Raw genomic sequence first — 57,671 nt, forward strand, 5'->3', positions numbered from 1 at the left:
GCGTTGGAGTTTTTCACCATGCTTTCCGTGGCCTCGGTGGCGGTGCATCTGGGACTTGAACTGATCAAAGGACACATGTCGCTGGCGACGGCACTGGCCATTCTGATGTTGGCGCCGGAGTATTTCTTGCCGGTCCGGATGGTGGGAGCGGATTACCACGCCACATTGGACGGAAAAGAAGCAGGGGAAGCGATTTTCGGGATCATCGGACAAAAAGAAGAACCCGTCACTGCCAAGCTTCCCGCTTCGTTTGTCTGGGACAAAGACAGCTTCTTGTCGCTCACTTCGCTTGTGGTTCGCCATGAAGAAAAAGGATCGGCTTCTTTGGAAAAGGTGTCGTTTGAGATCCGAGGATTTCAAAAGGTGGGGATCGTCGGGGAGAGCGGAGCCGGCAAATCGACATTGATCGATGTGCTGGCCGGCTTTAAGCGGCCGGAGTCCGGTTCGGTTTGCATCAACGGAATAAAGCTCTCGTCTTTGATGGAAGAAAGATGGCGCGGGCAAACGACGTACATCCCGCAACATCCGTATTTGTTCAGTGCCTCTTTGGAAGACAACATCCGGTTTTACAAGCCGGACGCCACCCGGGAAGAAGTGGAAAAAGCGGCAGCGTCCGCCGGCCTCACGAAACTGATTCAAACATTGCCCGGCGGATTGGATCAAATCGTCGGAAACGGCGGCAGATCGTTAAGCGGCGGCCAGGAACAGCGGGTGGCATTGGCCCGGGCTTTTTTAAACGACCGCCCCGTTGTGCTGTTGGATGAACCGACGGCACATTTGGACGTGGAGACCGAGTATGAACTGAAAGAAACGATGCTTCGTTTGTTTGAAAACAAACTCGTCTTCCTGGCCACGCACCGGCTGCACTGGATGCCGCACATGGATGTGGTGTTGGTGCTGGACAAGGGGAAAGTGGTTGAAACCGGAACCCATGAGGAGCTGCTGGCGCAAAAAAGCTTGTATTATCAGTTGTTTCAAGCGCAAAGGGAAGGGTTGGCATGAAAAAGGAACAATGGATTTTCGCTTATCTCCGGTCTCACCGTCTGCGGTTTTTGCTGGTCATTGGATTGGGGATTTTGACGGCCGGTTGTGCGGCGGCCCTGATGTTTACTTCCGGTTTTTTGATTTCCAAATCGGCGCTTCGTCCGGAAAACATTCTCATGGTTTATGTGCCGATCGTTCTGGTTCGGACGTTTGGGATCGGGCGTGCGGTGCTCCATTATGCGGAGCGGTTGATCAGCCATGATATGGTGTTGCGCATTCTGGCCAAGATGCGTGTCCGTCTGTACCGGATCTTGGAACCGCAGGCACTTTTCCTTCGCTCCCGTTACCGGACAGGGGATATGTTGGGGACGCTTGCCGATGACATCGAACAATTGCAGGATGTGTATGTGAGGACGATTTTCCCGGCGGTGACCGCGCTGGTGATTTACGGGTTGGCCGTTGCGGCTTTGGGAACGTTTGACCTTTCGTTTGCCCTTTGGATGGCTTTGTATCTGTTTTTCCTGGTGGTTCTTTTGCCGCTTGTCTCGCTTTGGGTGACACAGGTGAGGCAGCGCCGCATGAGGAAAAACCGGAACCGTTTGTACCGGGAGTGGACGGATGCGGTCATGGGGCTTTCGGATTGGGTGATCAGCGGGCGGTCGGCAGAATTGATTGCGTCGCATGAGGCGGATGAAGACCGGTTGGCTGTTGAGGAGAGAAGGTTAAAGCGCTGGAAGCAGTGGAGAACGCTGGTCGGACAAGTCATGCTCGGAGTCCTGGTGATCTTCATGGTTTCCTGGGCCGGTGGCCACGCACAAAACGGCCAACTTGCCGCCCCCATGATTGCCGCGTTTACGTTGATTGTCTTTCCGTTGACGGATGTGTTTCTTCCGGTGTCCGAAGCCGTGGAAAAAATTCCGCAATACCGCCATTCGCTGAACAGGATACATCGTTTCGGCAGATCGGGTTTCGTTCCGCCATCCGAACCGGAAGTTGCGGAAGAAGAGTTGCAAAAGGCGAAACAAAAAGCGGATATCCGGTTGAAAAAGGTGTCCCATCGGTATGAAGGTGCTGATGAATGGAGCATGGACAACATTTCCCTGGATATTCCCCACGGGAAGAAAGTGGCATTGATCGGACGGAGCGGAGCCGGAAAGTCGACCCTCATCAAACTGATCCGGGGCATGTTGGCTCCCGAACGCGGACAGGTGACCATCAACGGGGTGGATGCCGTCCGGTTCGGCGGGGAAATTTCAAAAGTGATTTCCGTGTTAAACCAGCGGCCGCATTTGTTTGACACCACCGTAGCCAATAATATCCGGCTGGGCAAACCGGATGCGACCGATGAAGAAGTCCGCCGGGTGGCCCGGCAAGTCCGACTGGATGCACTGATCGAATCCCTGCCCCTGGGGTATGACACCCCGATGATGGAAACGGGAGAGCGATTTTCTGGCGGGGAACGGCAACGGATTGCATTGGCCCGGATATTGCTGCAAAACACGCCCGTGATGGTTTTGGATGAGCCGACGGTGGGACTGGATCCCCGGACGGAACGGGATTTGCTTGCGACGATTTTTCAGGTTGCCGCCGGAAAAACCCTGATCTGGATTACACACCATTTGACGGGAGTGGAAAAAATGGATGAGGTGGTCTTTATTGAAAACGGAAGGATTGAAATGATCGGTCCGCATGAAGAACTGCTTGCCTGTTTGCCACGTTACCGCCGTTTATATCACTTGGATCGTCCGGTGATGCCGGAAGAAGCCAGTGGATCCGGACGATGAAGAAAGCCTCCTTTGTCCCGGGTTTAAGCCCGGAGCAAAGGAGGCTGTTTTCTTACCAACCATATGGGAATTTCATCAACACAAGGATCAGATACATGCAAATCGAGGTCAGGATGGCATGAAAGCGCACTTTTTTCAGCCAGCCGGTCCGGTCCTCTTCAAAGGACGGGGGAGCTTTCCGGCAATAATATCCGAACATCCCGCCAAATGCGCCCACACCGGTAAATACAACCGCCACAAGGATGATCCACAATACCGGATAATTTCCTTGAAGATACATGATGAGGCCCGTGACGAATTGAGCGACCAAAATCCATTGGACGGTGAAGTTCATCCAGTAATAAACTTGCAGAACCCCCCGGTTTTGTAACCACGTTTTGCGCAAGAAGAAGGGCAATAACAAATAGAAGCCCATGCCGACGGCTCCCAAGAGATGAAGAAACAGCATGATCCGGTTCAAGAATGCTTCTCCTTTCTTTGAGTGATGGTGAACATTTTATTCTATCATGGAAAGGCCGATGGGTTTGTGAGATTTATCGCAAGACCAAAAAGATTTTGATGCAGCCGATCAACCGTCCGGTCGGGCGCGGCGGTCCGCACAACATGATGCTTTGGCTCCAAATCGGTTTCCTGTCTTTTTATATCAACTTATAATATACTAATAAATAAAACTTTTGTGGAATCAGCTTGAAAGGATTGGACAAGCAGATGATCAATCAGCAGGGGCATGAAGCATGGCGGGGGATTAAACAGGGTTTTGCGGAGGGAGTCTTAAAGTCCGTTCCCATCGTCATCGGTTATCTCCCGGTGGCGGTTGCTTTCGGCCTGATTTCCACCCAATCCGGTCTTTCTCTTTATCACACGGTGCTGATGAGTGTCATGGTTTATGCCGGAGCCAGCCAATTCATGGCCGTGTCGATGTTGGCAGGCGGAGTGGGGGCAATGGAGATTATCTTGGCGACCTTTATTTTAAATTTCAGGCATTTTATCATGAGTTTATCTCTGATGAACGGAATAAAATCCGTCCCGAATCAATGGAAGTGGGTTTTGTCTTCGTGGATCACGGATGAAACGTTCAGTGTGGCTTCTTTTCATAAAGAAAAAGCCGGTCCCGGGTTTTTGGCGGGTTTGATGCTCACCGCTTACGGATCGTGGATTTTTGGCACCTTGTCGGGCGCGCTCCTCGGGGATTTTATTCCGCCGGTCATCGGGGAAAGCATGTCCATTGCTTTGTATGCCATGTTCATCGGGCTGTTGGTGCCATCCGTGCGGAAGAACTGGAGAATCGGGTTGATCAGCGTTCTTTCCATGCTTCTTTGTTACCTTTTCAGCCAATTTACAAGCAGCGGCTGGTCGATTGTGCTGGCAACCGTATTGGGAAGCCTGGCAGGTTTGGTTCTGAAACGGAGGGAGACTGATGAATGAATTCTTGATCATCCTCGGCATGGCAGTGGTGACTTTGATCCCGAGATGGTTGCCGGTCCTCATTATCGGGCGCTTCACTTTTCCCAAACGGGTGAATGACTGGTTGGGCTTCATTCCTTATGCTGCACTGGGCGCTTTGATTTTTCCCGGGATCTTAAGCGTGGATGCCGAAAATCCTTCCACCGGACTGATCGGCGGTCTGGTCGCCGCCCTGTTGGCGGTTTTTCGCGCCCCGGTTCTGTTGGTGATTGCCGGTTCGATTTTAACGGTCATGATTTTAAAAGGCGGATAAAAAGGGAGGGAACCTGGTTCCCTCCCTTTTTTCCGGTCAGTCCATCATCCGCACCAGGATGCGGTTGATGGAAATCAACAAGAGGCCGAAGAAGATGGCCAGTCCTCCAATGATGGCGAAAATCTCCATGAAGCCGAACGATGTGGTCAGTGCAGCGATTTGGCCGCCCAAGATATTGGCCACCCCGGTGCTGGCCAACCAGACTCCCATGAGAAGCGAAGCCAGTTTGACCGGCGCAATGCGGCTGACCAAGGAAAGCCCGATCGGAGACAAGAAAAGTTCTCCCAAGGTATGGAACAAATAAGTGAACACAATAAACAGCAGGTTGGCTTTGACCGTGATATGTTCCGCATCACTGCCGGTTTGAAGCACGGCAGCCATCAGAATCAAAAAGCCTGTGCCCAAAAGAACCATTCCCAGCCCCATTTTGATGGGAACGGGCAAATCTCCCCGCTTGGAGTTGGCCAGTTTGGTCCACAGCATGGAAACCAAGGGTGCCAGCAGAATGATAAACAACGGGTTGACCGATTGGAACCAGGAAATGGGGATTTCCCATCCGAAGAGGGTCCGGTCGATAAAGTCCCGGGTGTAAAGCGTCATGGAGCTTCCTGCTTGTTCAAAACCGGCCCAGAAAAAGACGACAAAACAAGTGATGAGGATGATGGCCAGTGTCCGTTGTTTTTCCTTTTTGGTCAACGGTTCGTTGGCTTTGGGATTGGCGGCCGTTTTCTTGCCGGCCGGTTTCATCCCGATGTCCCCCAAATAGCGTTTTCCCAACAGGTTAAAAGCCAGTTGTCCCGCGATCATTCCGATGGCAGCGGCAAGAAAAGCGTATTTAAAGCCGTATTGCACCACTCCGTTGACGGTGGTTTTAAAGAAATCTTCGGCCAAAAAACCGCAAATGAGCGGGGCAAACAAGGCGCCCAGGTTGATGCCCATGTAAAAAATCGTAAACGCTGCATCGCGCCGTTTGTCTTGTTCGCTGTAAAGTTCGCCCAAGAGGGTGGAGATATTGGGTTTAAAGAAACCGTTCCCCAGGATGATCAGCGCCAGTCCGATATATAACGCCGCCTGACTCTGGTTAATGAACAGCACCAGGTTTCCGAGCGCCATGGTGACACCCCCGATGGTGATGGCCAGGCGTTTTCCGATGAAATGGTCGGTCAGCCAGCCGCCGGCAAGCGGTGTGAAATAACAAGCGCCGGTGTAAAAGCCGTAAATCATCGATGCGGTCGCAGGATCAAATCCCAAACCGCCGCTGACCAGACTGGCGGTTAAATACAAGATCAACAAACTCCGCAATCCATAGTAACTGAATCGTTCCCACATCTCCGTGAAAAAAAGCAGTTTGAGTCCGGGAGGATGTTTTTTCGTGGGTGCCGATTCCGCTATGTTTTCTTCAATTTCCACTGCTGCTTCCATGTGATGATCCCTCCTTGAATGTTGCCTGATTGCCTGGCTGGTTGATTGATTAGGTGAAATACTTTGGAAAAAAATAAAAATCCAGCAGAAAAAAAGGCTTGTCGTTAAAATTTTGGAACAATTATAGAAAAAACATCGAATATTATCTTTGAAAATTTTAAAGGAAATATTTCTGTTCGTCAAAGGTTAATGATTGGGAAAAAGATTGCCAAGCGAGGAAGAGATCTTGGATGAATATTTAAAACTTATGGACAAATTTTTCTGACTATTAATTGTTGCGGGCAAATATGTTATGCTGGAGATGAAGATGAAATGATCCCTTTTAGGGATCATTTTTTTGTTTATCAGTGCATTGGCTGTGTCTTAAGGATTGGGGAAATGTTTTGCAGCAAGAGGAGGATCGGGATGAAAAAAAGAATTGAAGAAGCGGATTACATGAAAGGCGTCGCCATTTTGGCCGTGATTTTGATTCATGTAACCGCTTTTAGCATGCGTTCATTTCATCAATTGACAGACGGGGGCGTGTTTTTTGCGATCAATCAGTTGGGCAGGTTTTGTGTTCCGGTTTTCTTTATGATCTCCGGCTTGTTTTTGTTCTACCGGTACTATGACAATGAACCGTTTCCGGTCAAAAGCTTCTTTAAAAAGCGCACCATGTATATCCTGATTCCCTATCTGATCTGGTCGGTCATCTATCTGATTTACGGAAAAATGGTTCATCCGGAAACCGCTCCCGGGCCGGGAATCAAAAGCATTGAGGCGATTTTTACGGGAGGCGCCTATTATCACTTGTATTTCTTGGTGGTCATGGTTCAATTTTATGTGTTGCTTCCCGTTTTGATCTGGGCATTCCGCAAGTTTGGAGGCATCACGGTGGTTGCCTTCTCACTGCTCGTGAATGTGATCGCCGGAAGCATGACTTGGTGGGAAGTGGTGGACAAGTTGCCGTGGCTTGCGTCCTATAACCAAAATGCCATGTATTACTTTCCGGTTTGGTTATTCTACTTTTGTCTGGGCGGTTGGATCGGCCAACATGCCGACCAGGTATACCAATATGTCAAAAAAATCCCTTTTTCGGCGACGGTCCTCTTTTATCTGGCCTCGGCCGTTGCGATGATGATCGAGGGATTCGTCCGCAAACACACCGGCTTCTTTAATTATTCGGTTTTTGCTTATTCGATTTGCACGCTGATGCTGCTGTATCAGATGTTTTGCAAATGGAAGTTTTCCTGGATGTATATGTTGGGGAAATATTCGTTTGGCCTGTATTTGATTCATCCGATGTTGTTAAACTTATGGAGCCAAGTCAGTTCCAAGCTGTTCCCAGCTGCCTCCTGGACGGAGTTTTTCATCATGTTGTTCGTCGTGACGCTTTTTTCCTTGGGATTGGCCAAGCTGATGAAGCGTCTTCCCTACCATTATCTGATCACGGGAAAATAATACGGGAAATGAAAAGGGAATCCTGAACGGATTCCCTTTGCCGGAGCGAAACGACGGGACGGATGTTTTGAATCAGGCGGTGCCATGCGGTAACACATCGCCTTGAACCGGTTATTTGCGAGGGGTGGAAGGGATGCTGGGCAATGCTTGATTCCACTGTTCGATCACTTGATTCGCCAAATCTTCCAAAATTTTCGCTTCATCAAAATAAAGGGAAGGGCAGCTGTTGTCCGGGTTTCGCTTCAATTCCACCTTTCGCAAAGTCTTATGTTTCTTTAAAGCGTGCAACAAAATCTGTTTGGCGTTGTTATCCAACTTCAAAACAATTTTACGCTTCACCTTGATCTTCCTCCGATCTTCTGAATACGAACCCGTTGATCCGTCGGGGGCGGTTGGTGAACGATGATTCACAGGTATCTAGTACAAGTATAAGAAATAGAAGCCGTTTGATGCAATGAATTATGGGAATTAGATAAAAATATTTGCTAATCTTAATTTTTTATCTTCTTATTTGTATATTTCGGTTTTGAGGCCGAATGAAAAAGCGGAATCTCCCAACCGCGGAGATCCCGCTTTTTTTGTGTTTTACGGTTCAATCAGCCTGGAAAGTTGTTGATCCAACACGGCTGGGGTGAGTTCGCCGATTTGGTGGTGGATGATGCGCCCGTTTTTGTCGATGAAAAACGTTTGGGGCAAGGCCGACACGCGATAAAGATCGGAAACCCGGCCATCCGTGTCCAGACCCGCCGGGAAGGTGTAGCCATGCTGTTTTATGTATTGTTGTGCCGCCTCTTTCCGGTCCAGATGCGTGGTGTGAACCATGATGATTTGGACTTGATCCTGTTTGGATTGGTAAACCTTCTCCAACAGCGGCATCTCCCGTTTGCAGTTTTCGCACCAAGTCGCCCAAAAATTAATGATCGCGGGTTTACCGGAGTCCGCGGAAAACCGGACCGTCTCTTGAAAAATGCCGGGCAGCTCAAATCCCGGCGCTTGGGACTGTTTGGGAAGCGCATGGGACGCAATATATTCTTCGGCGGTCATGTTTTGCGGGTTTTGGGATTTGGAGGGGGAACTCCTGAAAGACCAGATCGCATAAACGGTCAGGACGGCCAGGATGAGCAGAAGGGAGATCTGAAGCAGCGGCTTTTTCTTGTCCATCCTCGTGTCAGCTCCTTCCGTCAATTTATCCCTATTGTAGCGGTCGGCACGGAAAAAGGAAAGGAGAACGAAGATGGGAAGTTTTTATAAAAATATAAACAATAACCGGCGGAATCGGGCCGAAAAACAAAAAATTTTATGAGTAACCATTATTTTCCTGGCATTTTCAAGAAAAGATTTACGGAAATGTCATATTTCATGTGATCAATTGCACATTTTTTTCTATACAATGTCTCTAGTAAAAACCGTAAGCAATTATTGTGAGAGTTTACTATTTTTATCCATTGTTTGTAAAAATATTCTTTCTATTGTATTCAGGCGATGATGTTTATTTACGCAAGGAAGGATGGGGTATCAGCAATGAATAAAAAGCGCCTGCTGCGATGGATGCCGCTGACGGGATTGTTCCTGTTTCTGTTGACGGGCTGTTCGATGAAAACAGGCATTTTGAATCCGCAAGGTCCCGTGGCACAAAAACAGTATGACTTGATCTTGTGGTCTGTGATTTTGATGATGATTATTTTCGTCGCGGTTTCCGTCTTGTTTGTTTACATGATTGTGAAATACAGAGCAAAGCCGGAAAACGAAGGTTACGAGCCGCCGGATATTGAGGGAAGCCGCAAGCTTGAAGTGGTCTGGACCTTGATCCCGGTGGTGATTGTCGCCTTGTTGGCCGTCCCCACGGTGAAGGCCACGTTTGACTTGGAAACATCCCCGAGTCCTCACAAGGAACCGATGGTGATCCAGGTGACATCGGCTGACTGGAAATGGATTTTCAAATATCCGGAACAAGGGATTGCCACTGTCAACCACTTGAAGATTCCGGCCGGGGTGCCGGTCAAATTCGAATTGAATGCGGTCGGGCCCATGAACTCTTTCTGGATCCCTGAATTGGGCGGACAAGAGTACACGATGCCGGATATGGAGATGGTTTTGTGGCTGGAGGCGGACCGGCCGGGCGTGTATCAGGGCAGAAGCGCCAATTTTTCCGGTGAAGGATTTACGCATATGACCTTTGATGTGGAATCCGTTCAGGCTCCGGACTTTGATCAATGGGTGCAAAGCGTGAAAAAATCTGCACCGGCCATGACGGAGACGGAGTATCAGCAGTTGCTCGAACCGGGACTGGTGGAGGAGAAAACTTACTCTTCTTTCCCGGAAGAAAAAGAAAAAACAAATGCCCATGGATCGGATCATCAGGGCTCCGCAGGCACTGATCATCACGGTAGCCATGGAAGCCACCATTAGAGCAAAGGAGGGCTAACGAAGTGGATCTGTTCAAGTTTAAGATACCGGACCCGTTTTTGATTACCAATGAACCGATGATTGTCATTGCGGAGATATCCATTGTTCTTGTCACATTGGGAATTCTGTTTGTGCTGACCTACTTTAAAAAGTGGCGTTGGCTGTGGGAAGAATGGTTAACCACGGTGGATCATAAAAGAATCGGGATTATGTATTTGATTTGTGCGTTGTTGATGTTTTTCCGGGGCGGGGTAGACGCACTGTTGATGCGGACCCAATTGGCCCTGCCCGATATGAATTTTCTCAATGCCCAGCATTATAACGAGATTTTTACGACGCACGGAACCATCATGATCATCTTTATGGCCATGCCGTTTCTGATCGGTTTGATGAATATCATCGTTCCGCTTCAGATCGGTGCGCGGGACGTTGCGTTCCCCGTGTTGAATGCGGTCAGCTTCTGGCTGTTTTTTGCCGGAGCCATGCTCTTCAACCTGTCCTTTGTCATCGGGGGGTCTCCGGATGCCGGATGGACCAACTACACTCCGCTGGCAGGCAATGATTTAAGCGCAGGCCCCGGAATCAACTACTATCTGTGGGGACTTCAAATATCCGGGATCGGCACCTTGATGACCGGGATCAACTTTATCGTCACGATCATCAAGATGCGTGCACCGGGAATGAAACTGATGAAAATGCCGATGTTTACTTGGTCGACGATGATTGCATCTGTCATCATTGTCTTTGCGTTTCCCGTTTTAACCGTTGCTTTGGCGATGCTCAGCATGGACAGGCTGTTCGGCACCCATTTCTTCACCATTGACGGCGGCGGTATGCCGATGATGTGGGCCAACCTGTTCTGGATTTGGGGACATCCCGAAGTGTATCTGGTGATTTTGCCCGCATTCGGGATTTTCTCGGATGTGATTACGACTTTTGCCAGAAAACGGCTCTTCGGATATGGCGCCATGGTTTGGTCGATGATTTTGATCACGGGCTTGAGTTTTCTCGTGTGGGTTCACCACTTTTTCACCATGGGTTCCGGACCTTGGATCAACTCGGTCTTTTCCGTCACCACCATGCTGATTGCCATTCCGACCGGTGTGAAAATCTTTAACTGGCTGTTTACCATGCACAAAGGACGGATTGAATTCACCACGCCGATGTTGTGGGCAACCGGATTTATTCCCACCTTCCTGATCGCCGGGATCACTGGTGTGATGCTGGCGGCAGCAGCGGCGGATTACCAATTCCACAACACGTACTTTTTGATCAGCCACTTCCACTATGCATTAATCGGCGGAACGGTCTTCGGATGTATGGCGGGACTCACTTACTGGTGGCCGAAGATGTTCGGGCATATGCTGGACGAGCGGCTGGGGAAATGGTCGTTTTGGACCTTCTTCATCGGGTTTCATCTTTGCTTTTTCCCGCAATATATCCTGGGCTTCCAGGCGATGCCGCGGCGCATTTACACGTATCCGGCCGAAGCGGGTTGGACGGCGGGCAACTTTATCAGCACCGTGGGCGCTTTCGTGATGGGAATCGGTTTTCTCATCCTGGCTTACAACATCTATTACAGTGCGCGTTACGGCGAGCGGGATACGACCGGGGATCCGTGGAACGGACGCACGTTGGAATGGTCCATTCCGTCACCGGCTCCGCATTACAACTTTGCCCGCATTCCTGTGGTGAAGAAGCAGGATGACTTCTGGTACCGGAAAAAAGAAAACCGCAAAGACAGCGACGAGCCGCTTCAACCGATTCATATGCCGAATAACACCGGAATGCCGGTCATCTTTGCGGCGTTCATGTTTGTTGCCGGATTCGGGTTTGTTTTTGAATGGTATCTCTTGGTGGTCATCGGCTTGTTGGGAATCTTCGGATCGATGCTGTGGCGCACGTTCAACGATTATGACGCCGATCATTATATCCAGGTGGAAGAAATTGAAAAAGATTTAAGGGCCGGTTGATCAAAGGAAGAAGGAGGGAATGAAGATGCCTTTGGAATATTCAACGAAGGAAGGCCGGATGAAAATTTTCGGCTTCTGGATCTTCCTGGGGGCGGAAGTTGTTTTGTTTGCCACGTTGTTTGCCGCGTATTTGGTTTATCATCATCAGACGGCGGGCGGCCCGTCCTCGCGGGAGCTTTTTGAAGTCAAAGAATTTATGATGGAAACGCTCCTTCTTTTGACCAGCAGCTTTACGTGCGGGCTTGCCATGTTGGAAATGAGAAAGGATCGGCAGAAGGGATTTATGGCATGGATGGGTGTCACGCTTTTGCTGGGTCTCGGCTTTCTCTACATGGAGATTCATGAGTTTATCGCATATGTGAATGAAGGGGCAACCATCGGAACCAGTGCATTTTTGTCTGCCTTTTTCACCTTGCTCGGGACGCACGGTTTGCATGTATCCTTGGGGATTGTATGGGTGTTGGCGGTCATGCTGCAGATTTCCCGCCGCGGTTTTACGCCCATGACGGCGAGAAAAGCGTTTATCACCGGTCTTTACTGGCATTTCCTTGATGTTGTGTGGATCTTTATCTTTACGGCGGTTTATTTGATGGGAGTGATGTGACAATGAAACAACATGATCTTTCGCCCAAACAGCATATTATCGGTTTCCTGTTGTCACTCCTTTTGACCTTTGCCGCACTCGGTGTGACGCTCAAAGCGCCGTTTTCCGAGTCTGTCAAAATCACGGTGATTTTTGCTCTGGCCTTCGTGCAATTCATCATTCAGCTCATTTTCTTCATGCACCTCACCGAAGGAAGAGTGAAATTCTTTCAGGTTATCAACATGTGGTTTGCCGTTTTCATTGCGGTGGTTGTGGTGGCAGGTTCCGTTTGGATCATGCTTTATAATACAATGCATTTGTAAAAATGAGGGATGACTCACCGGCTGGTGGGTCTTTTTTTCGCTTTAAACGTTCATATGATCGTTTGCATGATCATTTTGCATTGACTAAAATGAGAAGGCATCGAAAAAAAGATGGAGGGATATTATGGCAAACCCCAAAAAGCTTTCAGACACAGTCAAACTGGCAAACGGTGTGGAAATGCCCCGGTTGGGACTGGGGGTTTGGAAAGCCAAAGACGGTGAAGAAGTGCAAAACGCAGTCAAAGCGGCAATTCAAACCGGATATCGGTTGATTGACACGGCAGCGGTTTACAAAAATGAGGAAGGTGTCGGAAAAGCCATCAAAGAATCCGGGGTATCAAGAGAAGACCTGTTCATCACCACCAAAGTTTGGAATGATGACCAAGGTTATGAGTCGACGCTTCAAGCTTTTGAAGAAAGCCGCAAGAAACTGGGGTTGGAATATATTGATCTTTATTTGATCCATTGGCCGGTGAAAGGGAAATATAAAGAAACCTGGAAAGCCTTGGAGAAACTTTACGAAGACGGATTGGTCAAAGCGATCGGGGTCAGCAATTTCCAAGTTCACCACTTGAAAGATTTACTGTCGGATGCCAAAGTCAAACCCATGGTGAACCAAGTGGAGTTTCATCCCTATTTGACCCAGAAAGAACTGCTTTCCTATTGCAATGAGGAAAACATTCAATTGGAAGCATGGAGTCCTCTGATGCAAGGCGAAGTGGTCCGGGTGGATGTGATCAAGGAGTTGGCGGAAAAATACGGAAAAACCCCGGCCCAAATCGTATTGCGCTGGGATTTGCAGCACGGGGTCGTGACCATTCCCAAATCAGTCAAAGAGCATCGGATCCAAGAAAACGCAGATGTGTTTGACTTTGAGTTGAGCCGGGAAGATATGGACAAGTTGGATGCACTGAACAAGAATCACCGGTATGGTCCGGATCCGGACAACTTTGATTTTTAATCCGGCCGTCGCGGGAGGGGAAAAACGTTTGGCCAACAGGCGGATCAAAAAACGGATCCGCCTGTTTCTTTTTTTATGTTTACGGAGGAATCAAAAGTGTATTGGGATGCGCATATTCATTTGGAGAAATACGAGGATTCGGAAATAGAGCGGTTTTTATCCGACGCACGGTTGGAAGGGGTGATCGCGGTGTCGATGGATCTTCCGTCCAGCCGGCGCACGTTGCAACTGAAGAAAAGATTTCCGGGCAAGGTTTTTGCCGCTTGCGGTTTTCATCCGGAACAGCCGCCTTGTTTTGACCGTGACAAGTGGTTTTCATTTCTGAATGCCCACCGGGAGGAGATCGATGCCATCGGTGAAGCGGGGCTTCCCTATTATCTGGAGCGTGAGCGGAAAAAAGAAGGAAAGCCATTTGACAAGCCGGCATATCTCCACATCTTGCAAACCCTGTTGAAATGGGCGGATGAGTGGGACAAGCCGGTGATTTTGCACGGGGTGCATGAAGACGTGCCGCTGATTTGCGACTTGCTGGAGGAAACTTCCATCCGCCGTGTTCATTTTCATTGGCTGAAAACCGATCCGGAGACGTTAAAACGGATGGAGAAGTCCGGATATTATGTTTCTTTTACGCCAGACCTCCTTTACAATGAAAAAACGCGTCAAGTGGCCCGGAGTTATCCGCTGGAGCGGATCATGGCCGAAACCGACGGTCCCTGGCCTTTTGAACATCCATTTGCAGGCAAGCGAACCGAACCCCCGATGGTTTGGGCGGTTTTGAAAGAGCTGGCCCGGTTGAAAGGATTGCCGTTTGAAAAAGTTGCCGGGCAAGTGCGGGAAAACACCCGGCGCTTTTTGCGGATTTCATGAAAAGAGTCCCTTTTTTTGAAAAAGAGACTCGCGGAGCAGCGGATATTATTTATTCATAGAGTTCCGGCCGGCGGTCCGTGAAGACCGGAATGGTGGAACGGACTTTTTGCACCAAGGACAAATCCAGATCAGCAAAAAGAATTTCTTCGTCTTCTCCGGCTTCTGCAATCACTTCTCCCCACGGATCCACCACCATGGAATGGCCGGCGAATGTATTGTTCGGATCTTTTCCCGTCCGGTTGCAAGCGACGACATAACATTGGTTTTCAATCGCGCGGCTGATTAAAAGGTGACGCCAGTGAGAAAGCCGCGGCCCGGGCCATTCGGCCGGCACAAACAACACATGGGCGCCGCGGAGCACCATTTTCCGGATCCATTCCGGAAAGCGGATATCATAGCAAATGGCTGCCGCACACAACAGGTCGCCCCATGGGAAGACCCCTTCCTGATCGCCGGCTTTCAGATATTTTTCTTCTTCCATCAGACGGAATAAATGCACTTTCTTGTATTCCCCCGTCTGCTTGCCGGCAGGATCGAAGGCATACAATGTATTATACGTACCGGTTTCCTCCCGGTTGGAAACGGAGCCGCCGATGATGGCCACTTGATGTTTTCGGGCGAGATCCCGCAAGAAGGCTTTGTTGGTTTGACCGTGGTCATCCGCGATTTCATCCAGCCTTGTCAAATCGTATCCGGTGTCCCAAAGTTCCGGAAGCATGATCAAATCCGGTTGTTGTTCCATCGCCTGCGCGACTTTTTCCTCCACTTTTTTCCGGTTGGCTTCCGGCCGTCCGTAGGCAATGTCCATTTGAATCAAGGCAACGGTTTTTTGCATGGTTTTCCTCCAGATCCTTTGACAGATTTTCTTTTAACATATAACATAATTCAATATATTTTCAAGAATATTTGGATAGACGGGATGTGGTCAGGATGGAGAGATTTGAACAAGCTGATGCCTTAAAACGATTGCCGGAGCAATTTTTTGCCAAACTGGTCCGAAAAGTGGGGAGGGCGGTGGAAGCAGGCCATGATGTGATCAATCTGGGACAGGGAAGCCCGGATCAACCCACACCTCCCCATATTGTCAAGGAACTGCAAGAAGCGGCTTCAAATCCCAAGTACCATAAATACCCGCCGTTTCACGGTTTTTCTTTTTTAAAAGAAGCCGTCAGCCAATTTTATGATCGCGAGTACGGGGTCCGGCTGGATCCGGAGAAAGAAGTGGCGGTGTTGTTCGGGGGAAAAACCGGATTGGTTGAAATTTCGCAGTGTTATTTAAATCCGGGGGATGTGGCATTGGTTCCCGATCCGGGGTATCCGGATTATTGGTCGGGAATTGCCTTGGCCGGCGGCCGGATGTACATGATGCCCCTTTTGAAAGAAAACGGGTTTTTGCCGGATTACGGGCAAATCGACCGCGAAAGTGCGGACCGGGCAAAATTGATGTTTCTCAATTATCCCAATAATCCGACGGGTGCTTTGGCCCATGCGGCGTTTTTTGAAGAGACCGTGCGTTTTGCCAAACGGCATCATGTTTTGGTGGTTCATGATTTTGCTTATTCCGCCATCGGTTTTGACGGGCAGAAACCCCGCAGTTTTTTGCAAACGCCGGGGGCCAAAGACGTTGGCGTCGAAATTTACACCATGAGCAAAACTTACAACATGGCCGGCTGGAGAATCGCTTTTGCTGTCGGGCATGAAGAAGTGATCCGGTCCATCAACCTGATCCAGGATCACTTTTATTGCAGCTTGTTTGGCGGCATTCAACAAGCGGCGGCCAAAGCGCTTTTGGGGCCGCAAGACTGTGTGCGTGAATTGGTCGGGATGTATGAAAGAAGGCGGGATCTCTTTATCCGTCATTTGAGGGAAATCGGCTGGAAGGTGGAAGCACCGCAAGGCTCCTTCTTTTGCTGGTTTCCGGTCCCCGAAGGATATGATTCGGAGACGTTTTCCGATCTGTTGATCGAAAAAGCGCACGTGGTCGTCGCTCCGGGCGTGGGCTTTGGACAGCAGGGAGACCGGTATGTCCGGGTCGGATTGTTGACCTCGGAAGAACGTCTGCAAGAGGCGGCTCACCGGATCGGCCGGTTGGGGATTTTTTAAAAAGGGCCAATGGAAAAAGGGCGTTTTCCCCGGGAAGCCCCTTTTTATTCTGCGGGGATTAAGCCCTTTTTTGCGTTTTCCAATCCCAACCGGCTTCGGTGTGAAATACCGGCGGGCAATGGGATGAATCAAAGTGTTTCAAACAACGTTCGCAAAGCAAAATGTTTTTTCCCTCCAAAACAAAACGCGCTTCATATTTGGCTTCCTCTTTCCCGCAATGTTCACACAAGTATCCGTTATGATTCATGGCAGGTGTCCTCCTTCACAGCAAGATGAATCATAATATTTTATAAATACTATATATTCCCTTATTTTTTCGATCGAAACCATTAATTTTTTGACAAATGACGGGCTTGACCGGTTAATTTGTTGGAAAAGGTTCGGTTGTGGTATGATTTGATTAAAAAAGAGGGAGAAAAAATGATCCAACAACAACGACTCGACCGGTTGACGGACTGGCTGAAAGCCGGAGGAATCGATGCGGCTTTTGTCCATTCGCCGGAGAATGTATATTATTTCACCAACTTTATGTGCCACCCCCATGAACGATTGTTGGGGTTATTTGTGTTTCCACAAGCGGAATCTTTTTTAGTTTGTCCGAAAATGGAAGAACAAGCCGCGAGGGAAGCCGGTTGGACCGGTCACGTGATCGGCTATGATGATGCGGAGGACCCGTGGGCATTGATCCGTGAGGAGTGGAGCCGCCGTTCTTTCAAAAACCGTCTAAATATCGCGATCGAAGAACATGTGGTTTCCTACGCAAGGTCCCAAGAACTTCAAACCCTGGCGGAAGAAGTCCGGTTTTGCTCCTTGGACGAAACGCTGAACCAATTGCGTTTGGTCAAAGATGAGCGGGAACGGCAGATTTTGAAGGAAGCGGCCCGCTTGGCGGATGAAGCGGTGCAAGTCGGGATTGAGCATTTAAAAGAGGGTTGTACGGAGATGGACATCGTGGCACAAATTGAACTTGCCATGAAGAAAAAAGGCGTCGCCGCCATGTCCTTTCCCACCATGGTGTTATTTGGCGAGAAAACCGCATTGCCGCACGGAAATCCGGGGCTGAACCGCCTGAAAATAGGGGATTTGGTATTGTTTGACCTGGGGGTCGTCTGGAACGGATATTGTTCGGACATCACCCGGACGGTGGCGTTTGGATCGGCCGGTTCCAAACAACGGGAAATTTATTTGCTTGTCCAGGAAGCGCAACAAGCCGCCATCGATGCGGCACGGCCCGGTGTGCGCATGGGTGATCTGGATCAAATCGCCAGGAAAAAGATTTCCGATGCCGGCTATGGGGCTTATTTCACGCACCGGTTGGGGCACGGGCTCGGAATCAGTGTTCATGAATATCCTTCCCTTCACGGGAAAAATGACCATCCTCTGAAAGAAGGAATGGTGTTTACCGTTGAACCGGGGGTTTATGTTCCCGGAGTCGGCGGGGTCCGGATTGAAGACGATGTTTATATTGCCAAAGACGGCGCGGAACTGTTGACTTCCTTCCCCAAAGACCTGATCTTTGTGTGAGACTTTCAAGGGTTGTTCACTGGTATTGGTTCCGATTCTTGTTAAAATGGATTTATTAACAAACGAAGGTGGAAGCTGAAAGTAACGAACCATTGATGCAGATGATTTCATATAAAAAAGACAGGTGATGAAAAATGGCACGACATCATTTTCATTTGAAGGCAAGCTGGGATGGAGGCAGAAACGGGCAAGGCACGATTGAAGCGGGAAACTTGAAACAGACGATTTCCATTCCAAAAGAGATGGACGGCCCCGGTGTCGGAACCAATCCGGATGAAATGTTGATCGGTGCGGCCGCCACGTGTTATCTCATCACGTTGGCGGCGATGATTGAAAGAGGAAACATGCCGGTTCGTGAATTGTCGCTGGAAACCGAAGGCATTGTCCATGTGGATAAAAAATTCACCTTTGAAGCGATCATTCATCGCCCGAAATTGATTTTGGAAGAAGGAACGACGGACGAAGAGCTGAAAAAAATCGAGCGGGCGGTGGAGTTGGCCGAGAAGAATTGCATGATTTCCAATGCGCTTCGGGGGAATGTACGGTTGGAAGTGGAAGCGGAGGTCGTCAAGCATTAGATAAGCCGGTTTCATTCATGTTTATTTCTTCTATTTGTAGTATGTTATAATGAAATCGAATTGTTGATAAGGTTCGGTTTTTTATTTCGAGAAAAAATCAGAGCGGCTGGCTTTGAAACATATAGTCAATGAGGAGTGGAGATATGCTGCAAACGGCATTGGACTTTCTGGAGAAATGTGGCGTATGGGGGCTTTTTGCAGCAACGGCGATTGAAGCTTCATCACTTCCGTTTCCCGGGGCGACTTTTGTTTTGATTTACGGGTATTTGATGGATGTGAGTACGTGGCAATTAGTGGCGATCAGTGCGCTGAACAGTCTGGTTTACGTCGTGTTCAGTTTGATTCCTTATTATATCGGGAAATATTTGGGAAATTTAACCCAGAAGAAATTTGATGAGAAAAAAGTGAAAAAAGCCCAGGAATGGTTCCAAAAGTACGGAGAGTGGAGCATCACCCTGTCACGTCCCACCGGATTTGGGAATTATATCTCTTATATATCCGGCATCAGCGATATTTCCATCTGGCGGTTCGGGCTTTTGAGTTATCTGGGTGTGTTCCCGTGGAATACGCTTTTGTTGTTTATCGGAAATTACGGGAGTTTGGAAACGGTTGAACATTTTCTTGCCATGACCCGAAAAGTCGGAGTGATGATCACCATTATCCTGGTGTTCGCTGCAGCCTTTATTTTGTGGTATTACTTAAAAAAAAACAAAGAACAGAAACAACACATCTGAAAAAGAATGCAGAAAATGAATGACGGATTCGGCGGTGACGATGACGGATGCACCCTGTCAGATGGAAAAAATTGAAAGGATTTGAGAATAAAAAGGAGCGGGAATATCCCGCTCCTTTTTCCTCAGGGCATCGATTGGGAACGGACCGGAATGGTTCGTGCCTCGAACTTTTTCAGCGGATAAGAGACAAAGGTGGCAACGGTGCTGGCGACTGCGGCGATGATATAAACCCATTGCACGGAAAAGTGGTCGGCAACCCAGCCCATCAAAAAGCAGGAAGTGCCGTATGCAACACAACATAACGCATATTGCGCCGAAAATACTTTCGGCATGGTGTCCAGCGTGGTGTGGAGTTGATACAGTGTCTTTTTGGCCACGCCTTTTGCCTGATAGGGAAAACTGAGCAAAAAGATGGTGATGAGCGAAATGACAGGGAACGTGACGAAACCGAAAATGAGTTTGAACAAGATGGAAGCAAAACCTGAAAATATTAATATTTTGTATAATCTTTTTTCAATGGAGTGGCTGTAACGAATCACCAACATTCCGCCGATCATCGTGCCCAAAAAGTAACTGCTGTTGATAAACCCCCACCAGGTATGCTGCTCGTGCAACACTTTGTCGACAAAAGTCAGGGTGATGGCGCCGATCCATACCGATGAAGCGGTGTAATCGAGAAAATCGATCGCTGCAAGCCTTTTCAGAACCGGATGATTGAATAACAGCAGCCAACCCTCTTTCATCGCTTTCCGGTGAGATGTTTTTTCAGGCGAAACCCTTTCTTTGTGATGGGGATCATGAATGAAAAACAAAGAAAGGGTGGAAATGAGAAAACAAACGGCAGTCAGCCAAAGCACCTGATGGGCCCCAAGCAATTCAACCAACAACCCTCCGGCTCCCCAGCCGACCAGCAAGACGGTTTGGTCCGAAGTGGATAAAAGGCCGTTGGCTTTCACCAGTTGCTCTTTGGTGACCAGACGCGGAACCAGTGAATTTCTTGCCGGGTTGGTCTATCCGTCAAAAAAAGCAAGGAGAATGATAAACAGCCAAATGACGAGCGTCAATGACGCGGAGTCCTTCCACCAATCGATGCTCAAGATCAAAAGTCCCAACAAAAGGGTCTGGCTCCCTTGGGAAGTGATGAGCAAAGGGAGCAGCCGGTAACGTTCCAGTAACAGAGGCGAGATGATGCCGCTGATAAACTTGGCGATGATGCGAATGACCGGGATGAAAGCTGATATCGCGGCAGATCCCGTCTTTCCGTAAATCAGGGTGACAATGGCCAGCATGTAAAATGAATCCGCCAAATTAGCCAAAGATTGTCCCAACCACAAAAATTTGAATGAGTATGAATAATTCATCGCCTGAACCTCATGGAATATATTTTTTGTAAAAAGATTTGCTATACAAATAAAATTATAACATTAGCAAGGGCGGTGTACCAGCGATTTATCCGATGATTTGGTTGAATGTGCTTGGGACTCGAAGTAAAATCGAAATGGAAAATCGCAAAAAAATTAGGAGGATCGGTATGCGTTCCAGATATGTGATTGAACGGGTCGGTGAACTTTTGGAGGATAAAGGGTATAATGTGATAGATCAAGATGCGGATGAAGTGATTGCATGGTTTCAATATTTATCCGATGCCGATTTGTTCCTAGCCGTTTTGGAGGAACAAGAGAAAATCGGGAAAGAGCAAGAAGCGAATTTGGACCGGTGAGGAGTTTTTGAAAACAGTTTTATGCCTGTGATATATTATTTGCCGATAAGCTTTGAATGGACGGTGTAGCCTTTGTTGAAACAAATGATACCTGATTTGTATGTTCAATCGATCTATGAGATTGATTTTGCCGCACTGAAAAAGCGCAATATCAAGGCAGTCATTGTGGATTTGGATAACACCTTGGTGGAATCGACACGCCCCGATGCCACCCCGGAGTTGGTGGAGTGGCTGAAAGAAGTGCAACAAATGGGATTAAAAGTGATGATCGTATCCAATAATACCAAAACCCGGGTTTCCCAATTTGCTGATCCGCTTGGAATCCCTTATATTCATGCGGCCAAAAAACCGTTTTCTGCTGCGTTTCGCCGCGCGCTCAAAGAGTTGGGGGTTTCCAAACAGGAAACGGTTGTGATCGGGGATCAGTTGTTGACGGATGTGCTGGGCGGAAACCGGATGGGCTTTTTCACCATCTTGGTGGTGCCGGTTTCCGAAGTCGACGGGTTTTTCACGCGAATAAACCGGAGGGTCGAACGGTTTGTCTTTCATTTGTTGGAAAAGAAGGGGTTGATTCCCTGGGATATTCATAAAAGTTGAAAAGAAACGGACAAGAAAGGAGTCAGATGATTGGATTCAGAAACGAAACATTGTGAAGGATGCGGAATTGCCCTGCAAACCGAAGATCCGGATCAAGCGGGATATATCCCTGAACAAGCGTTGACGCGGGAAGTGGTTTTGTGCAAACGTTGTTTCCGGATTCGCCATTACGGGGAAATGGCCAAAGTGGAACAAGATCCGGATGCGTATCTTCATCGCCTGGACGAAATTGCCCGCAGTGAGGGCTTTGTGGTATGGGTGGTGGATCTGTTTGATTTCGCCGGAAGTTGGATTCCGGGATTGGCTCGCCGGATCGGAAATCTTCCGGTTTTGATTGCGGCCAATAAAGTGGATTTATTCCCGCCCAGCGTGAAACGGGAACGGCTTAGGGGATGGATTTTTCAGTCGGCAAAAAAGTTGGGGATTCGTCCGGTGGATGTGGTGTTGATCAGTGCAGAAGTTGGGATTGGCATCCGGCAGGTGATGGAAGCGATTGAATTTTACAGAGATCACCGGGATGTCTACATGATCGGAACGACCAACGTGGGAAAATCGACCCTGATCAATCAAATTCTGAAAAAAGCCAAGCTCACGGAAAAAGAGATCATCACCACTTCTCCTTACCCGGGAACGACTTTGGACGCCATCCGGATCCCGTTGGAAGACAGGAAATTTTTGGTCGACACACCGGGGATTGTCCGGGAGGACCGGGTGAGCGAATGGGTGGAGCCCGGGGAATTGAAATCGGTGATTCCCCACAAAACGATCAAGCCGCGGGTGTATCAGTTGAATGATCAACAAACGTTGTTTTTCGGAGGATTGGTCCGCTTTGACTTTGTCCGGGGAAACAGACAGTCGTTTGTTTGTTATTTATCCAATCAGTTATACATTCACCGGACGAAATTGGAAAAAGCGGATGAAGTGTGGGACAAACACCGCGGAAAATTGTTGTCCCCGCCCAAACGTCCGGACAATTTGCCGCCTTTGAAAAAGCACGTGATCCATTTAAAAGGGGAGAAGAAGACGGACATTGTCATTCCCGGCTTGGGATGGGTGGCGTGTGGTAAGAATGCGGTGTGGGTTGAAGTTTATGCTCCGGAGGGGACCGGAGTGAGCACCCGTCCGTCCATTATATAAATAAAGAAAAAAGAGGGGGGAGCCCAAGTGGACAGTCAAACAGGACTTCTGGCGCTGATCGGGGATCCGGTCGGCCACTCCAAGTCACCGGAGATGATGAACCGGGCGTTAGAGAGCCATGGATTGCCTTATGTATACCTGGCTTTTCAAGTGGCACCGGAACGGTTGAAGGAAGCGGTGGATGGATTTCGGGCCCTCGGGGTGAAAGGATGGAATGTGACCATCCCTCACAAAGTGGCGATCATGAAACATTTGGACGCGATCGATGAATCGGCCCGGGCGATCGGCGCGGTCAACACCGTCGTGTGTGAAGAAGGAAAATGGGTGGGATATAATACCGACGGGCCCGGTTATTTAAGGTCGCTGAAAGAAGAGTGGGATCTTCCCTTTTCCGGGCTGAAAGCCGTGATATTGGGAGCCGGCGGGGCCGCCCGGGCGGTCGGGTATGCTTTGGCAACCGCAGGTGTTCCTGAAATTTCCATCGCAAACCGGACGGTGGAAAAAGCAGAAGCCCTGGCAAACCACTTGTCTTCGTTTACCCAAACCCGGGCTGTTTCTTTAAAAGAAGGAAAAGATGTGATTGAAAAAGCCGATTTGGTGATCAATACCACATCGGTGGGCATGCACCCCGACCGGGATGCAACACCGGTACCGGCAGAATGGTTCCACGAAGGCCAATATGTGAGCGATTTGATTTATCATCCGCGGGAGACCGCGCTGTTAAAAGGGGCCAAACAACAGGGAGCCAAGGTGCATGAAGGATTGGGCATGCTGGTTTATCAGGCGGCGATCGCCTTTGAAAAATGGACGGGCGTCCCCGCACCCGTTTCCTTGATGAAGCAAGCATTGGCCAATTCCTTAAAAGATGATTAAAGGATGAATGATGGTATGAAGGTAGGGATTTTTGGAGGCACTTTTGATCCCATCCATTTCGGGCACTTGTTGCTCGCCGAACAAGCACGGGAAGCAGCATCCCTCCATGAGATTTGGTTTATCCCTGCGGGCGAGCCCCCGCACAAGCAAGGAAAACCGGTCACCCCGGCCATGGAGCGAAAAAAAATGGTGGAGCTGGCAATCGAGGGGCATCCGCAATTTAAAGTCAATCCGATCGAGTTGATGCGCTCCGGCCCCTCCTATACGGTGGACACGATCATGGAGCTGAAAAAACAAAATCCTCATGTTGAGTTTTTTCTGCTAGTGGGGGCGGACATGGTGAAAAATTTACCAAAATGGTATAAAATAAAGGAAATCATACAAAATGTTCAAGTGATCGGTCTTGGACGCCCCGGGTTTGATCACGATGCGTTGCCGGAATATATTGAAGAACGTTTGATGTGGATTCCGGACGCCGTGGAAACCAATATTTCCTCAAGCATCATACGCGAGCGCCTCATGCTGAACCGGTCGGTTCGTTATCTTGTCCCCGATTCCGTATACAAATATATAAAGGAGCAAGGGTTGTATGGATCTTGAGTATTTAAAGCAAGCTACAAAGAAAGAGTTGCCTCAAAAAAGATGGGAGCATACCCTTCGTGTTGCAGAAACGGCCGTTCAACTGGCCAGGCGGGAGGGAGTGGATCCGCACAAAACGGAAGTGGCTGCCATTTTGCATGATTTTTGCAAGTTTTGGCCCGGGGAAGTACTGACCGAGTGGATTTTACAAGAAAACGAGCGGCAGGACTTGCTCCTGTACAACAAAGAATTGTGGCATGGCCCCGTTGGCGCGGCCGTGGCCCGGAAACGGTTCGGGATTGAGGATGAGACGGTCTTGAATGCGATCCGGTACCATACCTCCGGCCGCCCTGACATGTCGAAAATGGAAAAGATCATTTTTCTGGCCGATTATATTGAGCCGGGCCGACAATTTCCCGGGGTGGAGGAAGTCCGGAGGATTGCGGAAAAAAGCCTGAATCTGGCCGTGCTTCAATCATTGGACAACACCATTGTCTTTTTGATCGAAAAAGGCCGGAAGGTTTATCCGCTTACACTCGATGCACGCAATCACATGCTGGATCAGATTGCCCAAAAGGATTCAAGGGAGGAATCTGTTTGAAAGTCGTGGAAATCGCTCAGTTAGCAGCCACCGCTGCCGAGGAGAAAAAAGCACAAGATGTCACGGTTCTGGATATTCGCGGATTATCCGTCTTTGCGGATTATTTTGTGATCTGTCACGGAAATTCGCAAACACAAGTTCAAGCAATCGCCACCGCAATCAAAGAAAAATTATTGGAAAACAACGTGGAACTCAAAGGGATGGAAGGTTATCAGGATGCCCGTTGGGTTCTGATGGATCTCGGTGATGTGGTTGTCCATGTTTTCCACAAAGATGATCGTGAATTTTACGGCTTGGAGCGCTTGTGGGGCGACGCCAGGCAGGTCCATGTCCAATAGGTCGGGTTTGTATGAAAAACAGGCGGTCCGTCCGCGTTGAAATTGGAGAAAAATGTTGACACGGATCTGTTTGTTTTCATATAATCTTAAAAAACAACTTTTGAATGCGACAGCGATGATGAGGAGTAGTAATTTGCCCTCTCCCGGCTCAGAGAATTGACGGATGGTGCGAGTCAATCCGGGAAGCAAATGAACTCGCCTCATTGCTCCAAAGAGGAACGCGGTCACGTCAGTACTTTTTGGCGGTTCATCCCCGTTACCGGATCCATGAGGGAGTGTTTTTTGAAACACTAATTAGGGTGGTACCGCGGGAATTTGGAAACAACCTCTCGTCCCTAGCCGAAGATGCTGGGGGTGGGAGGTTTTTTAATTGATCGCATGAAATCAGATTGATGGAGGTTTACAGGCATGAAGGAGTACTCTCCAAGGGAAATTGAAGCCAAATGGCAAGAACATTGGAGAAAAACAGAGCTTTATCAAACGGGTGAGGATACAAACAAACCGAAATATTATGTGCTGGAACAGTTCCCTTATCCTTCCGGGGAAGGGTTGCACATGGGACACACACGGGTCTATTCGATTGGCGATGTGGTGGCACGGTTCAGGCGGATGAACGGTTATAACGTGTTGCACCCAATGGGGGCGGATGCCTTCGGATTGCCGGCTGAAAACGCAGCGATCCAGCGTGGCGTGAATCCGCGGGAATGGACACTGAACAACATGGAACGCATTCGCCGCGAACAATCGCTTTTGGGTGCTTCTTACGATTGGGACCGTTATGTGGGAACTTGTCTCCCGGATTATTACAAGTTCAACCAATGGTTGTTTTTGCTTTTCTATGAGCGTGGACTGGCTTACCGGAAAAAAGCGATGGTCAACTGGTGCCCGTCCTGCGGTACGGTTTTGGCCAATGAACAAGTGGAAGAAGGAAAATGCTGGCGCTGTGATTCGGAAGTGATCAAAAAAGAGCTGGAACAATGGTTTTTCAAGATTACCGATTATGCAGACCGTTTGCTGGAGGGACTGGACCGTTTGCCGAAATGGCCGGAACGGGTCAAAGCCATGCAACGCAACTGGATAGGCCGCAGCGAAGGGGCGCACGTCACGTTTACGGTGCCGGAGCTGTCCGATGAAAAAATCACGGTCTTCACCACCCGTCCGGATACGTTGTACGGTGTCAGTTACTTGGTGTTGGCTCCGGAGCATCCGCTGGTTCCCCGGCTGATCAAAGGAAAAGAAAACGAAGCCGGGATTCTTGAGTTTATCAACCAAACCCAAAAACAATCCGAAATTGAACGGACCAGCAACGATGCCGAAAAAGTGGGCCATCCGACAGGAGCGTATGCCCAACATCCATTGACGGGAGAGGCCATCCCGATCTGGGTGGGCAACTATGTGTTGATGGATTACGGAACGGGCGCTGTCATGGGGGTACCGGCTCATGACGAGCGGGATTTCGCGTTTGCGTCCAAATACCAATTGCCGGTGAAACCGGTCATCCGTCCGGAAAATGAGAGACTCAGCGAACCGTTGCGTGAAGCATACACCGGAGACGGCGTGTTGGTTTCTTCGGGCCAATTTGACGGCATGAAAAACCGGGAAGCCATCCATGCGATTGCGAAGTTCCTGGAAGAACGGGGACAAGGGAAATGGACGGTGAATTACCGGTTGCGGGATTGGTTGATTTCGCGGCAACGCTACTGGGGAACGCCAATCCCGGTGGTTTACTGCGATGATTGCCATATCGTGCCGGTTCCCAAGGATCAATTACCGGTTCTGCTGCCGGAAGATGTTGTTTTTGACGGGAAAAACAATCCGCTTGCCACTTCGGAAAGTTTTGTGCACACCACTTGCCCGAAGTGCGGAAAACCGGCCCGCCGCGAGACGGACACGATGGACACCTTTGTGGACTCTTCGTGGTATTTCTTGCGGTATACTGATCCGCATAATGAAGAAATCCCGTTTGCAAAAGAGAAAGCAGACCGCTTTATGCCGGTTGACGAATATATCGGCGGCATCGAGCATGCGGTGTTGCACCTGCTTTATTCCCGGTTCTTTACCAAAGTGTTTTATGATGCCGGCATGGTTTCGTTCGATGAGCCGTTTGAAAGCTTGTTGACACAGGGAATGGTGTTGAAAGACGGGCTTAAAATGTCCAAATCCAAAGGAAATGTGGTCAGTCCTTTGGAAATTGTGGAGAAATACGGTGCGGATACCGCCCGCCTCTTCATCCTGTTTGCGGCGCCCCCTGACCGCGATCTGGATTGGAGTGAATCCGGTGTGGAAGGGGTTCACCGTTTCTTGAACCGGGTATGGCGTCTGGTCGTACAGAACGAAGAGCTGTTCAAGCAACCGGTCCCGTCTGGTGCGAAAGCGGATGGCAAAACCAAAGAGTTGCGCCGTCTCTTGCATCAAACCATCAAAAAAGTGACCATTGAAATCGGGGAAAGAAACCACTTCAATACCGCGGTGAGCGCGATTATGGAGCTGGTCAACGGATTGTACCAACATGCGGGCGAAACGGATCCCGCCTTGTACAAAGAAGCGTTGGAGACGCTCGTGGTCTTGCTCGCTCCGTTTGTGCCCCATATATCGGAAGAATTGTGGTCCGTGATGGGGAAAGAAGGAAGTGTCCACCAGACAGCGTGGCCGTCTTATGATGAATCGGCGCTGGTCTTGGATGAAGTGGAATTGGCTGTTCAGATCAACGGGAAAGTGCGGGATAAAATCGTGGTGCCAACCCAGGCTTCCCGGGAAGAGATTGAAAAACAAGCGCTCGACAATGAACGGATTAAACATTGGACGGAAGGAAAAACGGTGCGTAAAGTGATCGTTGTGCCCGGAAAATTGGTGAATATTGTGGTGAAATAGATGACCACAGAAAAAACGGTTCGCCCATTTTGGCGGACCGTTTTTTATTTGCTTTGGAAGAAGGTTTTTTTGTGGAATCATGGAATAATTTGTAAAAGCATGTCCTTTGGCGAAAACGGAAAGGGGAAGGCCGATGGTGCAATGGGAGTGGGATTTTACTTCCCGGGAAAAGAAATGGATGATCTTGTCGGGCGGTTTGGCATTGGCGTTGATCGTTTGCCTTGTTTTTATCTGGCAACAGGATGAAAACCCAAATGAATCAGCGTCTCCGCTAACTCCTTATCAGCCTGTGGAAGCGGACGCACCCGATTCGCCGGACACGGCTGAAGAAAAAAATCCATGGGTGATGATCGATGTGAAAGGAGCCGTCAAAAAACCGGGGATTTACCGTCTGGATCCGGAGTCCAGAGTGCATGACGCCATATTGAAAGCAGGCGGTGCCCGGTCCGATGCTGATTTGGACCAAGTCAATCTGGCCGAACGCCTGACAGACGGAAAAGTGGTTTACATTCCCAAAAAAGGAGAAACGCAGCAAGGGATGGCATGGATGAATCCGTCCGCAGACGGAACGGGCGGAAAAATTAACATCAATTCGGCGACGGCTGAAGAACTGCAACAATTAAACGGTGTGGGAGCCAAAAAAGCGCAAGCGATTGTGAGCTATCGTGAGGAAAACGGGCCCTTTCAAAGCATTGAAGAGATCTCCAACGTCCCCGGAATCGGAGAAAAAACACTGGAGCAGTTTCGTGAGCAAATCACTTTGTAGCTCCTTGACTTTTTATTTTGTGAATCGGTATAATGTTCATATCACTTACGGCAACAACTTCATATGGATCAGGAACGATTCTCTTATCCAGAGTGGCGGAGGGACTGGCCCGATGAAGCCCGGCAACCTCGGTGCAGATCAGTGTACCGGATGGTGCCAATTCCTGCAGAAACCCCGGTTTCTGAAAGATAAGAGAAGAAGCTTGAATTTGCGTGCGATTGTGTTCAGCATAAAAGCCTCTTCTCTTATGGGAAGAGGCTTTTTTCATGATTGTCAACATCAAGGGAGGGGCAGCCATGAGATTGGAAACCAGGTTGGCGCAGATCGGCAATAAAAAAGAAAGGACCACCGGCGCTGTCAGTTTTCCGGTCTATTTTTCAACCGCCTATGAGCATATCTCCGGAAAAAGTACAGGCTATGATTATTCGAGAACCGCCAATCCCACCCGTGAGGTGGTGGAAGCCAGCATCGCCGAATTGGAAGAAGGAGATGAAGGATATGCCTGTAGTTCCGGCATGGCTGCGATTCACACCGTGATGGGATTGTTTGAAAAAGGCGACCATTTCATAGTGTCGCTGGATTTATACGGCGGAACGTACCGGTTGTTTGAACAAGTTTTGTCACAATACGGGTTGACGTTTTCTTATGTGGATTTACGCAATCCGGAAGAAATCGCGGAAGCGCTCCAGCCGAACACCAAAGGCCTTTTTATCGAATCCCCCACCAATCCGCTCATGCAGGTGGTCGATATCCGGTCGTTGTGCCGATGGGCCCGGCAAAAAAATTTGTGTGTCATTGTGGACAATACGTTTATGACTCCCTTTTTCCAAAAGCCGCTGACGTTAGGAGCCGACATTGTGATTCACAGTGCCACGAAATACTTGGGCGGGCATAATGATGTGCTGGCCGGATTGATTGTGGCCAAAGGAGAAGAATGGACCGAACGCCTGCGGTTTGTCCACAATTCCATCGGGGCGGTGTTGGGCCCTTTGGATGCCTGGTTGTTGATGCGGGGAATGAAAACAATTGGCGCTCCGGATGCAAAAACACCAGGAAAATGCACACAAGCTGGCCAAATTTTTGGCCGCACATCCCCAAGTGGAACAGGTTTTTCATCCGGCCTTCGATCCGGCCGGGCGAAAAATCCTGGATGAACAGGCGGAGGGATACGGAGGCATGATTTCATTCCATGTGAAAGATCCGGATCAAATCCCCTTTATCCTTAATCATTTGAAGATTATTACTTTTGCGGAGAGTTTGGGCGGAGTGGAAAGCCTGATGACTTATCCGGTCACCCAAACGCATGCCGATATTCCCGAAGAGGTGCGGAAAAAGGCAGGCGTGACCGACCGGTTGCTTCGTTTGTCGGTGGGGATCGAACATGCTGACGATTTGATGGATGATTTGGTTCAAGCTTTCCGACAAGCCGCTTCAAAGACGAAATAAAGAGAGGAGATAGATGATGAACTTTGAAACGCAACTGCTTCATAACGGAAATGAAGTCGATCCTGTAACCGGGGCAGTGGGGATTCCTCTTTATCAGTCATCCACCTTTCATCAAAATGTGGACCGGCCCGGGGAATTTGATTACACCCGTTCGGGAAATCCCACAAGAAAAGCGCTGGAGGACACCATTGCCAACTTGGAAGGCGGTGAACGGGGATTTGCCTTTTCCTCCGGGATGGCTGCCATCTCCACGGTGCTGTTGCTCTTCTCGCGCGGGGATCATCTGATTGTTTCCCGGGATGTTTACGGGGGAACGTTTCGTGTCCTGACACAAGTTTTCCGGCGGCTGGGCATTGAAACGACGTTTGTCGATACCACCCGGACCGGGGAAGTCGAACAAGCCATCCGGCCCCAAACCAAAGCGATCTATGTGGAAACCCCGTCCAATCCCCTGCTTAAGGTGAGCGATTTAAAAGAAATTATCTGGTTGGCAAAAAAACACCGATGTTTGACCATTGTGGACAACACCTTTTTAACGCCTTATTACCAACAGCCGCTGAAGTTGGGAGCCGATATCGTCATTCACAGTGCGACGAAATTTATCAGCGGACACAGTGATGTGCTGGCCGGGTTGGTGGTGGCCAAAGACAAAGAGATGGCGGAACGGCTGGAACTGTTGCAAAATGCGTTTGGTGCCGTATTGGGCGTCCATGATTCCTGGTTGGTGTTAAGGGGTCTGAAGACATTGAAAGTGCGGTTGGAACAATCCACGCAAAGCGCGGAAAAAATCGCGTTGTGGCTGAATCAGCATCCATTGGTGGAAAAAGTTTATTATCCCGGCCTCCCGTCAAATGAATGGCATGATTTGCAATGCCGGCAGGCGACTGGGCACGGAGCGGTTCTCTCTTTTGATGTGGGCAGCAAAGAAAAAGCCCGGCAAGTGTTGAAACGGGTCCAACTGCCGGTCGTTGCCGTCAGCCTCGGAGCGGTTGAAAGCATCTTGTCCTATCCCGCGGTGATGTCGCATGCTTCCATGCCGCCGGAAGCAAGGCAAAAGCGCGGCATCACCGACGGTTTGTTGCGGCTTTCGGTCGGATTGGAAAATGCGGAGGACCTGATTGGCGATTTGGCCGCTGCCCTTCAAGAAGAAACGGTTGTTTCTTTTTCTGGAAAATAATACGTCTTTTTCGGGAGACGTTTTTCTTTCAGCCGTCATCATGTAAAATGAGAAAGGAAAATTGATGTTAGAAGGGGTACGTAAAACGATGGCGATCAAATCAGACAAATGGATTCGGAAAATGGCAGAGCAATACAAAATGATTGAACCATTTATTGACCGGAATGTCGGGAAAGGAGAAGCGGTCAGTTACGGATTGAGCAGTTACGGATATGACCTCCGGGTCGCTGATGAGTATAAGATCTTTCACAATGCCTTAAACCCGGTGATTGATCCCAAAGCAATCGATTCGGATTCTTTTCTGGATTATAAAGGGGATGTGTGCATTATTCCGCCCAATTCATTTGCTTTGGCCCGGTCCGTGGAATATTTCCGCATTCCGGAGAACGTGCTGGCGATTTGTGTGGGTAAATCGACCTATGCCCGTTGCGGGATCATCACCAATGTGACCCCGCTTGAACCGGGATGGGAAGGATATGTGACCTTGGAGATTTCCAACACCACGCCTCTGCCGGCCAAAATTTACTCCAATGAAGGGCTTTGCCAGATTCTTTTCTTGGAAAGTGATGAGGACTGCGAAGTTTCCTACCGGACGAAAAAAGGAAAATATCAGTTCCAATCCGGTATTACATTGCCGAAAGTATAGCCATGCATAGAAAACGTGCGGGAAATCCGCGCGTTTTTTGCTGAAGGAGGCTGAAGGTTCAACATGAGCCGGAGAACTTACATCATGGTAGATCATGTTCATTGCCACGACGACATGCCCGTGAGAATCTGTTCCGAACTGGACGAAAACCGGTACGAACTGCGAAAAGTGGAAGTGTTCCGGGACGGAAGCATTGGATATGCTTATGATGATATCGAGGCAGGTCCGACCGGATTGGGAAAGTTGCCGGTTCCGCCGCTGGAGGAGATCGCGCAAGACCCGTATGAAATCTTTTTTCCGAAGGAAATCACCCAAGAAGAGTTTGAACAAATTTGGAAGGAGATAGTGGAGGGCGCACGGTGAATCCGTGCGTTTTTTGGAGTGAAGATAGGCGGCCAAAAGGAAATCGTCGGAAAATGTCGAAAGGAATGGAAACGGAAGAAAGGAAGATGGGCATTGCAGCGTCCTTTTGTGGTTGCAGGAATTGCCTGGGGAGCCGGGATTTTGTTGGCGGACCGGATGGGGAACCATGCGGCTTTGTTCCTCGGACTGGCCGTTTCTTTCTTGCTTTCGGGCGTCTGCTATGATTACCTCTTTCGCAAGGGGCGGCCGGTTTGGATTTTTTTGTCGGCGCTGTTTTTGGCCGCTGCGCATTTTTCCTGGGTGGACGGGCAGAATCGGAGCCAAATCCCGTCAACGGTGGAAGGGGAAGAAATGACCGTCGCCGGAACCATCATTTCTTCGCCCGTCGTGGACGGGGATGTGCTCCGCTTTGACCTGAAACTGGACCGCTTGCAACAAAAGGATCGTGTGATCAACGGAAACCGGGAAAAAATCCGGGTTTTCCTTTCACTCCAATCAAAAGAAGAAGCGGAAAAGGCTGGACAATTGCGTCGTTATTCCCGGATTCGGCTTCCGGTCCGGATGGAAAAACCATCTCAACGTTCCAACCCGGGGGGAATGGACTACCGGGCTTATTTATTTCGGCAAAAAATTCATTGGACGGGAAAAGGAAAGGGTTTGCATTCTTTGGTGATGTTAAAAGAAGCCCCGCCACATCCGGTGGGATGGGTGGATGCATGGCGGAAGAAGTTGGCCGGACAATTGGAAAAACTGTATGACGAGCCGGTGTCCGGTTATTTGCGCGGCTTGCTGCTGGGGGAGCGCTTGGAAGTGGATCCGGACTGGGAACGGCAATACACCCGGTTGGGCTTGGTTCATTTGTTGTCGATTTCCGGATTGCATGTTACGGTTCTGACCGGGATCGTATATTATATTTTAAAATGGATCGGCCTGACCAGAGAAAAGGCGGCATGGGTTGTCCTCGGATTGCTGCCGGTCTATGCGGTTCTCACCGGTCTCGGAGCCCCGGTGGCCCGTGCGGCGGTCATGGCGGGGTTGACGATGGTTGCCTTGATTTTCCGCAAGCCGGGGGACAGTTTGTCCTTTTGGGGGATTGCTCTTTTGCTTCTGTTGGTGTGGGATCCCTATCAATTGTTTGAAGCCGGATTTCAGCTCAGTTTTTTGTTGACGGCCGGATTGATTGTCTGGACGGAACCGGTGTCCGGACAGCTCACATGGCTCCCCTCACCGCTTCGTTATCCGGTCGCAGGGAATCTGGTCGCGGAATGGCTGTCTTTTCCATTGGTGATTGATCACTTTCATGAATACTCTTTCATGTCTTTGCCCGCTAATCTGCTGTTTGCTCCCATCGTCAGTTTTGTCGTGCTTCCGGTCTCTTTGCTCCTTTTGGGGTTGAGCTGGATCTGGGAGTCCGGGAGCATGGGGGCGGCCAATGTGATGGAAACGGGGATCCGGATGATGCAGGGAGGGATGGAGTGGCTGAGTACATGGAAGGCATTTTGTCCGGCTTTTCCATCTCCTCCAGAGTGGTGGATCCTCCTTTACTATCTCTCTTCGGCGATGGCGCTTTGGTCATGGCTTCGGCGCGGAAAACCGGTTTTTCTTGCGGCAAGCGTGGCGGCACTCAGCCTGCTGTTGTGGGCGGAGCCGGGAAAAGAAGACGTTTTGGCACGCCTTGCTTTTCTGGATGTGGGCCAAGGGGATGCCACGGTCATTGAGACGGCAAACGGTCAAACCGTTTTGGTGGATGGAGGCGGCCATGTACGTTACGATAATCATGAAGCATGGCGAAGGCGAAAGCATCCGTTTCGGGTTGGCGAGGATGTGATTGTGCCTTACTTAAAATCACAAGGAATCCAAAAAATCGATTGGTTGATCCTGACACACGGCGACCAGGATCATATCAATGGATTATTGGATGTGATCCGGCGGTTTCCGGTGCAAAAAGTGGTGCGTAATGCCCGTTTGCCTGCAAATGAGGAGGAACGGCAACTCATGACGGAGCTCCACAGACAAAAAGTTCCGGTCTATGTGTCCCCTGTGGGCCGCACGTTGGAAATTGAAAGGGGAACGGGGTTTGCGTTTTTGCACCCGGATCCGGTCCGGCATGGAGGCAAAGGGGAAGCAACCAACGAAGATTCGGTGGTCTGTTTGTTTTCCGTTCACGGCATCAACGTTTTGTTTCCCGGAGACATCGGCACGGAGACAGAAAAAAGGTTGCTTCAACGCTGGCGTTGGCCGGCAGTGGATATTTTAAAAGTCGCCCATCACGGCAGTGGCTCTTCCACCCATGAAACCTGGCTGGACGTGCTCAAGCCCAAGCATGCGGTGATTTCGGCCGGACGTTACAACACCTATGGACATCCTGCCCCGGAAGTGATTTCGCGGTTGGAGAAAAGAGGCATTTCCATTTGGCGGACCGATCAACAAGGAGCTGTGATCTTTGAGATCGGGAAGAAGGGAATGACCGTCAGTTCCGTCAGGGATGCAACCCGGAAGATGTTCCATTTAAAATGAATCCGTTTTTTCTTTATACTACTTTTGTATACATAAATCTCCTGTTTGCAACTAACATGTGGGAAAATAGGTCAATAAATATGGGGGGTTATTTTTTTGCTTGACTCGGAATTGATTCAGCGGGCACAGGCAGGGGAGCGAAAAGCACTGGTTGAGATTTTGCGACAGTTGGAAACGCCGCTCTATCGCACTGCTTACTACATCATGGGGAATGAACAGGATGCGCTGGATGCAACCCAGGAAGCATTGCTGAAAGTGTATCGGTATTTGCCTTCGTATAAAGGGGATGCCATGATTTACACGTGGGCGCAACGCATTGTCACTAATGTGTGTATGGATATGTTTCGCAAACGGAAGAAGGTGGTGTTCATGGAGGAGGATTTTGTTCAGGAAGATTACCATGCAGGCAAAGAGATAGAAAAGGGCGCCATCATCTCCGATTTAAAGCAAGCGATCCGGCGTCTTCCGATGCCCCAGCAAACAGCGATTATTCTACGGTATGTCCAGGACTATAATTACAAGGAAATTTCAGAAGCCATGAATTTGCCGTTAAATACGGTGAAATCTCATTTGTTCCGGGGACGGAAACAATTGCAAAAGTGGTTGTCCGAATATCAGGAAGGAGGGGATTACCTGTGGCGGATGAAAAAATAAACGAATGGGTGCAACGTGATCTGGATGATGATTTGTCAGAAGCGGAAAAAAAGATGCTAAACAAACATCTGGCAGAATCAGTGAAAGATCGCGAGAACGCTGAGAAGCTGATGGAGGTTTCGCGTCAGCTGTCCCTTCTTCCCAAAGTGGATCCACCCCGCGATATTGTGGGCGATGTCTTGGCTCAAATCGATCAAGAGGAGGCTTCCCGTCTGAAGAGAGAAGCTTCCGTCCGGCGCCGGTTTGGATGGCCGCTGGCGGCAAAGGCATTGGCGGCAGTGGTGGTGATCGGTTTCATTGGCTTTTATGCGTGGATGAATTTTCAACCGGCGGAGAAAGAAAACGGAACCTTCATGGGAGATTCCACCCCGAAGGAAGAAGTGAATGTCCTGATGGAGAAAACGGATGGTCCGGCACCGGACGGGGAATCCGGTGCACAAGTTTGGTCGCCGGATGAAACCTATCAGGCGGAATGGAGACAAGGAACGCTGGTTGTCACCAAAGCGGACGGGACCATTCAATTTGAGCGTTCTTTTGCGGGAACGGGTGCGCGTTTGCAAAAAATCGAGTGGTTGACCGATCAAACCCTGAAAATGACCATTCAGGAAGACCAAAAAGCTCCTCAATCGATCACCATTGATGTGGAGAAAAAGGAAGAAGTTCATCATTAGGGCAAGAGGTGGAACAAGTGGATCATTCCCGTTTGGAAGAATTGAAAAGAAAAGGGCCGCATCCGGTATATTTGCTTTACGGAACCGAGTCTTTTTTGATCGAGGAAACGGTTCGGTGGATGAAAACCAATTGGATGCCTGCCGATGATCCGTTTGGCAACATGATCGCTTTTGATCTGGAGGAAACGCCGGTTCAAATGGTGGTCCAAGAGGCGGAAACACTCCCTTTTTTTGGTGACCGGCGGTTTATTGTCGGGCATCATGCCCATTTCCTCACAAGCGAAAAAAAGGCTGCGGGGATTCAGCATGATGCGGATGCCTTGCTGAAGTACCTGGAAGATCCTCTTCCATCCAGCATTCTTGTGCTGACGGTTTATTCCGAGCAACTGGACAAGCGAAAAAAAGTGGTAAAGGCCTTGCAGAAAAAAGCCTTTACCCTTTCGTTTCCCCCTCTGAAAGGGAAGGAATTGACGGATTGGGTAAAAGGGCGGTTTGCAGCACATCAAGTTGCCATCGATCCTTCCGCATTGAAAGAGTTGGTTCTTTTGGTCGGAGAGAACTTGCAATTGTTGAATCAAGAATGTATGAAGCTGGTCACTTACGCGGGAAGGGGAGGAACGGTGACGCGGCAAACGGTGTCAGAGCTTGTCCCGCGGACACTGGAGCATAATATATTTAAACTGACGGAAAAGATGGCCGAGCGGAAAATTGATCAGGCGCTCATGGTTTGGCAGGATTTGTTGTTTCAAAAAGAAGAGCCGATCCGGATTCTTGCCTTGATGATCCGGCAAATCCGGTTGATGTTGCAAGTCAAAGCCCTGGCAAAGAAAGGGATGCCCGAAAAAGAGATGGCGGGTTTCTTGAAAGTCCACCCTTATCCGGTGAAACTGGCCTTGAAAAACGGTGCCAAATTTACAGAGGACCAACTGCGGCAATTTTTGATTTCCGCCATCGCCACCGACCAAGATATCAAATCCGGAAAAGCGGATAAGGAACTGGCGGTTGAACGGTTACTGTTCGCCATTCATCATTCCTTTGCTTGAAGAAGATGTGCCGATCCTGTTTCCTTCATCAACACAGCAATGCTAAGATACTAAAGAGAAGGGAAGCTGTGGAAGGAGTTGATCAAAATGGATCCGGCAAAACGGAATGAACTGCGTAAAAAGCAGCGGATTTATACCAATGTGCTCATTCTCGTCTATCTGGGGATTCTTGCTTTGCTGTCTCTGGCACAACTGTCATCGCTTGTGATCTACACGCTTTTGGGCATTTTGTGTTTTCTTGTTGCACTCAGCAGCTTTTGGCTGAAAACCTTTCACCCGACCTTGCTGCTTTTTCCGGGGATGAAAGAATTGATCCGGTACGAGAAAGAAAAGCTGGGTGAAACTTGGAAGAAATATCATCTGTCATCGGTGATTTTGGCCGTTGTGTTGGGGATCTTTTTCTTGGGGCAGGCTCGGTTTCGCCAGGATTTGTACTTTTTGGAAGGGATCCCGGTTTGGTATATCGCGGTTTTCATCGTGGGAGTGTTTCTGATCGGGAATTTGAGTTTGATTGCCCATGCCCGCCGCTTTGACCGGTTGTCGGCGGAACAAATCCGTGTACATGCGTCAGAGCGGAGTTTGTTTACCGTTATTTTTGCTTGTGTTGTATTAGGCATGACGTTGTTGGGATCCGTTTTTATCCTGCTCATTTCTTGAACCGGGTGAAAAAGGCCGGCGATGAAGGCGCCGGCCTTTTTGTTTATGATGCGGTGGTTTTATTCATGATCCGGTTGGTGACTTCATAGGCCGAGGAGAAGGAAAGTTCGGAGAGTTGGCCTTCACCCTGGCACCAGTCTCCGGCGAAATACACATTATCCAAACTGTACAGTTTCACCGGCAGCAGTTTTTGGTCATGAATACATTTAATTTCCTGAACAACCGCTTTTTTCGAAATTCGTTTGGCGACGAGTTGATCCCGCCAGCCGGGGAAGTGTTTATCGTAAACGGATTCAATGTCCGCCACTTTCTCGTTGGCCTTGTTGGCAGCCGCTTCTTCATCATTGAGATAAGCGATGGCTTGCATCAACTGACCGCCTTCCGGGATGCAGGTCGTATCATAGTAGGAAATGTCTGTGATAAACACTTTCTTTTCTTTTTGATATACATAGGTATACGGGCTGGGGATCCGTTCTTTCAATCCCACATCATAGACGACCACTTGGGTGGGCGAGTAGTTGCGATAAATTTCGAATGTCGATTCATACGGGGTGTCGGCAAAAAGCTGGTGTAACTCTTTCGGCGGAATGCACAAAATGAACTCATCGGCTGTGTAAGTGGTTTCTTTCCCGATGATTTTGGAAATTCGGTTGCCGTCCAGTTCGATGCCGCTGACTTTTTCTTTGGTGATGATTTTTCCCCCGTGATCTTCAATGATTTTGGAGAAGGATTCCACAATCGCCTGCCAGCCTCCCCCGATGTAACTGACGGCACGTTGTGTGGAGAATAAGCGTTTGTAATATTGGAAAAACAGCGGGGAAGGAATTTTTTCAGGCTCATTGGTAAAGAAGTTGGATGATGCAATGGTCAACAGCAAATCCCTGACTTTTGGGGGCTCTTTCTCCAAATATTGCCCGATGGGAATGCCTTCTTCCCCTTTTTCGATGGAAGCCATGGTTTTGAACACTTCATAGGCGAAACGCCATTTGTTTTGGGAATCCAAAATTTTTGTGCGGTAAAGCCCTTCCAATGTGGCAGGCATTAAGGTTGTATAAGACCCCAGATCGTAATAAGCTTTGGATGGGGAAAAATTTTTCCAGTCCACTTCCAATCCGATTTCGCTTTCATAACGCCGCAAAACGGATTTGTCCCGGGCATAAATGGCATGGGCGCCAAAGTTAAAGTTAAACCCTTTCAAAGGGATGGTGATGGCGCGTCCGCCCAGTTTCGGTGCTTTTTCCAGCAAAGTCACATCATATCCATTGTAAGCGAGTCGGGCTGCTGCGCTTAAACCGGCCAAACCTCCACCCGCTACAATCACTTTTTTAGACACAAGACACACTCCCTTGAGATCGTTTGCAATTTTTATAAAGAAATATCGATCTACTTGTAATATTGTAGCAAGTTTAATCACAAGAGGATAGTTTTTTTAGATATTCGAAAATTTCAATCGAATGAAACAAAAAAATCTCCCGCGATCAGGGAGATTTTTGGGGCATGGGTTTTCGGGATGCATCTTTTTCTGTGGACAAAAGTTTTTTATATTGGATATACATGGCGATCCGCCAGGGCAGCAGCATGCCGAAAGCCAGAATAAAAAACAAACTGGCCGTTTGGTAATAGCTGATGAAATGTTCGATGTATGTGTGCAGTGACATGCGGATGACAAACAAGATCAACAGAATGTAAATGAACGCCCGGGAACGTTTCAGGTAAACTTGTCCGTCGATGATTTCATATTTGGACGTTTGAATCAAAGGAATGGACAAAAAAAGAGCCCCGACCAAGAAAGATGCGATGGCCCAAGACCAAGGGATATGCACAGGCGGGTACAGGAACATTAAAAAACCTGTGCTCATTCCAAGCGGTGGAATGAGTATTTTTTTGGCGTTGGTCGGTTTGTCAGCCGCTTTGATTCGAACGAAAATCACGGTCAGTGCCATGATGAAGGCAAAAATGGGTGCAATGACTTTGACATTCACGGGGATAGAATGCATCATGCCCGTCCCTCCTTGTATGATAAAAAAACTAGCACAATTTAAGAAGCTTGTAAATAATATATACTTGACTTTTCCGGATCGTTCTAGGAAAATATTCTTCAATCGTCAGGTACAAATGGATAAGGACAGAAAGTGTTGAAAAAGAGGAGTAGCACAGGGGAACTGTTCAGAGAGTTGGCGGGTGGTGCAAGCCAATCAGGGACCTGTGTGAATGGACTTTGGAGCTTTTTTTCCGAACGGGGCATGAGTCCTCAGTAGGGAAAAACGGGAAGACCGTTATCTGTTGAGTGCACCTTGATTTCTCAGGTGAACGAGGGTGGTATCGCGGGCAAAAACCCGTCCCTTTTGGGGGGCGGGTTTTTTATATGAATATTTTTTGCATGGCAAAGGAGTGATTTTGGATGACGCGAGTATTGTCCGGAGTGCAACCGACGGGGATGTTGCATTTGGGAAATTATCTCGGGGCCATCAGGCAGTTTGTCGAGTTGCAAAATGAAGCGGAATGCTACTTCTGCGTTGTGAATCTGCATGCGCTCACCATTCCGAAAGATCCCAAGGAGGTTTTGGAAAGAACCAAAGATGTCGCCGCTTTGTATCTGGCGGTCGGGCTGGATCCCGAAAAAGTGACCTTGTTTGCCCAGTCACAGGTGAAAGCCCATGCGGAAGCAAACTGGCTGCTTCAATGTGTCGCCCGTGTCGGGGAATTGGACCGGATGATTCAGTTTAAAGAAAAAGGAAAAGGATCGGAATCGGCACTGGTCGGATTATACACGTATCCGGTGCTGATGGCGGCGGATATTCTGCTGTACCAGGCGGACAAGGTGCCGGTCGGGGAAGACCAAAAGCAGCATTTGGAACTGACCAGGGATTTGGCACAACGATTCAACCGGGATTATGCGGAAGTGTTCACCATTCCCGAACCGCTGATCGGAAAAGTGGGGGCCCGCATCATGGGGCTGGATCAACCAAAGAAAAAAATGAGCAAAAGTGCGGAAAGCGCAATGAATTACATTGCGATGCTGGATGATCCGAAAACCATTGAGAAAAAATTGAAACGCGCGGTGACCGATTCGGACAACCAAGTCCGTTTTGACGTGGAGAACAAGCCGGGGATCAGCAATTTGCTGTCGATTTACAGCCTGCTCTCCGGAAAGTCCATCCCGGAATTGGAGAAACAATACGAAGGGGTGGGCTATGGTAAATTTAAAAAGGATTTGCTCGAGGTGACGGTCGATCATCTCACGCCAATCCAAGAGCGGTACCGGGAAATCCGGCATACCGATTATGTGGACAAAGTATTGGATGAAGGAAAAGAAAAAGCCCGGCTCGTGGCCGAGGACACTCTGCGCAAAATGAAAGATGCGATGGGAATCTTGTGAGGCAAAAAAAGATGCCCCGGAATCTCCGGCGGCATCTTTTTTGTATAAAAAAGCGACCCGGTCAAAGGGGTCGTTTTATGGAACCGTGCATCAGGCCAAAGCGTTCAACTTTTTGGCAAGACGGGATTTTTTGCGGGCAGCTGCGTTTTTATGGATTAAACCCTTGGTTACAGCTTTGTCCAAGCTGCGGGTTGCTTGACCGAAAAGAACTTGTGCTTGTTCTTTGTCCTGATTTTCCACAGCGGTCAAAAACTTTTTCACAGCCGTACGCATTGCCGATTTTTGGGAAGCATTGCGTTTGCGGCGCTCTTCGTTGGTTTTCGCACGTTTAATTGCCGATTTGATGTTTGCCAATGAATTCACCTCCCGTACAAGGATTCCGCATCCCTAAAATGCAACATGCAATATTCTAGCATGGGAAGGGGCAAAAAGCAACAATCCCCCAAGAATAAATCCAATGACATCAAGCAAACTAAAAACAGGAGGAAGTGAATGGAAGGAGAAAAGAAACATGAATCAGGATCCATCGCAAGGTCATCAGGTTGATTTGAGCCGGTATAACATCCGGACCGATTTGGCGCGTGAATCGCATGAATTGGCAACCAAAAGAAACAGGAGCGGGAACGGTTCCATTCCGGGAGTGCGGATCGAGGAAAAGACGGAGGACGGGATCACAACCAGCTGGATTTGGATTGAAAATGACCGGGGTGCGGAAGAGATGGGAAAAGTGCCAGGCACTTATTTAACCATTGAAGCTCCGGAACTGAGATCGAGAGATTCCGTCTTCAGCCAGAAAGTGGCGGGCCATTTTGCAGAACAGTTTGCCCGGTTTTTAGATGAAGCCGGAATTGGGAAAGATGATTCCTGCCTGATTGTCGGGTTGGGTAACTGGAATGTCACGGCCGATGCATTGGGGCCCCTGGTGGTGAAGCACACCATGATTACTAGGCATTTGTTTGAGCTGGAACCGGAATCCGTTGAGGAAGGATACCGGTCGGTCAGTGCGTTGTCCCCGGGCGTGTTGGGGTTGACCGGACTGGAGACGAGCGATATTGTACGGGGAGTGGTTGACAAAGCCAAACCGGATTTTGTCATTGCTTTTGATTCGTTGGCTTCCCGGGCTTTGACCCGTGTGAATACGACCATTCAGGTGGCGGATACCGGCATCAATCCGGGATCCGGGGTGGGAAACAACCGGAAAGCGTTAACCCGGGAAACGTTGGGGGTTCCCGTGATTGCCATCGGTGTTCCCACCGTGGTGGATGCGGTGACCATTGCCTATGACACGATTGATTTTGTCATCTCCCATCTGGGAAGAGAAATTCATGGCGAAAGAAACAACCCGCTGGATCCTTACAACCGCCCGACAGTGAAGGATTTGAAAAATTATCAGCTTCCTTCCGGCACCGCGCGGGAAGTGTTGGGAATGTTCGGTCGTCTGAATGAACAGGAAAAACGCCAGCTCATTCATGAAGTTCTTTCCCCGCTGGGACAGAACCTGATCGTGACCCCAAAAGAAGTGGACTCCTTTATTGCCAATGTGGCCAAAATGATCGCCAACGGTGTCAATTGTGCCTTGCATGATGCGGTGACGATGGATAATGTGGCTTCGCACGTCAATTGAAGACGGCGTACGGGATCAAAAACGGAAGCTTGTGAGCGGAACAGGCTTCCGTTTTTATGTCCGCCTGTTTGTTGAAGGGGCGGGGTTTTGTTCCGGATTTCTATCAACCCTTCTCCTGTATTTTTTAAGTCTCATAGGTTCTACTTTTGCCGGTTTTTTCATAGCTTAGGGATGAGAGACAAGCTGGCAAAGGGTGAACCGGATGAATCATCGGTATCGAAGGTTTATGACGTTAAACTTGGCACGTCCGCGGACCAGAAGAATCTTGGTTTTTTTATTTTTGGCCATCGCGGTGTTGTTTTCATTTGCGGGAGCCTGGGTCATGGTTCAGGCTGAAAACAGCATGCAGGGTTCGGATTTTAGCCGGGTGACTTCCCGCATTTCGGCCAAAACCCTGGCCATGGTGATGGGGGAGAACATCCCGTATTTTCAGGAAGAAATCGGTTCGGCCGGATTGGACGGGATTGTGTCCCGGATGACTTTTGAACTTTTAACCAGCATGAATTTACAAGATCCCCGTACCTTTCTGGGCCGGGAATTGCCGATGTACGCACTTTTTGACAGCGAAATTGACGTGGCGAGCGCCGATGTCGATTACACATCGATTCCCATTGAATCGGCTCCTCCTCCCGAATTGGAAAAAGAGATCATCAAAGCGATGGAAAAGCCGGATCAGGACCGCGCCAGCACAACCCAAAGCGGGATCAAACAGAAAAAAGTATTGATTTACTCGACGCATTTTTGGGAGTCTTATCTTCCGGAGTTGGGAGAAAAAAATCCGCAGAAAGCATCGCATATCGAAAAAAACATCACCCTCGTTTCTCAACATCTGGCCCAAGTGCTCGAGAAGATGGGCATCGGGGCGGTCACGGCGGAACGGAAATACACTTGGGATTCGGGAGCGTACAAGCAATCGAGGAAAATGGTGCAATCCGTGATGGGGCAGCATGAAGGGATCACTTATCTGATCGATTTGCACAGGGATGCGCAACGAAGGGACAAAACCACCAAAACTTACAACGGGAAAAGCTATGCCCGGTTAGCTTTTGTCGTGGGAAAATCGAGCAAGCATTTTGAGCAAAATCTGAAGCTGGCCCGTGAGTTGCACAAAGAAATCAACAAACAATATCCCGGATTGTCACGGGCGGTGATTATTAAAGAACGGACAAATGGGAACAACGGTGAATATAACCAGTCTTTATCCCCCAATAGCATGCTTGTGGAAGTGGGAGGGGTGGATAACACCTTCGAAGAAGCATACCGGTCGGTCGAAGTGTTGGCGGAAGTGCTGGCGCAACGGATTCATGATGCCACGCCGGTGATGCGGCAAGAAGGATCTTAAAACAGTTTTGAGGTGGAGAAACATGCGGGTTTGGGTGCAGATAATCGGGCTTTTGGCCATGTTGGTTTTCGGTATTTTTATCGGGATGGATGTTGCGGAACGGAATATGCAAAAAATGCAAGGGATCGAAGGGGCGCCACGGGCCATTCAAATTACTCCACAGGAAGGGAAAATCGAAATCTCCGTCTTCGGACAAACCATCGGATCCGAAGAAGCGTCGGCGAAAGCCGGTTTAAAGAATCCGGAAAAAAGCGCTGGTCAGGAAATGAGGGAAGGAACCAATTATCTGGCTGAAACCGGAAATCAGGTCGGCACGATGATCCGTGAACTGTTGCGCGAGTTGGCCGACCGGTTGTTTGCCTGGACAAGATCATAGTTTTTTCCATCTCAAATCCGGCGGATGCATGGGGGTCGCGGTCCCATGCTTTTTTTATGTCGTTGAAACCTCCTGTGTCTGCTGATATAATTTAGGAATGCAGTCTTGCATTTTGCAGGAGGGAAAAGAACGGGAATGGAAAACAAGAATCATCAGAAACAAATACGTAATTTTTCTATCATCGCCCATATTGACCATGGAAAATCGACGTTGGCAGATCGGATTTTGGAGAAAACGGGTGCTTTGTCCGAAAGGGAAATGCAAGATCAATTCCTGGATCAGATGGATTTGGAAAGAGAACGGGGAATTACCATCAAGTTGCAGACCGTGCGTATCCCCTACAAAGCCAAGGATGGGAAAGAGTATGTGTTAAACCTGATTGATACGCCGGGACATGTTGACTTTTCCTATGAAGTTTCCCGTTCTTTGCAAGCATGTGAAGGAGCGTTGTTGGTGGTGGATGCTTCCCAGGGGGTGGAAGCGCAGACGCTGGCCAACGTTTATTTGGCTTTGGAAAACGATCTTGAAATCATTCCCGTTATCAATAAAATCGATCTACCCAGCGCGGACCCGGAGCGCGTGAAGCAGGAAATTGAAGACGTGATTGGTTTGGATGCCAGTGATGCAGTCTTGGCATCGGCGAAAGCCGGCATCGGGATTGAAGAGATTCTGGAGCAGATTGTGGAAAAGGTTCCCCCGCCGGAAGCGGATGAATCCAGTCCGCTTAGGGCGCTCATTTTTGATTCGGTTTATGATTCCTATAAAGGCGTCATTATTTATACCCGTGTTTTTGAGGGGACGATCAAAAAGGGCATGGGCATCCGGATGATGGCATCGGGAAAAACCTTTGAAGTGACCGAAGTCGGCGTTTTCACACCGCGCCCCGTGATCACCAATGAGTTGAAGGCCGGTGAAGTGGGATTTGTCTGTGCCAACATCAAAAACGTGCGCGACACCCGGGTGGGGGACACGATCACCGACCGGGACCGTCCGGCTGCAGAGCCGTTGGCCGGTTACCGGCGCATCAATCCGATGGTCTTTTGCGGGTTGTATCCGGTGGATTCGTCCGACTACGACAATTTGCGGGAAGCCCTTGAAAAGCTGGAATTGAATGATGCTTCCTTGTCTTTTGAGCCTGAGACCTCACAAGCGCTCGGATTCGGTTTCCGTTGCGGTTTTCTGGGGCTTTTGCACATGGAAATTGTCCAGGAACGGATTGAACGGGAATTTGGAATTGAATTGATCACCACCGCTCCCAGTGTGGTATACCGGATTCACAAAACCGATGGCACGATGTTGGAAATCGAAAATCCGACCTTGATGCCGCCGGTGCAGGAGATTGACCGGGTGGAAGAGCCGTATGTGAAAGCCAGCATCATGGTTCCCAATGACTATGTCGGTGCGGTGATGGAAATATGTCAAAATAAAAGAGGACAATACGTCAATATGGATTACCTGGATCAAAACCGGGTCAACCTGGTTTATGAGTTGCCTTTGGCCGAGATTGTATACGACTTTTTCGACCAATTGAAATCCAACACCAAAGGGTATGCCTCCTTTGATTATGAATTGATCGGTTACAAGGAAGCGAATCTGGTGAAACTGGACATTCTCCTCAATGGAGAGATTGTGGATGCCTTGTCGTTTATCGTCCACCGGGATCGTGCCTATCAGCGCGGCCGGGCGTTGGTGGAAAAGCTGAAAAGCCTGATTCCGCGGCAAATGTTTGAAGTGCCCGTACAGGCGGCCATCGGCAACAAGGTGATCGCAAGGGAAACCATCCGTGCCGTACGGAAAAATGTTTTGGCCAAATGCTACGGCGGCGACGTCAGCCGCAAAAGAAAGCTGCTTGAAAAGCAAAAAGAAGGAAAGAAAAGAATGAAGTCTGTGGGAAGCGTGGACGTTCCCCAGGAAGCATTCATGGCCGTGCTGAAGATTGACGAACAGAAATAAAGAGGAAAAGCCGCAGGCGGGTGCAACGCTTGCGGCTTTTATCAAGGAGGTGGGGGTTTTGCCGCCCAAATCGGTTTATGTTCATATTCCTTTTTGTACAAATAAATGTTATTACTGTGACTTTACGGCTTATGTCGTGGGCGGACAGCCGGTGGATGATTATTTGGATGCGCTGAAGCGGGAAATGGAGATGGTGACGGAAGCAGCCAAGCCGCAAGAAATTGAAACCATTTTTATCGGAGGCGGCACCCCGACCGTGTTGACTCCAAAGCAAATGGAAAAACTCCTTCGGGATTTGCGTCTTCATTTTCCGGATTGGTCCGACCAGCTTGAATTCACCGTTGAAGCCAATCCCGGCACCACCAGTCCCGAACTGCTTTCCGTCATGCGCGAAGGCGGCGTGAACCGGATCAGTTTTGGGGCGCAAACCTTCCGGCCGGATCTGTTAAAGCGAATCGGGCGCATTCACAGCGCCGGGGAAATCCGGGAAAGTGTCGACGCCGCCCGCATGGCCGGTTTTGACAACATCTCACTGGATCTGATGTTCGGCCTCCCGACGCAAACCGTCGACGATCTGAAACATACATTAAATGAAGCCATGTCACTCGATCCGGGTCATTTTTCCTGTTACAGTCTGAAAATTGAAGAGGGTACGGTGTTTTATCACTTGCACCAACGGAAGGAATTGCCGCTTCCGACGGAGGACGAAGAGTTTGAGATGTACCAATGCATCCGTTCGTTTATGCGGGAAAAGGGGTATATCCAATATGAAGTGAGCAATTTTGCCAAACCCGGAAGGGAGAGCAGGCACAATACCACGTATTGGCTGAATGAGGAATACTATGGTTTGGGAACCGGGGCGCACGGCTATGTCGGTTCCACCCGCTACGCGAACGTGACGGGGGTTCGGGCCTATATCGATCAAATCCGGCAGGGGCATTTGCCGGTGAAAGAATCGTATCAGGTCAGTCCGGAAGAAGATATGGAAAACTTCATGATCCTGGGGCTTCGCCTGTTAAAAGGGGTGAAACGATCCCGTTTTGACCGCCGGTACGGTTGCCGGCCGGAAGAAGTGTTTGATACGGTTTTGAGGAATTTGCAAAGTCAAAAATTCATCAAAATGGAGGGAGACTGGATCTCCTTGACGGAAAAAGGGCTTTTGTTTGGAAATGAGGTGTTCGCCTCATTTCTCAACGGCGTGGAATTATAGAGGCATCCGTTGACATCATTTCAGCCGTTTGGTAATTTAAAAATAGTATTTTTAGCACTCGTCCTTCAGGAGTGCTAACAAGGAGGGAAGGCAGATGTTAAGCGAGCGGCAGAAGATGATCCTTTGGGCAGTCATTGATGATTACATCTTATCGGCTGAACCGGTTGGTTCACGCACGGTTTCCAAAAAGGAAGGAATTCATTTTAGTGCCGCAACGGTTCGCAACGTCATGGCTGATCTGGAAGAGATGGGATTTTTGGAACAACCGCACACATCTGCCGGAAGAGTACCTTCACAAAAAGGGTATCGTTTTTATGTCGATCATTTGTTGAAGCCGTATATGTGGTCAAAGAAGGATTTAATGGCTTTGCATGATTATTACGTCACACGGATGGATCATGTCGAGCAAGCAATCAAACATACCAACTCGATTTTGTCACAACTGACCAATTATATGACCTTTATCTTGGGGCCGAAAATTTCGGAAAGCAGATTGAAACACCTGCAAATCGTTCCGCTGAATGACCGGACCGCAGTTTCCATATTGGTTACGGATACGGGCCATGTCTATCAACAGCACATCACCGTTCCTGAAGGGGTATCATTGTCGGAGATTGAGCGGTTGACGAATTTCCTCCGTTTCCGTTTGACCGGTTCTCCCATTTCCAAATTAAAGCGGATTGTCGTCAAAGAGCTGGCTGACGAATTGCAGAGACATGTGGACCATTTTGAAAAACTGACAGACTTGCTGGACCAAATTCTGCTGGCCCGGCCGGACGAACGCTTGTATACCAGCGGGACGACGAAGATTTTGGAACAACCTGAATTCCGCGATGTGGATAAAATGAAATCCCTGCTCGACTTCCTTGAAAATGACGATGAGATCATATCCCTTCTCCAAACTTCTTCCGAAGGGGTGCAGGTCCGCATTGGGTATGAAAACCATTTGGAAGCAGTGAGGGATTGTAGTATCATTTCCGCATCGTATATGATTAATGGGGAACCTGTTGGCACAATCGGCGTGTTGGGCCCGACCCGGATGGATTACGGGCGGGTGATCGGAATCATTCAGTTGTTGGCAAAAGATTTCTCAAGGCGTTTGGATTCGTTTTTTTGAAAATGGAGATTAATGGATTATCATGGTTTTGAGAGGGAGGGGGATCTGAATCCCCCGTCCCTGTGTATAGAAAGGGGGGAATACCCGTTGCCCGAAAACGAGTCTTTTGTCCGTAATCCGGATGCGCGGATTTCGGCGTTGGAGAGTAATGCCAAAGCCGTAAAAGAGGTGGCTTCAGCCGTATCTTCCACCCTGGGGCCCAAGGGGCTGGATACGATGCTGGTCAACTCCAAAAACGAAGTGGTGGTCACCAATGACGGCGTTACCATCCTCGAATTGATGAAGACGGAGCATCCGGCTGCGAAAATGATTGTCAACGTTGCCAAAGCACAGCAGGAGGAAATGGGGGATGGAACGACCACCGCCACGTTGCTGGCCTCCGCGCTGGTGGATGAAGGGGTTAAACAAGTGGCGCACGGGGTTCCTGTAACCAAAGTCATTGACGGGATACAAAAGGGAATCCGGTTTGCATTGCACAAAATGCAGGAAAAAGCACGTCCCATTTACGAATTAGATGATGAATGGCTGCAGCGGATTGCCTTCACCGCCTGCCGCGAGGATGAAGACATCACAATGGCGGTGACGGAAGCCGCGTATATATTGGGACGGGAAAAGTTGTTGGATAAAGGATTTAAGTTTTCATCCTGTGTAATGGCCCATCCCCGTAGCGAGACACGGGTGGTTCCGGGGGTCCTTCTCAAGCAGCCTCATATGGACAGTGAGGTGCAGCGGAAAAAAGGAGAGACGCTTGTGCTCGTTTTGGCGGATTCTCTGGAGCCGGATCAAGATCCGAAAGATTTCGCGTCGGATGATGAGAACAACAAACAAGAAAGATTAAAAGAAGAGTTTTATGTGATGTTGGAACACATCATCCATTTAAATGTGGGGCTGATTGTGGCAGGAGGTTCTGTTGATCCGTATGCAGAGAGTGTTTTTGCGGATGCAGGGATTGTCGTGGTGGAAAACGTGGCAGAGGATGATCTGAGAAAAGTCGCGGAACACACCCGCGCGAGGATTGTGAAGCGGAGTGCTTTGCGCCGCAGCTTGCCGGACGGCATGAAGCCGTTTTTGGGTGTGTGCAAAGAGGTTGCCGGCGACAACGAGCTTCAATGTGTGAGCGTGACCGGCGGTCAAGGAAAGCCGTATGCCACCATTGTTGTCGGAGCGACCACGGAAGATGTGATTAAAGAGCAGGAACGCATTGCCAAAGATGCGGCATCGGCGGTGCAGGCTGCCATCCGGGGCGGTTTTGTGCCGGGAGGAGGCGCCGTTGAGTTGTTTATTGCCCGCCATGTGGAACATTACCGGGAAACCATCCAGGGAACGGAACGGTTTGGCGTGTCTGCCGTGGCGGAAGCTCTCCAAAAGCCGATGAAACAAGTTGTGGCCAATGCAGGCTTTAATCCGTTGGAAAAGATCGAGTCCGTCAAGGTTTTTCAAGCCAAACGTCAATCCGACTCCTTGGGGGTGGATTGCGATCGTGGCACAATTGTCGATATGATTGAAATGGGTGTGGTCGATCCGTTGTTGGTGAAAGCACATGCACTGAAAACAGCCGGTGAGGTTGCGATCGCCATCTTGCGAATTCATGCCATTGTGAAAATGAAGGAAAACCCCGTTTCAAAAACTTAGGAGGATTTTTAAGATGAATCAAGAAAAAGATGAGCTCCAGCATCAACCGGAAGAAGCCCGTTTAGAGCAGGAGCAAAATCGGGAAGAAAAAGAATTACATATCCAAAAGGAACCACCGAAGGAAGAGGCAGTTTCCGAAGAAGAAAAAGACGGCGGGAAAGTGCTTGAAAAGTTGGAGGCAGAGTTGGAAGAAGCGAGACAATCTGCAGATCATTGGAAAAAACAAGCAGAAGAAAACAAAGAATTGTATTTGCGGGCGTTGGCCGATTACGAGAACTACCGCCGGCGTGCCCGCAAGGAAAAAGAGGAAGCGTTGAAATACAGTGTGGTTCCTTTTTTGGAAAATCTGTTGCCGGTCCTTGACAATTTCGAGAGGGCGCTTGATGCCGCTGACGCCAATCAGGATGTCCAGGCGCTTCAAGAAGGCATAGAAATGGTGTACCGGCAATTTTTAAATGTGTTGTCCCAAGCGGGACTCACTTTGATTGAAACTGAAGGGAAACCATTCAATCCTCATGAACACAATGCGGTGATGCAGGTTGAAGCGGATGATGTGGAATCCGGAATGGTGGTTGAGGAATTGCAACCGGGGTACCGGTATTTGGATCGCGTCATTCGTCCTTCAATCGTGAAAGTCAGTAAATAGATAACATCTATCTTCATATTTGTCACTGAAGTGGGAGGTAGCAGTTTATGGGTAAAGTGATTGGAATTGATTTGGGTACAACCAACTCATGTGTCGCGTTTATGGATGGTAAAGAAGCGGTGGTCATTGCCAATGCGGAGGGAGGGCGCACCACTCCTTCGGTTGTCGGCTTTTCGAAAACCGGGGAACGTTTGATCGGGGAAGCTGCAAAACGGCAAGCAATCACCAACCCGGACAAAACCATTGTTTCGATCAAACGTCACATGGGAACGGACTATAAAGTGGACATTGACGGAAAAAAATATACTCCGCAAGAAATCTCGGCGATGATCCTGCAAAAGCTGAAACAAGACGCTGAAAGCTACCTGGGGGAAGAAGTCACGCAAGCGGTCATTACCGTGCCGGCTTATTTTAATGACAGTCAACGTCAAGCCACCAAAGATGCGGGAAAAATTGCCGGGCTTGAAGTGCTTCGGATCATTAACGAGCCGACGGCCGCCGCGCTTGCTTATGGTTTGGACAACACCGATGATCAAAAAGTTTTGGTGTTTGACCTCGGTGGAGGAACCTTTGACGTTTCCATCTTGGAGTTAGGCGATGGGGTTTTTGAAGTTTTGGCCACCAGCGGAGACAACCAATTGGGTGGGGACGACTTCGACCAAGTGATCATGGATTATCTGATCGAAGAGTTCCAAAAAGAAAACGGAATTGATTTGCGGAAAGATCCCAATCACACCCAAGTGATGCAACGTCTGAAAAATGAAGCGGAAAAAGCGAAAAAAGACTTGTCCGGTGTGTTGACCACGACGATTTCCCTGCCGTTTTTGACCGCTGATGAAACCGGACCGAAACACTTGGAAGTCACCTTGACCAGAGCGAAATTTGAAGAGCTGAGCGCGGATTTGATTGAAAGAACGATGGTTCCGACTCGCCAAGCTTTGAATGATGCCGGATTGAAACCGGAAGACATTGACCGGGTTCTCCTGGTAGGGGGATCGACACGGATTCCGGCCGTTCAGGAAGCCATTAAAAAATTGATCGGAAAAGAACCCAGCAAAGGGGTCAATCCGGATGAAGTGGTGGCCATGGGTGCGGCCATTCAAGGCGGTGTCTTGTCCGGCGATGTGAAAGACGTTGTTCTTCTGGATGTCACCCCGCTTTCCCTTGGAATCGAAACCCTCGGTGGCGTCTTCACCAAATTGATTGAACGGAATACGACCATCCCGACGGAGAAATCTCAAATCTTCTCCACTGCCGCCGACAACCAAACCACGGTGGATATTCACGTTCTGCAAGGGGAACGGGAAATGGCAGCGGACAACAAAACATTGGGACGTTTCCAATTGACCGACATTCCGCCGGCACCTCGCGGCATCCCGCAAATCGAAGTCACCTTCAAAATTGATGCGAACGGGATTGTCAATGTATCGGCGAAAGATAAAGCAACCGGAAAAAGTCAAGCCATCACCATTCAATCTTCCAGCGGTTTGTCCGACGAAGAGATTGAACGGATGGTGAAAGATGCCGAATTGCATGCGGAAGAGGATAAAAAACGAAAAGAAAAAGTGGAGCTTCGTAACAAAGCCGACCAGCTGATTTTCACCACGGACAAAACCTTGAAAGATCTTGGCGACAAAGTGGACGCCGGAGATAAAGACAAGGCGGAAAAAGCCAAAGATGAGTTGAAAAAAGCCTTGGAAAAAGATGACGACGAAGCCATCAAAAAAGGCATTGAAGAACTGGAACAAGCCGTACAACAACTTTCCATCAAACTGTACGAACAAATGCAACAACAAAGTGCCCAACAAAGCCAAGGGGGCAGTGACAACTCCGGTCAGAAGAAAGATGACAATGTCGTGGAAGCCGAATACGAAGAAGTGAAAGAGGATGAGAAGTAAGGAGGAGCAGGAAGAGTTCTCCTCGACTGGAAAGTCAGCGTCGGGGCTCTGCCTTGAGTTGACTTTCCCTTTTTTTGTGAAAGGTCAAAACCAAATCGTTTCATCAATGAAGGGGAGGTGACCCGGTGAGCAAGCGCGATTATTATGAGGTGCTTGGCGTGAGTCGTGATGCCTCGGAAAGCGAGATACGGAAAGCCTATCGGAAATTGGCGCGTAAATACCACCCGGATGTAAACAAAGAAAAAGATGCGGAACAGAAATTTAAAGAGATTAAAGAAGCTTATGAAGTCTTGAGCGATCCGCAGAAAAAGGCACAATATGACCGCTTTGGACATGCCGATCCCAACCAGGGGTTCGGGGGGGCTGGCGGTTTTGAAGCCGATTTTGGTTTTGGAGACATTTTTGACATGTTTTTCGGCGGCGGCCGCCGCAGCACCAATCCGCATGCTCCCCGCAAAGGGGCTGATTTGGAATACCGTTTGACAGTGGAGTTTAAAGATGCGGTTTTTGGGAAAAATGTGGAAGTGGCGATTCCGCGAACCGAAACGTGTGAAAAATGTCATGGTTCCGGGGCCAAACCCGGAACCCAACCGGAAACCTGTTCCACCTGTCAAGGAACCGGTCAATCCGAAGTGGTGCAAAATACGCCTTTCGGCCGCATTGTGAACCGGCGGATTTGTCAGGTATGTAACGGATCGGGTAAAATCATCCGTGAAAAATGCAGCGGATGTTCCGGAACCGGCCAAGTGAAACGGAAAAAGAAAATCAACGTCAAAATTCCTGCCGGGATTCATGAAGGTGCCCAACTGCGCGTGAGCGGGGAGGGAGAACCCGGCCAAAACGGCGGACCGGCAGGGGACTTATACATTACCGTTTATATCAAACCGCATGAATTCTTCAAAAGAGAAGGTGACGATTTGGTCTGTGAACTGCCGATCACCTTTGGACAGGCTGCATTGGGAGATGAAGTGATCGTCCCCACCTTAAACGGCCGTGCCAAACTGAAAGTTCCTGCCGGCACACAGACCGGAACCGAGTTTCGCCTTCGCGGAAAAGGTGTTCCCCGTTTACGCGGATACGGGGAAGGGGATTTGCGCGTGAAAGTCCGTGTGGTCACACCAACCAAATTGACGGAGGAACAAAAAGAAGCCTTGCGCCATTTCAGCCATTTATGCGGCGAATATATCAAACAAGAACAAAGCACGAACTTTTTCGATAAGATGAAACAGGCATTTCGAGGCGAGTAAAGAGGGAAACGGGCAATTTCGCCCGTTTTTTCTTTGAGGTGAAGGGAGCAATGAGCGGATGGATTGGCTGGAAGTGAGTGTCCGTACAAGCCACGAGTCGGCAGAAGCCATCAGTGAATTCTTACAGGAGATGGGGGCCGACGGGGTTGCCATAGAAGATTCGAACGTCTTGAATCAGGATTTTGAAAAGCGTTATGGGGAAATCATCGAATTGACCCCGGAGGATTATCCGGAAGAGGGCGTGGTCATCAAAGCTTATTTGTCTGATTTGCAATCGGTCGATCCGGAAATCCTGAAAAAAAGAATCAAGGAGAAATTGGAATCGCTGAAGCAATACGGATTGTCCCCCGGGCAAGGGTTGGTGGGGATCCGAAGCGTGAGTGAACAGTCTTGGGAAAATGAATGGAAAACATACTACAAGCCGGTCCGGGTGACGGATACGATCACCATCAAGCCGGTGTGGGAGGATTATCAGCCGGAAAGCCCGGATGAAAAAATCGTCCGGCTGGATCCCGGAATGGCCTTTGGAACCGGGACGCATCCGACAACCAAACTGTGTATCCAGTGTTTGGAAAAATATTTGCCGCGCGATGCCAAGGTGATAGATGTGGGATGCGGAAGCGGCATTTTAAGCATTGTATCCGCCATGCTCGGTGCGAAAAACGTTTTGGCGTTGGATTATGATCCCCTGGCCGTGGAAAAGGCAAAAGAAAACATTGGTCTCAATCCAATCGAAAGCGGGATCCGGGTGGAAAAAGGCGATTTGTTAAAAGGGGTGTCCCAAACGGCGGATGTTGTCGTCGGCAATCTGTTGGCCGAATTGATTCTGCCGATGGTTCCGGATTTGCCGCGTGTCTTGGTGCCCGGCGGCATTTTTATCGGCTCGGGGATTATTGAAGAAAAAGCCGATGCAGTGGAACAGTCTCTGGTTTCGTGCGGGCTTCAAGTGCTGGAAAAGATTCATATGGATGGCTGGGTAGCCATTGTGGCAAAAAAATGGTAAAATGGCAGGAGTGTCAAATGCAAAGATATTTTGTATCCGAAGACGCATTTCAAGGTGAATTCGTTTGGTTAACAGGGGAAGAAGTGCACCACATTCGCAACGTGATGCGGTTTCAGCCCAATGATCAAATCATTGTCTGTAAAGAAGATGGAATGGATTATCTGTGCTCCATTTCGGAAATCAACCGCAACGAAATCCTTTGCGAAGTGGTGGAAAAACGGCCTTCGAAAGGAGAGCCGAAAACTAGGATTACTGTTGCCCCTTCTTTGGTGAGAAGCAATAAACTCGAATGGATCATACAAAAGGGGACCGAAATCGGTGCTGTTTCCTTTCAGCCCTTTTGTTCTGAACGTTCATTGATCCATATAGATGATAAAAAGGAAAGAAAGAAGCGGGAGCGTTGGCAACGGATTGCAAAGGAAGCGGCCGAACAGTCGCATCGCGGCAAAGTGCCGGCTGTCTTGCCTGCTTTGTCATGGAAAGAATTTCTCGCTGAGATGGAAAGGTTTCCGCTTGTTCTCATCGCGTATGAAAAAGGGGGAGTCCCCATCCGTCAAGCGATGGCCGGCTCGCAAGCGGATGAAATCATGCTTGTGACCGGACCGGAAGGCGGGTTTACTGAAGCCGAAATCGATGAGGCCAAAGCAAGGGGAGCCGTGCCGGTCACATTGGGAAACCGGATTCTCAGAGCCGAGACAGCACCGCTGGTTGCTCTTTCTTGCATATTGTTTGCAAGACATGAATTGGGAGGTGAAACACAGTGAAAACGGTGGCTTTTCATACGTTGGGTTGTAAAGTGAATGCCTATGAAACCGAAGCCATCTGGCAAATGTTTAAAAAAGCGGATTACAAACGGGTGGAATTTGAAGAGGAAGCCGATGTTTATGTGATCAACACTTGTACGGTCACCAATACGGGAGACCGGAAAAGCCGGCAAATGATCCGCCGGGCGATCCGGCGCAATCCTGACGCGGTCATCGCGGTGACCGGTTGCTATGCCCAAACCTCCCCTGCCGAAGTGGCTGCGATTCCCGGGGTGGATGTCGTGGTCGGGACACAAGGGCGCGAAAAGCTGATCGATTATGTGGAACAATACATGCGGGAACGTGAACCGATCAACGCTGTGGGGAACATCATGAAGCAACGCAAGTTTGAAGAATTGGATGTGCCCACGTTTTCGGACCAAACCCGGGCATATCTCAAAATCCAGGAAGGATGCAACAACTTTTGCACGTTCTGCATTATTCCCTGGGCGAAAGGGTTGTCCCGCAGCCGTCAGCCTGAAAATGTCCTGAAACAAGCGCGCCAGTTGGTGGATGCCGGTTATAAAGAGATTGTCCTGACCGGTATTCACACAGGTGGTTACGGGGATGACTTTGAAGATTACAAGCTGGCTGACTTGTTGTGGGATTTGGATAAAATTGAAGGGTTGAAAAGAATCCGGATCAGTTCCATTGAAGCCAGCCAGATCGATGACCGGGTGATCGAGGTGTTGAACGCATCCGAAAAAATGTGCCGCCACCTGCATATTCCGTTGCAGGCGGGAGATGACGCCGTGTTAAAACGGATGCGCCGCAAATATACGACAGAAGAATACAGGGAAAAAATCATGAAGTTGCATGAAGCCATGCCGGATGTGGCGATCACCACCGACGTGATTGTCGGCTTCCCGGGAGAAACGGAAGAACAATTTGAGCGCGGATACCGTTTTATTGAAGACTTGAAAATGTATCAGCTGCATGTCTTCCCATACTCCAAAAGAACCGGAACCCCCGCCGCCCGCATGCCGGACCAAGTGCCGGAAGAAGTGAAACACGAACGGGTCCGCAAGCTTATTGAACTGTCCAAACGGTTGACGGTGGAGTATGCCCGGCGTTTTGTGGGCGAAGTGGTGGAAGTGATTCCGGAACAACCGTTTAAAGAGGACCCGGACAGCGGGCTTTATATGGGTTATTCGGATAACTACCTGCAAGTGGTTTTCCCGGCTGATCCCGAATGGGTTGGAAAAGTTTGCCGGGTGAAAATTGATCGTGTTGATCCGGAGTATTGTTACGGCACTTTCGTGCGTGTGGTGGATGAAGTGCCCCGTCCGGCCAGGGTTGGTTGAGGTCGGGATGGAAAAAGGTTGTTAACCGGTCGGGGTTGACAACCTTTTTTCTTACCTTTTTTTAAAGGAGGAAGGAAGTTGA

Annotated in this window: 57 protein-coding genes, 2 pseudogenes, 1 riboswitch and 2 other annotated features (2 of these 62 running past the window's edge); of the genes and pseudogenes, 48 read left to right on the forward strand and 11 right to left on the reverse strand. The window is 49.2% G+C overall.

The features are described from left to right. Together cydD and cydC are read left to right on the forward strand one after the other, a co-directional pair. Positions 1–1,002, forward strand: the 3' portion of a protein-coding gene (cydD, locus tag ATH33_RS05485; protein WP_037994730.1) for a thiol reductant ABC exporter subunit CydD. Its footprint begins 723 nt before the window's first position; only the last 1,002 of its 1,725 coding nucleotides appear in the window; its start codon lies off the left edge, out of view; its stop codon occupies positions 1,000–1,002. Then, positions 999–2,768 (forward strand): thiol reductant ABC exporter subunit CydC, encoded by a 1,770-nt coding sequence (cydC, locus tag ATH33_RS05490; protein ID WP_037994634.1) that lies wholly within the window; start codon positions 999–1,001, stop codon positions 2,766–2,768. Before cydD ends, cydC begins: the two co-directional genes overlap by 4 nt. Before the next feature lie 52 nt (positions 2,769–2,820). On the opposite strand, the gene ATH33_RS05495 is transcribed toward cydC, so the two are convergent. Beyond that, entirely contained in the window at positions 2,821–3,228 is a 408-nt protein-coding gene (locus tag ATH33_RS05495) for a hypothetical protein (RefSeq protein WP_049720370.1), read from the reverse strand. Between the two features lie 248 nt (positions 3,229–3,476). Here ATH33_RS05495 and ATH33_RS05505 point away from each other — a divergent pair, with 248 nt between their 5' ends. Both ATH33_RS05505 and ATH33_RS05510 read left to right on the forward strand, forming a co-directional pair. Next, the gene (locus tag ATH33_RS05505; RefSeq protein ID WP_049720369.1) at positions 3,477–4,193 is read left to right on the forward strand and encodes an AzlC family ABC transporter permease; all 717 of its coding nucleotides are present in this window, start codon (positions 3,477–3,479) and stop codon (positions 4,191–4,193) included. After that, positions 4,186–4,485, forward strand: coding sequence for an AzlD domain-containing protein (locus ATH33_RS05510; RefSeq protein WP_037994628.1), 300 nt, complete (start codon positions 4,186–4,188; stop codon positions 4,483–4,485). The genes ATH33_RS05505 and ATH33_RS05510 overlap by 8 nt, the downstream gene beginning before the upstream one ends. A gap of 36 nt (positions 4,486–4,521) precedes the next feature. On the opposite strand, the gene ATH33_RS05515 is transcribed toward ATH33_RS05510, so the two are convergent. Further along, positions 4,522–5,907, reverse strand: a complete 1,386-nt coding sequence (locus ATH33_RS05515; protein ID WP_037994627.1) for a peptide MFS transporter — start codon at positions 5,905–5,907, stop codon at positions 4,522–4,524. A gap of 405 nt (positions 5,908–6,312) precedes the next feature. On the opposite strand from ATH33_RS05515, the gene ATH33_RS05520 reads away from it, so the two are divergent. After that, complete coding sequence (locus tag ATH33_RS05520; protein WP_037994624.1) at positions 6,313–7,347, forward strand: acyltransferase; 1,035 nt, start codon at positions 6,313–6,315, stop codon at positions 7,345–7,347. Between the two features lie 111 nt (positions 7,348–7,458). Here the strand turns inward: ATH33_RS05520 and ATH33_RS05525 are convergent, their stop codons facing one another. Then, positions 7,459–7,686, reverse strand: coding sequence for a hypothetical protein (locus ATH33_RS05525; RefSeq protein WP_037994623.1), 228 nt, complete (start codon positions 7,684–7,686; stop codon positions 7,459–7,461). Positions 7,687–7,932: 246 nt separating this feature from the next. Next, positions 7,933–8,508, reverse strand: a complete 576-nt coding sequence (locus ATH33_RS05530; RefSeq protein ID WP_052186670.1) for a TlpA family protein disulfide reductase — start codon at positions 8,506–8,508, stop codon at positions 7,933–7,935. A gap of 360 nt (positions 8,509–8,868) precedes the next feature. On the opposite strand from ATH33_RS05530, the gene qoxA reads away from it, so the two are divergent. From qoxA to ATH33_RS05560, 6 genes are all read left to right on the forward strand, one after another. Continuing rightward, positions 8,869–9,756 (forward strand): cytochrome aa3 quinol oxidase subunit II, encoded by an 888-nt coding sequence (qoxA, locus tag ATH33_RS05535; protein ID WP_242062472.1) that lies wholly within the window; start codon positions 8,869–8,871, stop codon positions 9,754–9,756. A gap of 26 nt (positions 9,757–9,782) precedes the next feature. Then, complete coding sequence (gene qoxB / locus ATH33_RS05540; protein WP_037994723.1) at positions 9,783–11,726, forward strand: cytochrome aa3 quinol oxidase subunit I; 1,944 nt, start codon at positions 9,783–9,785, stop codon at positions 11,724–11,726. A gap of 19 nt (positions 11,727–11,745) precedes the next feature. After that, positions 11,746–12,330 carry a cytochrome aa3 quinol oxidase subunit III gene (gene qoxC / locus ATH33_RS05545; protein ID WP_037994620.1) on the forward strand — a complete coding sequence of 195 codons (585 nt, stop codon included), beginning with the start codon at positions 11,746–11,748 and terminating at the stop codon, positions 12,328–12,330. Between the two features lie 2 nt (positions 12,331–12,332). After that, positions 12,333–12,632, forward strand: a complete 300-nt coding sequence (qoxD, locus tag ATH33_RS05550) for a cytochrome aa3 quinol oxidase subunit IV (protein WP_049720366.1) — start codon at positions 12,333–12,335, stop codon at positions 12,630–12,632. Between the two features lie 124 nt (positions 12,633–12,756). Beyond that, the gene (locus ATH33_RS05555) at positions 12,757–13,593 is read left to right on the forward strand and encodes an aldo/keto reductase (protein WP_037994617.1); all 837 of its coding nucleotides are present in this window, start codon (positions 12,757–12,759) and stop codon (positions 13,591–13,593) included. A gap of 96 nt (positions 13,594–13,689) precedes the next feature. Further along, the gene (locus ATH33_RS05560; protein WP_049720365.1) at positions 13,690–14,460 is read left to right on the forward strand and encodes a TatD family hydrolase; all 771 of its coding nucleotides are present in this window, start codon (positions 13,690–13,692) and stop codon (positions 14,458–14,460) included. Positions 14,461–14,509: 49 nt separating this feature from the next. Here the strand turns inward: ATH33_RS05560 and ATH33_RS05565 are convergent, their stop codons facing one another. Next, the gene (locus ATH33_RS05565) at positions 14,510–15,295 is read right to left on the reverse strand and encodes a carbon-nitrogen family hydrolase (protein WP_121874196.1); all 786 of its coding nucleotides are present in this window, start codon (positions 15,293–15,295) and stop codon (positions 14,510–14,512) included. A 95-nt stretch (positions 15,296–15,390) separates the two neighbouring features. On the opposite strand from ATH33_RS05565, the gene ATH33_RS05570 reads away from it, so the two are divergent. Beyond that, positions 15,391–16,563 (forward strand): pyridoxal phosphate-dependent aminotransferase, encoded by a 1,173-nt coding sequence (locus ATH33_RS05570; protein WP_037994612.1) that lies wholly within the window; start codon positions 15,391–15,393, stop codon positions 16,561–16,563. 58 nt (positions 16,564–16,621) lie between these two features. On the opposite strand, the gene ATH33_RS05575 is transcribed toward ATH33_RS05570, so the two are convergent. After that, complete coding sequence (locus ATH33_RS05575) at positions 16,622–16,810, reverse strand: hypothetical protein (protein WP_037994609.1); 189 nt, start codon at positions 16,808–16,810, stop codon at positions 16,622–16,624. 173 nt (positions 16,811–16,983) lie between these two features. Between ATH33_RS05575 and ATH33_RS05580 the strand changes: the two genes are divergently transcribed. The 3 genes from ATH33_RS05580 to ATH33_RS05590 all read left to right on the forward strand — a co-directional run bounded on the left by ATH33_RS05580 (position 16,984) and on the right by ATH33_RS05590 (position 19,399). Further along, positions 16,984–18,087 carry a M24 family metallopeptidase gene (locus ATH33_RS05580; protein ID WP_121874248.1) on the forward strand — a complete coding sequence of 368 codons (1,104 nt, stop codon included), beginning with the start codon at positions 16,984–16,986 and terminating at the stop codon, positions 18,085–18,087. Between the two features lie 134 nt (positions 18,088–18,221). Continuing rightward, on the forward strand, positions 18,222–18,665 hold the full coding sequence (locus ATH33_RS05585) for an SACOL1771 family peroxiredoxin (protein WP_037994607.1): 444 nt from the start codon (positions 18,222–18,224) through the stop codon (positions 18,663–18,665). A gap of 143 nt (positions 18,666–18,808) precedes the next feature. Then, a complete protein-coding gene (locus ATH33_RS05590) occupies positions 18,809–19,399 on the forward strand; it encodes a DedA family protein (RefSeq protein WP_037994606.1) in 591 nt (196 codons plus the stop codon). A 122-nt stretch (positions 19,400–19,521) separates the two neighbouring features. Here ATH33_RS05590 and ATH33_RS05595 read toward each other — a convergent pair. Together ATH33_RS05595 and ATH33_RS05600 are read right to left on the reverse strand one after the other, a co-directional pair. Further along, a pseudogene (locus ATH33_RS05595) lies at positions 19,522–20,394 on the reverse strand (MFS transporter); the annotation flags it as partial. Positions 20,395–20,409: 15 nt separating this feature from the next. After that, complete coding sequence (locus ATH33_RS05600) at positions 20,410–20,760, reverse strand: hypothetical protein (RefSeq protein WP_121874198.1); 351 nt, start codon at positions 20,758–20,760, stop codon at positions 20,410–20,412. Between the two features lie 170 nt (positions 20,761–20,930). Between ATH33_RS05600 and ATH33_RS05605 the strand changes: the two genes are divergently transcribed. The 18 genes and pseudogenes from ATH33_RS05605 to ATH33_RS05690 all read left to right on the forward strand — a co-directional run bounded on the left by ATH33_RS05605 (position 20,931) and on the right by ATH33_RS05690 (position 38,055). Beyond that, on the forward strand, positions 20,931–21,119 hold the full coding sequence (locus ATH33_RS05605) for a hypothetical protein (RefSeq protein WP_037994601.1): 189 nt from the start codon (positions 20,931–20,933) through the stop codon (positions 21,117–21,119). 75 nt (positions 21,120–21,194) lie between these two features. After that, positions 21,195–21,716 carry a YqeG family HAD IIIA-type phosphatase gene (locus tag ATH33_RS05610; protein ID WP_037994600.1) on the forward strand — a complete coding sequence of 174 codons (522 nt, stop codon included), beginning with the start codon at positions 21,195–21,197 and terminating at the stop codon, positions 21,714–21,716. Between the two features lie 30 nt (positions 21,717–21,746). Continuing rightward, positions 21,747–22,853, forward strand: a complete 1,107-nt coding sequence (gene yqeH, locus ATH33_RS05615; RefSeq protein ID WP_037994599.1) for a ribosome biogenesis GTPase YqeH — start codon at positions 21,747–21,749, stop codon at positions 22,851–22,853. Between the two features lie 27 nt (positions 22,854–22,880). Continuing rightward, positions 22,881–23,726 carry a shikimate dehydrogenase gene (gene aroE, locus ATH33_RS05620; protein WP_037994597.1) on the forward strand — a complete coding sequence of 282 codons (846 nt, stop codon included), beginning with the start codon at positions 22,881–22,883 and terminating at the stop codon, positions 23,724–23,726. A gap of 15 nt (positions 23,727–23,741) precedes the next feature. Continuing rightward, positions 23,742–24,326 (forward strand): nicotinate-nucleotide adenylyltransferase, encoded by a 585-nt coding sequence (locus ATH33_RS05625; RefSeq protein WP_037994596.1) that lies wholly within the window; start codon positions 23,742–23,744, stop codon positions 24,324–24,326. Continuing rightward, positions 24,316–24,906 (forward strand): bis(5'-nucleosyl)-tetraphosphatase (symmetrical) YqeK, encoded by a 591-nt coding sequence (gene yqeK / locus ATH33_RS05630; RefSeq protein WP_037994595.1) that lies wholly within the window; start codon positions 24,316–24,318, stop codon positions 24,904–24,906. The genes ATH33_RS05625 and yqeK overlap by 11 nt, the downstream gene beginning before the upstream one ends. Continuing rightward, positions 24,903–25,244, forward strand: coding sequence for a ribosome silencing factor (gene rsfS, locus ATH33_RS05635; protein ID WP_206759997.1), 342 nt, complete (start codon positions 24,903–24,905; stop codon positions 25,242–25,244). The genes yqeK and rsfS overlap by 4 nt, the downstream gene beginning before the upstream one ends. A 106-nt stretch (positions 25,245–25,350) precedes the next feature. Beyond that, positions 25,351–25,584 (forward strand) — a binding site (T-box leader). A gap of 68 nt (positions 25,585–25,652) precedes the next feature. After that, a complete protein-coding gene (gene leuS, locus ATH33_RS05640; RefSeq protein WP_037994590.1) occupies positions 25,653–28,115 on the forward strand; it encodes a leucine--tRNA ligase in 2,463 nt (820 codons plus the stop codon). A 133-nt stretch (positions 28,116–28,248) separates the two neighbouring features. After that, a complete protein-coding gene (locus ATH33_RS05645) occupies positions 28,249–28,881 on the forward strand; it encodes a helix-hairpin-helix domain-containing protein (RefSeq protein ID WP_049720362.1) in 633 nt (210 codons plus the stop codon). A gap of 80 nt (positions 28,882–28,961) precedes the next feature. Continuing rightward, a riboswitch (SAM riboswitch) is annotated at positions 28,962–29,076 on the forward strand. 101 nt (positions 29,077–29,177) lie between these two features. Next, positions 29,178–30,327: pseudogene (locus ATH33_RS05650) on the forward strand (aminotransferase class I/II-fold pyridoxal phosphate-dependent enzyme). A 16-nt stretch (positions 30,328–30,343) separates the two neighbouring features. Beyond that, a complete protein-coding gene (locus ATH33_RS05655) occupies positions 30,344–31,504 on the forward strand; it encodes an aminotransferase class I/II-fold pyridoxal phosphate-dependent enzyme (RefSeq protein WP_121874199.1) in 1,161 nt (386 codons plus the stop codon). A gap of 88 nt (positions 31,505–31,592) precedes the next feature. Beyond that, complete coding sequence (gene dcd, locus ATH33_RS05660) at positions 31,593–32,150, forward strand: dCTP deaminase (protein ID WP_037994582.1); 558 nt, start codon at positions 31,593–31,595, stop codon at positions 32,148–32,150. Positions 32,151–32,213: 63 nt separating this feature from the next. Continuing rightward, entirely contained in the window at positions 32,214–32,513 is a 300-nt protein-coding gene (locus ATH33_RS05665) for a DUF6881 domain-containing protein (protein ID WP_121874200.1), read from the forward strand. A gap of 93 nt (positions 32,514–32,606) precedes the next feature. Next, the gene (locus tag ATH33_RS05670) at positions 32,607–35,030 is read left to right on the forward strand and encodes a DNA internalization-related competence protein ComEC/Rec2 (RefSeq protein WP_147437067.1); all 2,424 of its coding nucleotides are present in this window, start codon (positions 32,607–32,609) and stop codon (positions 35,028–35,030) included. A 96-nt stretch (positions 35,031–35,126) separates the two neighbouring features. After that, positions 35,127–35,684, forward strand: coding sequence for an RNA polymerase sigma factor (locus tag ATH33_RS05675; protein WP_037994578.1), 558 nt, complete (start codon positions 35,127–35,129; stop codon positions 35,682–35,684). Continuing rightward, positions 35,666–36,355, forward strand: a complete 690-nt coding sequence (locus ATH33_RS05680) for an anti-sigma factor (RefSeq protein ID WP_037994576.1) — start codon at positions 35,666–35,668, stop codon at positions 36,353–36,355. Before ATH33_RS05675 ends, ATH33_RS05680 begins: the two co-directional genes overlap by 19 nt. A gap of 17 nt (positions 36,356–36,372) precedes the next feature. Continuing rightward, a complete protein-coding gene (gene holA, locus ATH33_RS05685) occupies positions 36,373–37,398 on the forward strand; it encodes a DNA polymerase III subunit delta (protein ID WP_037994574.1) in 1,026 nt (341 codons plus the stop codon). An 87-nt stretch (positions 37,399–37,485) separates the two neighbouring features. Beyond that, entirely contained in the window at positions 37,486–38,055 is a 570-nt protein-coding gene (locus ATH33_RS05690; RefSeq protein WP_121874201.1) for a hypothetical protein, read from the forward strand. A 43-nt stretch (positions 38,056–38,098) separates the two neighbouring features. On the opposite strand, the gene ATH33_RS05695 is transcribed toward ATH33_RS05690, so the two are convergent. Beyond that, a complete protein-coding gene (locus ATH33_RS05695; protein WP_082240625.1) occupies positions 38,099–39,388 on the reverse strand; it encodes a phytoene desaturase family protein in 1,290 nt (429 codons plus the stop codon). A 145-nt stretch (positions 39,389–39,533) separates the two neighbouring features. Next, complete coding sequence (locus ATH33_RS05700; protein WP_049720358.1) at positions 39,534–40,055, reverse strand: CcdC family protein; 522 nt, start codon at positions 40,053–40,055, stop codon at positions 39,534–39,536. Positions 40,056–40,181: 126 nt separating this feature from the next. Beyond that, positions 40,182–40,402: a binding site (T-box leader), on the forward strand. A 54-nt stretch (positions 40,403–40,456) separates the two neighbouring features. Here ATH33_RS05700 and trpS point away from each other — a divergent pair. Continuing rightward, on the forward strand, positions 40,457–41,434 hold the full coding sequence (gene trpS, locus ATH33_RS05705; protein ID WP_037994568.1) for a tryptophan--tRNA ligase: 978 nt from the start codon (positions 40,457–40,459) through the stop codon (positions 41,432–41,434). A 90-nt stretch (positions 41,435–41,524) separates the two neighbouring features. On the opposite strand, the gene rpsT is transcribed toward trpS, so the two are convergent. Further along, a complete protein-coding gene (gene rpsT, locus ATH33_RS05710) occupies positions 41,525–41,788 on the reverse strand; it encodes a 30S ribosomal protein S20 (protein WP_037994564.1) in 264 nt (87 codons plus the stop codon). Positions 41,789–41,945: 157 nt separating this feature from the next. Between rpsT and gpr the strand changes: the two genes are divergently transcribed. From gpr to ATH33_RS05780, 14 genes are all read left to right on the forward strand, one after another. After that, positions 41,946–43,058, forward strand: a complete 1,113-nt coding sequence (gene gpr, locus ATH33_RS05715; RefSeq protein WP_037994560.1) for a GPR endopeptidase — start codon at positions 41,946–41,948, stop codon at positions 43,056–43,058. Between the two features lie 202 nt (positions 43,059–43,260). Continuing rightward, positions 43,261–44,400, forward strand: a complete 1,140-nt coding sequence (spoIIP, locus tag ATH33_RS05720) for a stage II sporulation protein P (protein WP_082813523.1) — start codon at positions 43,261–43,263, stop codon at positions 44,398–44,400. A 22-nt stretch (positions 44,401–44,422) separates the two neighbouring features. Next, positions 44,423–44,776, forward strand: a complete 354-nt coding sequence (locus ATH33_RS05725) for a DUF3679 domain-containing protein (RefSeq protein ID WP_037994558.1) — start codon at positions 44,423–44,425, stop codon at positions 44,774–44,776. 135 nt (positions 44,777–44,911) lie between these two features. Then, positions 44,912–46,729 carry a translation elongation factor 4 gene (gene lepA, locus ATH33_RS05730; RefSeq protein WP_062843142.1) on the forward strand — a complete coding sequence of 606 codons (1,818 nt, stop codon included), beginning with the start codon at positions 44,912–44,914 and terminating at the stop codon, positions 46,727–46,729. Positions 46,730–46,787: 58 nt separating this feature from the next. Then, positions 46,788–47,939, forward strand: a complete 1,152-nt coding sequence (gene hemW, locus ATH33_RS05735) for a radical SAM family heme chaperone HemW (RefSeq protein WP_082240633.1) — start codon at positions 46,788–46,790, stop codon at positions 47,937–47,939. 94 nt (positions 47,940–48,033) lie between these two features. Continuing rightward, a complete protein-coding gene (gene hrcA, locus ATH33_RS05740) occupies positions 48,034–49,056 on the forward strand; it encodes a heat-inducible transcriptional repressor HrcA (protein WP_037994556.1) in 1,023 nt (340 codons plus the stop codon). An 87-nt stretch (positions 49,057–49,143) separates the two neighbouring features. Continuing rightward, a complete protein-coding gene (locus ATH33_RS05745; protein ID WP_236533723.1) occupies positions 49,144–50,688 on the forward strand; it encodes a TCP-1/cpn60 chaperonin family protein in 1,545 nt (514 codons plus the stop codon). Between the two features lie 13 nt (positions 50,689–50,701). Continuing rightward, entirely contained in the window at positions 50,702–51,334 is a 633-nt protein-coding gene (grpE, locus tag ATH33_RS05750) for a nucleotide exchange factor GrpE (RefSeq protein ID WP_062843144.1), read from the forward strand. A gap of 47 nt (positions 51,335–51,381) precedes the next feature. After that, positions 51,382–53,232, forward strand: coding sequence for a molecular chaperone DnaK (dnaK, locus tag ATH33_RS05755; protein ID WP_049720354.1), 1,851 nt, complete (start codon positions 51,382–51,384; stop codon positions 53,230–53,232). A 125-nt stretch (positions 53,233–53,357) separates the two neighbouring features. Continuing rightward, on the forward strand, positions 53,358–54,479 hold the full coding sequence (dnaJ, locus tag ATH33_RS05760; RefSeq protein ID WP_049720353.1) for a molecular chaperone DnaJ: 1,122 nt from the start codon (positions 53,358–53,360) through the stop codon (positions 54,477–54,479). 58 nt (positions 54,480–54,537) lie between these two features. Beyond that, on the forward strand, positions 54,538–55,482 hold the full coding sequence (prmA, locus tag ATH33_RS05765) for a 50S ribosomal protein L11 methyltransferase (protein WP_121874203.1): 945 nt from the start codon (positions 54,538–54,540) through the stop codon (positions 55,480–55,482). Positions 55,483–55,499: 17 nt separating this feature from the next. Continuing rightward, the gene (locus ATH33_RS05770; RefSeq protein ID WP_037994549.1) at positions 55,500–56,246 is read left to right on the forward strand and encodes a 16S rRNA (uracil(1498)-N(3))-methyltransferase; all 747 of its coding nucleotides are present in this window, start codon (positions 55,500–55,502) and stop codon (positions 56,244–56,246) included. Beyond that, positions 56,243–57,589, forward strand: coding sequence for a tRNA (N(6)-L-threonylcarbamoyladenosine(37)-C(2))-methylthiotransferase MtaB (gene mtaB, locus ATH33_RS05775; RefSeq protein ID WP_037994545.1), 1,347 nt, complete (start codon positions 56,243–56,245; stop codon positions 57,587–57,589). The genes ATH33_RS05770 and mtaB overlap by 4 nt, the downstream gene beginning before the upstream one ends. 78 nt (positions 57,590–57,667) lie before the next feature. Continuing rightward, positions 57,668–57,671: the 5' portion of an NUDIX hydrolase gene (locus tag ATH33_RS05780; protein ID WP_037994539.1), read on the forward strand. 425 nt of this gene lie beyond the right edge of the window; 4 of the gene's 429 nt are visible here — the first part of the coding sequence; it begins with the start codon at positions 57,668–57,670; its stop codon lies beyond the right edge, outside the window.

It is taken from the genome of Thermoactinomyces vulgaris (genome assembly GCF_003688725.1).
GTDB lineage: Bacteria > Bacillota > Bacilli > Thermoactinomycetales > Thermoactinomycetaceae > Thermoactinomyces > Thermoactinomyces vulgaris.

Bases quoted from the DNA above. Each gene is read 5' to 3' on its own strand.
- cydC (WP_037994634.1), top strand. From the start codon at position 999: ATGAAAAAGGAACAATGGATTTTCGCTTATCTCCGGTCTCACCGTCTG.
- ATH33_RS05505 (WP_049720369.1), top strand. From the start codon at position 3,477: ATGATCAATCAGCAGGGGCATGAAGCATGGCGGGGGATTAAACAGGGT.
- ATH33_RS05510 (WP_037994628.1), top strand. From the start codon at position 4,186: ATGAATGAATTCTTGATCATCCTCGGCATGGCAGTGGTGACTTTGATC.
- ATH33_RS05515 (WP_037994627.1), bottom strand. From the start codon at position 5,907: ATGGAAGCAGCAGTGGAAATTGAAGAAAACATAGCGGAATCGGCACCC.
- ATH33_RS05520 (WP_037994624.1), top strand. From the start codon at position 6,313: ATGAAAAAAAGAATTGAAGAAGCGGATTACATGAAAGGCGTCGCCATT.
- ATH33_RS05530 (WP_052186670.1), bottom strand. From the start codon at position 8,508: ATGGACAAGAAAAAGCCGCTGCTTCAGATCTCCCTTCTGCTCATCCTG.
- qoxA (WP_242062472.1), top strand. From the start codon at position 8,869: ATGAATAAAAAGCGCCTGCTGCGATGGATGCCGCTGACGGGATTGTTC.
- qoxC (WP_037994620.1), top strand. From the start codon at position 11,746: ATGAAGATGCCTTTGGAATATTCAACGAAGGAAGGCCGGATGAAAATT.
- qoxD (WP_049720366.1), top strand. From the start codon at position 12,333: ATGAAACAACATGATCTTTCGCCCAAACAGCATATTATCGGTTTCCTG.
- ATH33_RS05555 (WP_037994617.1), top strand. From the start codon at position 12,757: ATGGCAAACCCCAAAAAGCTTTCAGACACAGTCAAACTGGCAAACGGT.
- ATH33_RS05565 (WP_121874196.1), bottom strand. From the start codon at position 15,295: ATGCAAAAAACCGTTGCCTTGATTCAAATGGACATTGCCTACGGACGG.
- ATH33_RS05570 (WP_037994612.1), top strand. From the start codon at position 15,391: ATGGAGAGATTTGAACAAGCTGATGCCTTAAAACGATTGCCGGAGCAA.
- ATH33_RS05575 (WP_037994609.1), bottom strand. From the start codon at position 16,810: ATGAATCATAACGGATACTTGTGTGAACATTGCGGGAAAGAGGAAGCC.
- ATH33_RS05580 (WP_121874248.1), top strand. From the start codon at position 16,984: ATGATCCAACAACAACGACTCGACCGGTTGACGGACTGGCTGAAAGCC.
- ATH33_RS05585 (WP_037994607.1), top strand. From the start codon at position 18,222: ATGGCACGACATCATTTTCATTTGAAGGCAAGCTGGGATGGAGGCAGA.
- ATH33_RS05590 (WP_037994606.1), top strand. From the start codon at position 18,809: ATGCTGCAAACGGCATTGGACTTTCTGGAGAAATGTGGCGTATGGGGG.
- ATH33_RS05600 (WP_121874198.1), bottom strand. From the start codon at position 20,760: ATGAATTATTCATACTCATTCAAATTTTTGTGGTTGGGACAATCTTTG.
- ATH33_RS05605 (WP_037994601.1), top strand. From the start codon at position 20,931: ATGCGTTCCAGATATGTGATTGAACGGGTCGGTGAACTTTTGGAGGAT.
- ATH33_RS05625 (WP_037994596.1), top strand. From the start codon at position 23,742: ATGAAGGTAGGGATTTTTGGAGGCACTTTTGATCCCATCCATTTCGGG.
- yqeK (WP_037994595.1), top strand. From the start codon at position 24,316: ATGGATCTTGAGTATTTAAAGCAAGCTACAAAGAAAGAGTTGCCTCAA.
- leuS (WP_037994590.1), top strand. From the start codon at position 25,653: ATGAAGGAGTACTCTCCAAGGGAAATTGAAGCCAAATGGCAAGAACAT.
- ATH33_RS05645 (WP_049720362.1), top strand. From the start codon at position 28,249: ATGGTGCAATGGGAGTGGGATTTTACTTCCCGGGAAAAGAAATGGATG.
- ATH33_RS05655 (WP_121874199.1), top strand. From the start codon at position 30,344: ATGAACTTTGAAACGCAACTGCTTCATAACGGAAATGAAGTCGATCCT.
- dcd (WP_037994582.1), top strand. From the start codon at position 31,593: ATGGCGATCAAATCAGACAAATGGATTCGGAAAATGGCAGAGCAATAC.
- ATH33_RS05665 (WP_121874200.1), top strand. From the start codon at position 32,214: ATGAGCCGGAGAACTTACATCATGGTAGATCATGTTCATTGCCACGAC.
- ATH33_RS05690 (WP_121874201.1), top strand. From the start codon at position 37,486: ATGGATCCGGCAAAACGGAATGAACTGCGTAAAAAGCAGCGGATTTAT.
- ATH33_RS05700 (WP_049720358.1), bottom strand. From the start codon at position 40,055: ATGATGCATTCTATCCCCGTGAATGTCAAAGTCATTGCACCCATTTTT.
- trpS (WP_037994568.1), top strand. From the start codon at position 40,457: ATGACGCGAGTATTGTCCGGAGTGCAACCGACGGGGATGTTGCATTTG.
- gpr (WP_037994560.1), top strand. From the start codon at position 41,946: ATGAATCAGGATCCATCGCAAGGTCATCAGGTTGATTTGAGCCGGTAT.
- spoIIP (WP_082813523.1), top strand. From the start codon at position 43,261: ATGAATCATCGGTATCGAAGGTTTATGACGTTAAACTTGGCACGTCCG.
- ATH33_RS05725 (WP_037994558.1), top strand. From the start codon at position 44,423: ATGCGGGTTTGGGTGCAGATAATCGGGCTTTTGGCCATGTTGGTTTTC.
- lepA (WP_062843142.1), top strand. From the start codon at position 44,912: ATGGAAAACAAGAATCATCAGAAACAAATACGTAATTTTTCTATCATC.
- hrcA (WP_037994556.1), top strand. From the start codon at position 48,034: ATGTTAAGCGAGCGGCAGAAGATGATCCTTTGGGCAGTCATTGATGAT.
- grpE (WP_062843144.1), top strand. From the start codon at position 50,702: ATGAATCAAGAAAAAGATGAGCTCCAGCATCAACCGGAAGAAGCCCGT.
- dnaK (WP_049720354.1), top strand. From the start codon at position 51,382: ATGGGTAAAGTGATTGGAATTGATTTGGGTACAACCAACTCATGTGTC.
- prmA (WP_121874203.1), top strand. From the start codon at position 54,538: ATGGATTGGCTGGAAGTGAGTGTCCGTACAAGCCACGAGTCGGCAGAA.
- ATH33_RS05770 (WP_037994549.1), top strand. From the start codon at position 55,500: ATGCAAAGATATTTTGTATCCGAAGACGCATTTCAAGGTGAATTCGTT.